This window comes from Enterobacter sp. Y17 (assembly GCF_019730495.1).
In the GTDB taxonomy this organism is placed as follows: domain Bacteria; phylum Pseudomonadota; class Gammaproteobacteria; order Enterobacterales; family Enterobacteriaceae; genus Enterobacter; species Enterobacter asburiae_B.
Genome location: NZ_JAASKP010000002.1, coordinates 282208 through 338639, shown reverse-complemented (window position 1 = coordinate 338639; position 56432 = coordinate 282208). Strand labels below are relative to the sequence as shown.

Annotated in this window: 53 protein-coding genes and 1 tRNA gene (2 of these 54 only partly in view); 28 read left to right on the top strand and 26 right to left on the bottom strand. The window is 57.0% G+C overall.

Annotation, left to right across the window (positions count from 1 at the left end; translation table 11 throughout):
* From pgk to tkt, 3 genes are all read right to left on the bottom strand, one after another.
* On the bottom strand, positions 1-1072 hold the 5' portion of the coding sequence (gene pgk / locus HCH49_RS15960) for a phosphoglycerate kinase (protein ID WP_023333323.1). 92 nt of this gene lie to the left of the window's left edge; the window shows 1072 of its 1164 coding nt (coding positions 1-1072); its start codon is at positions 1070-1072; its stop codon lies off the left edge, out of view.
* A gap of 49 nt (positions 1073-1121) precedes the next feature.
* Positions 1122-2141: an erythrose-4-phosphate dehydrogenase gene (gene epd / locus HCH49_RS15955; RefSeq protein WP_087823222.1), complete on the bottom strand. Its 1020-nt coding sequence runs from the start codon at positions 2139-2141 to the stop codon at positions 1122-1124.
* Between the two features lie 340 nt (positions 2142-2481).
* Positions 2482-4473: a transketolase gene (gene tkt / locus HCH49_RS15950; RefSeq protein WP_221702983.1), complete on the bottom strand. Its 1992-nt coding sequence runs from the start codon at positions 4471-4473 to the stop codon at positions 2482-2484.
* A 272-nt stretch (positions 4474-4745) separates the two neighbouring features.
* Between tkt and HCH49_RS15945 the strand changes: the two genes are divergently transcribed.
* A complete protein-coding gene (locus HCH49_RS15945; RefSeq protein WP_047060435.1) occupies positions 4746-5504 on the top strand; it encodes a M48 family metallopeptidase in 759 nt (252 codons plus the stop codon).
* A 210-nt stretch (positions 5505-5714) separates the two neighbouring features.
* On the top strand, positions 5715-6983 hold the full coding sequence (locus tag HCH49_RS15940; RefSeq protein WP_094935385.1) for an OprD family outer membrane porin: 1269 nt from the start codon (positions 5715-5717) through the stop codon (positions 6981-6983).
* Between the two features lie 52 nt (positions 6984-7035).
* Here the strand turns inward: HCH49_RS15940 and speB are convergent, their stop codons facing one another.
* From speB to yqgB, 3 genes are all read right to left on the bottom strand, one after another.
* Entirely contained in the window at positions 7036-7956 is a 921-nt protein-coding gene (gene speB / locus HCH49_RS15935) for an agmatinase (protein ID WP_014071686.1), read from the bottom strand.
* A gap of 208 nt (positions 7957-8164) precedes the next feature.
* A complete protein-coding gene (gene speA, locus HCH49_RS15930; protein ID WP_023309121.1) occupies positions 8165-10141 on the bottom strand; it encodes a biosynthetic arginine decarboxylase in 1977 nt (658 codons plus the stop codon).
* Between the two features lie 8 nt (positions 10142-10149).
* The gene (yqgB, locus tag HCH49_RS15925) at positions 10150-10281 is read right to left on the bottom strand and encodes an acid stress response protein YqgB (RefSeq protein WP_127341063.1); all 132 of its coding nucleotides are present in this window, start codon (positions 10279-10281) and stop codon (positions 10150-10152) included.
* Between the two features lie 663 nt (positions 10282-10944).
* On the opposite strand from yqgB, the gene metK reads away from it, so the two are divergent.
* The 8 genes from metK to ruvX all read left to right on the top strand — a co-directional run bounded on the left by metK (position 10945) and on the right by ruvX (position 18028).
* Entirely contained in the window at positions 10945-12099 is a 1155-nt protein-coding gene (gene metK, locus HCH49_RS15915) for a methionine adenosyltransferase (RefSeq protein WP_010435443.1), read from the top strand.
* 359 nt (positions 12100-12458) lie between these two features.
* A complete protein-coding gene (gene galP / locus HCH49_RS15910; protein WP_023309123.1) occupies positions 12459-13856 on the top strand; it encodes a galactose/proton symporter in 1398 nt (465 codons plus the stop codon).
* Positions 13857-13914: 58 nt separating this feature from the next.
* A complete protein-coding gene (locus HCH49_RS15905) occupies positions 13915-14412 on the top strand; it encodes a SprT family zinc-dependent metalloprotease (protein WP_029739221.1) in 498 nt (165 codons plus the stop codon).
* A 94-nt stretch (positions 14413-14506) separates the two neighbouring features.
* Positions 14507-15214: a deoxyribonuclease I gene (gene endA, locus HCH49_RS15900; protein ID WP_023333343.1), complete on the top strand. Its 708-nt coding sequence runs from the start codon at positions 14507-14509 to the stop codon at positions 15212-15214.
* 51 nt (positions 15215-15265) lie between these two features.
* Positions 15266-15997 carry a 16S rRNA (uracil(1498)-N(3))-methyltransferase gene (rsmE, locus tag HCH49_RS15895; protein WP_023309126.1) on the top strand — a complete coding sequence of 244 codons (732 nt, stop codon included), beginning with the start codon at positions 15266-15268 and terminating at the stop codon, positions 15995-15997.
* A gap of 19 nt (positions 15998-16016) precedes the next feature.
* Positions 16017-16964 carry a glutathione synthase gene (gshB, locus tag HCH49_RS15890; protein WP_029739222.1) on the top strand — a complete coding sequence of 316 codons (948 nt, stop codon included), beginning with the start codon at positions 16017-16019 and terminating at the stop codon, positions 16962-16964.
* Positions 16965-17051: 87 nt separating this feature from the next.
* Positions 17052-17612: a YqgE/AlgH family protein gene (locus HCH49_RS15885; protein WP_221702982.1), complete on the top strand. Its 561-nt coding sequence runs from the start codon at positions 17052-17054 to the stop codon at positions 17610-17612.
* Positions 17612-18028, top strand: a complete 417-nt coding sequence (gene ruvX / locus HCH49_RS15880; protein WP_029739223.1) for a Holliday junction resolvase RuvX — start codon at positions 17612-17614, stop codon at positions 18026-18028. Before HCH49_RS15885 ends, ruvX begins: the two co-directional genes overlap by 1 nt.
* 10 nt (positions 18029-18038) lie before the next feature.
* Here the strand turns inward: ruvX and HCH49_RS15875 are convergent, their stop codons facing one another.
* A complete protein-coding gene (locus tag HCH49_RS15875; protein WP_221702981.1) occupies positions 18039-19019 on the bottom strand; it encodes a type IV pilus twitching motility protein PilT in 981 nt (326 codons plus the stop codon).
* Between the two features lie 17 nt (positions 19020-19036).
* Between HCH49_RS15875 and HCH49_RS15870 the strand changes: the two genes are divergently transcribed.
* The 6 genes from HCH49_RS15870 to HCH49_RS15845 all read left to right on the top strand — a co-directional run bounded on the left by HCH49_RS15870 (position 19037) and on the right by HCH49_RS15845 (position 22752).
* A complete protein-coding gene (locus HCH49_RS15870; protein WP_087823220.1) occupies positions 19037-19738 on the top strand; it encodes a YggS family pyridoxal phosphate-dependent enzyme in 702 nt (233 codons plus the stop codon).
* A 21-nt stretch (positions 19739-19759) separates the two neighbouring features.
* The gene (locus HCH49_RS15865) at positions 19760-20326 is read left to right on the top strand and encodes a YggT family protein (RefSeq protein WP_167819141.1); all 567 of its coding nucleotides are present in this window, start codon (positions 19760-19762) and stop codon (positions 20324-20326) included.
* On the top strand, positions 20323-20619 hold the full coding sequence (gene yggU, locus HCH49_RS15860) for a DUF167 family protein YggU (protein ID WP_023309131.1): 297 nt from the start codon (positions 20323-20325) through the stop codon (positions 20617-20619). Before HCH49_RS15865 ends, yggU begins: the two co-directional genes overlap by 4 nt.
* Before the next feature lie 3 nt (positions 20620-20622).
* The gene (locus tag HCH49_RS15855; RefSeq protein WP_221702980.1) at positions 20623-21216 is read left to right on the top strand and encodes an XTP/dITP diphosphatase; all 594 of its coding nucleotides are present in this window, start codon (positions 20623-20625) and stop codon (positions 21214-21216) included.
* The gene (gene hemW, locus HCH49_RS15850) at positions 21209-22351 is read left to right on the top strand and encodes a radical SAM family heme chaperone HemW (RefSeq protein ID WP_221702979.1); all 1143 of its coding nucleotides are present in this window, start codon (positions 21209-21211) and stop codon (positions 22349-22351) included. The genes HCH49_RS15855 and hemW overlap by 8 nt, the downstream gene beginning before the upstream one ends.
* A gap of 62 nt (positions 22352-22413) precedes the next feature.
* On the top strand, positions 22414-22752 hold the full coding sequence (locus HCH49_RS15845) for an endonuclease domain-containing protein (protein ID WP_221702978.1): 339 nt from the start codon (positions 22414-22416) through the stop codon (positions 22750-22752).
* Positions 22753-22834: 82 nt separating this feature from the next.
* On the opposite strand, the gene HCH49_RS15840 is transcribed toward HCH49_RS15845, so the two are convergent.
* Genes HCH49_RS15840 through trmB form a run of 3 tightly spaced genes read right to left on the bottom strand, consistent with a single transcriptional unit; the run spans position 22835 to position 24653 of the window.
* Positions 22835-23551: a DUF2884 domain-containing protein gene (locus HCH49_RS15840; protein WP_024906551.1), complete on the bottom strand. Its 717-nt coding sequence runs from the start codon at positions 23549-23551 to the stop codon at positions 22835-22837.
* Positions 23552-23607: 56 nt separating this feature from the next.
* A complete protein-coding gene (locus HCH49_RS15835) occupies positions 23608-23934 on the bottom strand; it encodes a YggL family protein (RefSeq protein WP_014885198.1) in 327 nt (108 codons plus the stop codon).
* A complete protein-coding gene (gene trmB, locus HCH49_RS15830; RefSeq protein ID WP_029739764.1) occupies positions 23934-24653 on the bottom strand; it encodes a tRNA (guanosine(46)-N7)-methyltransferase TrmB in 720 nt (239 codons plus the stop codon). The genes HCH49_RS15835 and trmB overlap by 1 nt, the downstream gene beginning before the upstream one ends.
* Before the next feature lie 144 nt (positions 24654-24797).
* Here trmB and mutY point away from each other — a divergent pair, with 144 nt between their 5' ends.
* The 4 genes from mutY to HCH49_RS15810 all read left to right on the top strand — a co-directional run bounded on the left by mutY (position 24798) and on the right by HCH49_RS15810 (position 28811).
* Entirely contained in the window at positions 24798-25850 is a 1053-nt protein-coding gene (mutY, locus tag HCH49_RS15825; RefSeq protein WP_221702977.1) for an A/G-specific adenine glycosylase, read from the top strand.
* A gap of 26 nt (positions 25851-25876) precedes the next feature.
* Entirely contained in the window at positions 25877-26149 is a 273-nt protein-coding gene (locus HCH49_RS15820; RefSeq protein WP_023309138.1) for an oxidative damage protection protein, read from the top strand.
* Positions 26150-26205: 56 nt separating this feature from the next.
* A complete protein-coding gene (gene mltC / locus HCH49_RS15815) occupies positions 26206-27282 on the top strand; it encodes a membrane-bound lytic murein transglycosylase MltC (RefSeq protein ID WP_033146615.1) in 1077 nt (358 codons plus the stop codon).
* Between the two features lie 272 nt (positions 27283-27554).
* Entirely contained in the window at positions 27555-28811 is a 1257-nt protein-coding gene (locus HCH49_RS15810) for a nucleoside permease (RefSeq protein ID WP_029740744.1), read from the top strand.
* A gap of 79 nt (positions 28812-28890) precedes the next feature.
* Here HCH49_RS15810 and citG read toward each other — a convergent pair whose 3' ends face one another.
* Genes citG through HCH49_RS15770 form a run of 8 tightly spaced genes read right to left on the bottom strand, consistent with a single transcriptional unit; the run spans position 28891 to position 36199 of the window.
* Entirely contained in the window at positions 28891-29694 is an 804-nt protein-coding gene (citG, locus tag HCH49_RS15805; protein WP_221702976.1) for a triphosphoribosyl-dephospho-CoA synthase CitG, read from the bottom strand.
* Positions 29672-30211 (bottom strand): citrate lyase holo-[acyl-carrier protein] synthase, encoded by a 540-nt coding sequence (gene citX / locus HCH49_RS15800; protein ID WP_087823215.1) that lies wholly within the window; start codon positions 30209-30211, stop codon positions 29672-29674. The genes citG and citX overlap by 23 nt, the downstream gene beginning before the upstream one ends.
* A 2-nt stretch (positions 30212-30213) precedes the next feature.
* A complete protein-coding gene (gene citF / locus HCH49_RS15795; protein ID WP_221702975.1) occupies positions 30214-31731 on the bottom strand; it encodes a citrate lyase subunit alpha in 1518 nt (505 codons plus the stop codon).
* Between the two features lie 10 nt (positions 31732-31741).
* The gene (citE, locus tag HCH49_RS15790; protein WP_221702974.1) at positions 31742-32617 is read right to left on the bottom strand and encodes a citrate (pro-3S)-lyase subunit beta; all 876 of its coding nucleotides are present in this window, start codon (positions 32615-32617) and stop codon (positions 31742-31744) included.
* On the bottom strand, positions 32614-32907 hold the full coding sequence (gene citD / locus HCH49_RS15785) for a citrate lyase acyl carrier protein (protein ID WP_008499773.1): 294 nt from the start codon (positions 32905-32907) through the stop codon (positions 32614-32616). Before citD ends, citE begins: the two co-directional genes overlap by 4 nt.
* A 16-nt stretch (positions 32908-32923) precedes the next feature.
* Positions 32924-33946 carry a [citrate (pro-3S)-lyase] ligase gene (gene citC, locus HCH49_RS15780; RefSeq protein ID WP_221702973.1) on the bottom strand — a complete coding sequence of 341 codons (1023 nt, stop codon included), beginning with the start codon at positions 33944-33946 and terminating at the stop codon, positions 32924-32926.
* Between the two features lie 10 nt (positions 33947-33956).
* On the bottom strand, positions 33957-34820 hold the full coding sequence (locus HCH49_RS15775; protein WP_021242089.1) for a fumarylacetoacetate hydrolase family protein: 864 nt from the start codon (positions 34818-34820) through the stop codon (positions 33957-33959).
* A 17-nt stretch (positions 34821-34837) separates the two neighbouring features.
* A complete protein-coding gene (locus HCH49_RS15770; RefSeq protein WP_029740738.1) occupies positions 34838-36199 on the bottom strand; it encodes a 2-hydroxycarboxylate transporter family protein in 1362 nt (453 codons plus the stop codon).
* 345 nt (positions 36200-36544) lie between these two features.
* Between HCH49_RS15770 and HCH49_RS15765 the strand changes: the two genes are divergently transcribed.
* Positions 36545-38170 (top strand): sensor histidine kinase, encoded by a 1626-nt coding sequence (locus HCH49_RS15765; protein ID WP_087823212.1) that lies wholly within the window; start codon positions 36545-36547, stop codon positions 38168-38170.
* Positions 38160-38852 (top strand): response regulator, encoded by a 693-nt coding sequence (locus tag HCH49_RS15760; protein WP_023309148.1) that lies wholly within the window; start codon positions 38160-38162, stop codon positions 38850-38852. Before HCH49_RS15765 ends, HCH49_RS15760 begins: the two co-directional genes overlap by 11 nt.
* A 116-nt stretch (positions 38853-38968) precedes the next feature.
* On the opposite strand, the gene HCH49_RS15755 is transcribed toward HCH49_RS15760, so the two are convergent.
* Positions 38969-41104 carry an ornithine decarboxylase gene (locus HCH49_RS15755; RefSeq protein ID WP_221702972.1) on the bottom strand — a complete coding sequence of 712 codons (2136 nt, stop codon included), beginning with the start codon at positions 41102-41104 and terminating at the stop codon, positions 38969-38971.
* A gap of 181 nt (positions 41105-41285) precedes the next feature.
* Here HCH49_RS15755 and HCH49_RS15750 point away from each other — a divergent pair, with 181 nt between their 5' ends.
* Both HCH49_RS15750 and HCH49_RS15745 read left to right on the top strand, forming a co-directional pair.
* A complete protein-coding gene (locus HCH49_RS15750) occupies positions 41286-42002 on the top strand; it encodes a DUF554 domain-containing protein (protein WP_094935400.1) in 717 nt (238 codons plus the stop codon).
* Between the two features lie 95 nt (positions 42003-42097).
* Positions 42098-42173: transfer RNA gene (locus tag HCH49_RS15745), tRNA-Phe, on the top strand.
* Between the two features lie 140 nt (positions 42174-42313).
* Here the strand turns inward: HCH49_RS15745 and HCH49_RS15740 are convergent.
* Positions 42314-42706, bottom strand: a complete 393-nt coding sequence (locus HCH49_RS15740; protein ID WP_094935328.1) for a hypothetical protein — start codon at positions 42704-42706, stop codon at positions 42314-42316.
* Positions 42707-43348: 642 nt separating this feature from the next.
* Positions 43349-43876, bottom strand: coding sequence for a helix-turn-helix domain-containing protein (locus HCH49_RS15735; protein ID WP_045403948.1), 528 nt, complete (start codon positions 43874-43876; stop codon positions 43349-43351).
* 672 nt (positions 43877-44548) lie between these two features.
* On the opposite strand from HCH49_RS15735, the gene pgaA reads away from it, so the two are divergent.
* The 4 genes from pgaA to pgaD are packed head-to-tail and all read left to right on the top strand — an operon-like array spanning position 44549 to position 50688.
* Positions 44549-46987, top strand: coding sequence for a poly-beta-1,6 N-acetyl-D-glucosamine export porin PgaA (pgaA, locus tag HCH49_RS15730; RefSeq protein WP_221702971.1), 2439 nt, complete (start codon positions 44549-44551; stop codon positions 46985-46987).
* Positions 46988-46995: 8 nt separating this feature from the next.
* The gene (pgaB, locus tag HCH49_RS15725; RefSeq protein WP_221702970.1) at positions 46996-48933 is read left to right on the top strand and encodes a poly-beta-1,6-N-acetyl-D-glucosamine N-deacetylase PgaB; all 1938 of its coding nucleotides are present in this window, start codon (positions 46996-46998) and stop codon (positions 48931-48933) included.
* Complete coding sequence (gene pgaC / locus HCH49_RS15720; RefSeq protein ID WP_059347680.1) at positions 48926-50254, top strand: poly-beta-1,6-N-acetyl-D-glucosamine synthase; 1329 nt, start codon at positions 48926-48928, stop codon at positions 50252-50254. Before pgaB ends, pgaC begins: the two co-directional genes overlap by 8 nt.
* Positions 50254-50688: a poly-beta-1,6-N-acetyl-D-glucosamine biosynthesis protein PgaD gene (gene pgaD, locus HCH49_RS15715; protein WP_069303300.1), complete on the top strand. Its 435-nt coding sequence runs from the start codon at positions 50254-50256 to the stop codon at positions 50686-50688. Before pgaC ends, pgaD begins: the two co-directional genes overlap by 1 nt.
* Positions 50689-50865: 177 nt before the next feature.
* Here the strand turns inward: pgaD and gss are convergent, their stop codons facing one another.
* The 5 genes from gss to HCH49_RS15690 form a co-directional block, all read right to left on the bottom strand.
* Positions 50866-52731 (bottom strand): bifunctional glutathionylspermidine amidase/synthase, encoded by a 1866-nt coding sequence (gss, locus tag HCH49_RS15710; RefSeq protein WP_221702969.1) that lies wholly within the window; start codon positions 52729-52731, stop codon positions 50866-50868.
* 111 nt (positions 52732-52842) lie between these two features.
* Positions 52843-53820 carry an ABC transporter ATP-binding protein gene (locus HCH49_RS15705; RefSeq protein WP_221702968.1) on the bottom strand — a complete coding sequence of 326 codons (978 nt, stop codon included), beginning with the start codon at positions 53818-53820 and terminating at the stop codon, positions 52843-52845.
* Positions 53817-54794, bottom strand: a complete 978-nt coding sequence (locus HCH49_RS15700; RefSeq protein ID WP_221702967.1) for an ABC transporter ATP-binding protein — start codon at positions 54792-54794, stop codon at positions 53817-53819. The genes HCH49_RS15705 and HCH49_RS15700 overlap by 4 nt, the downstream gene beginning before the upstream one ends.
* Complete coding sequence (locus HCH49_RS15695; protein ID WP_023294546.1) at positions 54787-55632, bottom strand: ABC transporter permease; 846 nt, start codon at positions 55630-55632, stop codon at positions 54787-54789. The genes HCH49_RS15700 and HCH49_RS15695 overlap by 8 nt, the downstream gene beginning before the upstream one ends.
* A 5-nt stretch (positions 55633-55637) precedes the next feature.
* Positions 55638-56432 carry the 3' portion of an ABC transporter permease gene (locus HCH49_RS15690; RefSeq protein ID WP_033146639.1) on the bottom strand. The gene runs 159 nt beyond the window's last position, so 795 of the gene's 954 nt are visible here — the last part of the coding sequence; its start codon lies off the right edge, out of view; it ends in the stop codon at positions 55638-55640.

Sequence of the window (56432 nt, the reverse complement as noted above, 5' to 3'; positions counted from 1 at the left end):
AGGAGATCTTGTCAGCGATACCGAACAGGTCGATTGCCGCCAGGGTGTCACCACCGCCTGCGATAGAAAACGCTTCGCTGTCTGCGATAGCGTTAGCAACGATTTCAGTACCTTTGCGGAAGTTCGGGAATTCGAACACGCCAACAGGACCGTTCCACAGGATAGTTTTTGCGTTTTTCAGGATTTCAGCCAGTTTCTGTGCAGAAACGTCGCCCAGGTCCAGAATCTGCTCTTCATCTTTGATGTCGTTTACAGATTTCAGGGTCGCGGTTGCGGTTTCGGAGAACTCGGTCGCTACGCGAACGTCAGTTGGAACCGGGATATCGCAGGTGCTCAGCAGGCGTTTGGCTTCGTCAACCAGGTCTGCTTCGTACAGGGATTTGCCCACGTTGTGGCCCTGAGCGGCAACGAAGGTGTTAGCAATACCACCGCCAACGATCAGCTGGTCAGCGATTTTAGACAGGGAATCCAGAACGGTCAGTTTGGTAGAAACTTTAGAACCACCAACGATAGCCACCATTGGACGAGCAGGTTCTTTCAGTGCTTTACCCAGCGCTTCCAGTTCGTCAGCCAGCAGAGGACCGGCACACGCTACGTCTGCGAATTTACCGATACCGTGGGTTGACGCCTGAGCACGGTGAGCCGTACCGAATGCATCCATCACGAACACGTCGCACAGTGCAGCGTATTTTTTGGACAGAGTTTCGTCGTCTTTCTTTTCGCCTTTGTTAAAGCGAACGTTTTCCAGAACAACCAGTTCACCGGCCGCAACTTCAACGCCGTCCAGGTAATCTTTCACCAGGCGAACCGGGTTGGACAGTTTGTCTTTCAGGTAATTAACCACTGGCAGCAGAGAGAACTCTTCGTTGTACTCGCCTTCAGTTGGACGACCCAGGTGGGAGGTGACCATCACTTTCGCGCCCTGCTTCAGAGCCAGTTCGATGGTTGGCAGAGATGCACGGATACGCGCGTCGCTGGTCACTTTGCCATCTTTAACCGGTACGTTCAGATCGGCACGGATGAAAACGCGTTTACCAGCCAGATCCAGATCGGTCATCTTAATTACAGACATGGTGAATCCTCTCGTTGATTCTTAAAGTTTTGCAGACGCACAATGCGTCTTACCTGAAACCTTGAGCGGCCATTGCTAACGTGGTGTCAAGCATTCGGTTAGCAAAGCCCCATTCGTTATCACACCAGACCAGCGTCTTGATAAGGTGTGCGCCACTGACTCTCGTTTGCGTGCCATCGACGATGGCGCTGTGCGGGTCGTGGTTAAAATCTACTGAGACCAACGGTAATTCCGTATAGTCAACTATACCATGAAATGCCCCCTGTGCCGCTTTTTGCAGCAACAGGTTGACTTCACAGGCTTTTACCGGTTTTTTCACCGTCACGCTAAGGTCGATTGCGGTGACGTTAATCGTCGGGACACGTACGGCAATCGCTTCAAATCGGTCATTAAACTGCGGAAAAATTCGGGTGATCCCTGCCGCCAGTTTCGTGTCCACCGGAATGATTGACTGGCTCGCTGCGCGAGTGCGTCGCAAATCCGGATGGTAGGCGTCGATAACCTGCTGATCGTGCATGGCGGAATGAATCGTGGTCACGGTGCCGGATTCAATGCCATACGCATCGTCTAACAGTTTGATGACCGGAATAATGCAGTTAGTGGTACAGGAGGCGTTGGAAACAATGCGGTGTTCGGCCTGCAGCTCATGCTGGTTGACGCCAAACACGACGGTCGCGTCGAGGTCGTTACTGCCGGGATGAGAAAACAGGACTTTTTTCGCGCCTGCTGCCAGATGCGCTTCGCCATGTTCGCGGCTGCCGTACACGCCGGTACAGTCAAGCACCACATCCACACCCAGTTCACGCCAGGGTAGCCCGGAGATGCTGTTCTCATGCAGCACACGAATAGCGTCGTCACCCACAAACAGCTGTTCTCTTTCCTGGCGTACGTCCCAGGCAAAGCGTCCGTGGCTGGTGTCATATTTCAACAAATGCGCCATGCCCGTAGCATCCGCCAGTTCATTGATTGCCACCACGGTTATTTCCGCCCGACGTCCTGATTCATATAAAGCACGAACCACGTTACGTCCGATGCGACCGAAGCCATTAATCGCTACGCGTACGGTCATAGATCTCCTGCAAAGCAATCCCTGAGTTTGAGGTGGCTGAAAGAGTAATCCAGCTACGCCCGAAGGGGAATCCTTGCTGTCACAAACTGCGATTGATTGGTCAATTGTCGAACATTTAATCGACTGAAACGCTTCAGCAAGAATAAGCGAATCGGGGAATAAAAGGAATGTCTGTCCAGATGAATAAGCGCGCTATATGACTTGCGTCACATTTTAGGTGGAATAATGGCAGCAAGGTAAAAGCAAAACGGTAACCGAGAGGTTACCGTTTTTTAGTGTTTGCACCCTCTCCCGTGGGAGAGGGCTCGGGTGAGGGCATCAGCCCGCACCGTACAAACGATTACAGCAGTTCTTTCGCTTTCGCGACAACGTTCTCAACGGTGAAGCCGAACTCTTCGAACAGCTGTTCTGCAGGAGCAGATTCACCGAAGGTGGTCATACCGACGATAGCGCCGTTCAGACCCACGTATTTGAACCAGTAGTCAGCGATACCCGCTTCCACTGCTACACGAGCGGAAACCGCTTTAGGCAGAACGGATTCACGGTAAGCGGCATCCTGTTTGTCGAACGCATCGGTAGACGGCATGGAGACCACGCGCGCTTTCACGCCTTCGGCAGTCAGTTTTTCCCACGCGGCAACAGCCAGTTCAACTTCAGAACCGGTGGCGATGAAGATCAGCTCTGGCTGGCCCGCGCTATCTTTCAGCACGTAACCACCGCGAGCGATGTTTGCCAGCTGCTCAGGCGTACGCTCCTGCTGCGCCAGGTTCTGACGGGAGAGGATCAGCGCGGTTGGACCGTCCTGACGCTCAACGCCGTATTTCCACGCCACCGCGGATTCCACCTGGTCACATGGACGCCATGTGCTCATGTTCGGGGTCACGCGCAGGGAAGCCACCTGCTCTACCGGCTGGTGAGTTGGACCATCTTCGCCCAGACCGATGGAGTCGTGGGTGTAGACCATCACCTGACGCTGTTTCATCAGCGCGGCCATACGCACGGCGTTACGTGCGTATTCAACGAACATCAGGAAGGTAGAGGTGTACGGCAGGAAACCGCCGTGCAGGGAGATACCGTTGGCAATCGCGGTCATACCGAATTCACGCACACCGTAATGGATGTAGTTACCGGCAGTATTTTCGTTGATTGGCTTAGAACCAGACCACAGGGTCAGGTTAGATGGTGCTAGGTCAGCGGAGCCGCCCAGGAATTCTGGAAGCCATGGGCCGAACGCTTCAATCGCATTCTGAGATGCTTTACGGCTCGCGATTTTAGACGGGTTCGCCTGCAGCTTAGCAATGAATTCGTTCGCTTTCGCGTCGAAGTCAGACGGCATTTCACCTTTCATACGACGGGTGAATTCCGCAGCTTCCTGCGGGAACGCTTTCGCATAGGCAGCGAACTTCTCGTTCCAGGCCGCTTCTTTCGCCTGACCTACTTCTTTTGCATCCCACTGAGCGTAGATCTCAGATGGAATTTCGAATGCAGGGTGTTTCCAGCCCAGCGCTTCGCGGGTTAGTGCGATTTCCGCATCACCCAGCGGCGCGCCGTGGGAGTCGTGAGTACCCGCTTTGTTCGGGGAGCCGAAGCCGATGATGGTTTTGCACATCAGCAGGGACGGTTTGTCCGTCACCGCGCGCGCTTCTTCCACTGCACGTTTAATCGAGTCAGCATCGTGACCATCAACGCCACGCACTACGTGCCAGCCGTAGGCTTCGAAACGTGCTGCGGTGTCGTCGGTGAACCAGCCTTCAACGTGACCGTCGATGGAGATACCGTTGTCGTCATAGAACGCAACCAGTTTGCCCAGCTTCAGGGTACCTGCCAGGGAGCACACTTCGTGAGAAATGCCTTCCATCATGCAGCCGTCGCCCATGAACGCGTAGGTGAAGTGGTCAACGATGTCGTGACCAGGACGGTTGAACTGCGCCGCCAGCGTCTTCTCGGCGATCGCCATACCCACAGCGTTAGCAATACCCTGACCCAGCGGGCCAGTGGTGGTTTCTACGCCAGCGGTGTAACCCACTTCCGGGTGACCTGGAGTTTTAGAGTGCAGCTGACGGAAGTTTTTCAGCTCTTCGATAGGCAGATCGTAGCCGGTGAGATGCAGCAGGCTATAGATCAGCATAGAGCCGTGGCCGTTGGACAACACGAAGCGGTCGCGGTCAGCCCATGACGGGTTCTGCGGGTTGTGGTTCAGGAAATCACGCCACAGGACTTCGGCGATATCAGCCATACCCATAGGAGCCCCTGGGTGGCCGGATTTGGCTTTCTGTACTGCGTCCATGCTCAGCGCACGAATAGCATTAGCAAGCTCTTTACGTGAGGACATTTTAACTCCAGATCGGACTGTTAAAGGCCATGCCCTTGACGACAGCGCGTTTTGGGCTACGCCGGAAAAAAGTGCCAACAATGTAACCCAAGCCGCAAGTCATGTACATGGAGCATTCTTTTGCTTGTTAAGAAATCTCTGGATCATGCTCGCATGTTGCGCAATCTGCTCGCCCGGCCCTGTAGATATTCCTTATACTTAGCCCGACACCGGCTTCGCTGACGGTGCCCTTTTCGGATTTTATTCAGTTTAACGAGTACGGAAGCAACCTCATGAAAATGCGTGCAATAGTGCTGACCCTGGGTACAACGCTCCTGCTGAGCGGCTGTCAGAATATGGATTCTAACGGTCTGATGACGTCAGGCGCAGAGGCCTTTCAGGCCTATTCCCTGAGCGATGCGCAGGTGAAAGCGCTGAGCGACCAGGCCTGTAAAGATATGGACGGAAAAGCCACGCTTGCGCCGGCTAACAGTACCTACACGCAGCGTCTGAATAAGATTGCTTCCGCGCTGGGCGACAACATCAACGGCCAGCCGGTGAACTACAAGGTGTACATGGCGAAAGACGTGAACGCCTTCGCGATGGCGAACGGCTGTATCCGTGTCTACAGCGGGCTGATGGACATGATGACCGACAACGAAGTGGAAGCGGTCATCGGCCATGAAATGGGCCACGTTGCCCTGGGACACGTGAAGAAAGGGATGCAGGTTGCCCTGGGGACCAATGCCATCCGCGCAGCGGCGGCCTCTGCGGGCGGTATCGTTGGCAGCCTGTCGCAGTCACAGCTTGGGGACGTGGGTGAAAAGCTGGTTAACTCTCAGTTCTCACAGCGTCAGGAGTCCGAGGCGGATGACTACTCCTACGATCTGTTGCGCAAACGCGGCATTAATCCATCAGGCTTAGCCACCAGCTTCGAAAAACTGGCCAAGCTGGAAGCCGGACGCCAAAGCTCCATGTTTGACGATCACCCGGCCTCAGAAGAACGCGCACAGCATATTCGCGACCGTATGGCCGCAGACGGAATTAAATAATTTTGGAAGGAGGCAGATTTGCCTCCTTTTTATTTCGCATGAATTGTTAACTTAACAGCACGTATCGACAACACCCCTGAAAGCCCCGCCAAATCTGCCTTATCACCTTGAAATGTCTGGTCACATAATTATTGCAAAGGTCACTTTTTCCGGTAATTATCACCCCCGCAGTTATTCAAATTACTATATCCAGACAGAGACGTTCCCTCCGTGAAAAAAGAATTATCATTAATTGCTTTAAGTTTATTTGCTGCATTACCTGCCGCTGCAAGCCAGCAATCCGACAGCCAGGGTTTTATTGACGACAGCCATCTGGATCTGTTTTTACGCAATGCGTATATCAGCCGCGACTACCATCAGGGCCAGCAGGACAAAGCCGAGTGGGGTCAGGGGATCATCGCCACGTTTGCATCCGGCTATACCGAAGGGCTGGTGGGCTTTGGCGTGGACGGTATTGCTCAATACGGCGTGCGCCTGGACGGCGGCCGTGGCAAAAGCGGCGCAGGTGGCATCGACTTCTTTAAACAGGAAGAGGATGGCCGGGCAAAATCCGATCTGGCAAAGTTTGGCGCCACCGCCAAAATGCGTATATCAAACACCGTGCTGAGCTACGGAAATCAGCGTCCAGAGCTGCCTGTCATCAATGCCGACAGCTCCCGCCTGCTGTTTGAAAGCTACACCGGCACCATGCTGACCTCGAAAGAGATCGACGGTCTGGAAATCAACGCCGGTTACTTCACCGACGAGCAGCGTAAAAGCGATGACCGCCACGACAGCGGGCTGAAGAGCCTCTCCTTCGGCGGTGCGAGCTATCAGTTTAACGACCAGTTCAGCGGCGCGCTGTACGCCTCTCATAATGAAGAGGTGATGAACAAGCAGTACCTGGGCATGAACTTCAAACAGCCGTTCAGCACCGGGCAGCAGCTGGTGCTCGACTTCAACGGCTATAACTCCCGTCTGGATCAGGGTTACGCGGACAGCCTCGACACGGGCCGCAGCAACACCATCTGGAGCCTGGCGGCGAGCTACATCTGGGACATTCACACGTTCAAAGTGGCGTACCAGCAGAGCAGCGGCAGCACCGGTTACAACTACGGCGGCTATCGTGACAAGGGCGGCGTGGGTGACGGCGGAAACACCATCTGGCTGGCGAACTCCTACTGGTCTGATTTTAACGGCGAAGACGAACGTTCCTGGCAGGCATCCTACGGTCTGGACTTTGGCGGTCTTGGCTTACCGGGCCTGAGCTGGACCACTGCCTACGTACGTGGGGATAATATTAAAACCTCTGAAACCAGCAACGGCAAAGAGCACGAGTGGTTTAACCAGATCCAGTACCAGGTGCAGGATGGTCCGGCGAAGGATCTGAAGCTTAAACTGCGCTACTCCGTACTGCGCGTCTCCGGCAACGCCAGCGAGTACAACGTGGGCGGGGACGAGATCCGGGCTTATGTGGAATACCCGTTTAACGTGTTCTGAAGGCAATAAAAAACCTCTCAATAGAGAGGTTTTTTTTCACGCAAGGTGAGGCTTATTCGCCTTTTTTGGCTGCCTGAATGTAGAGCATTTCCAGCGCCAGAGTCGCTGCGGCCAGCGCGGTGATCTCGGACTGGTCATACGCAGGCGCCACTTCCACCACGTCCATCCCGACAATGTTTAGATCCTTCAGGCCGCGCACCAGCTTGATGGCACGATCTGAGGTCAAACCGCCGATGACCGGCGTACCGGTACCCGGAGCAAATGCCGGATCCAGACAGTCGATGTCGAAGGTCAGATACACGGGCATATCACCCACGATCTGCTTCACCTGAGCGATGATGTCGTCGACGCCGCGATCGTTAACCTGCCCCGCATCCAGCACGGTGAAACCGTTGTCTTTGTCGAACTCGGTGCGAATGCCGATCTGCACGGAGTGGTTCGGGTCGATCAGACCTTCGTTCGGCGCGGTGAAGAACATGGTGCCGTGGTCAAACTCGCAGCCGTTCGCGTAGGTGTCGGTATGTGCATCGAAGTGCACCAGCGCCATTTTACCGAAGTGCTTCGCATGGGCGCGCAGCAGCGGCAGGGTCACGAAGTGGTCGCCGCCGAAGGAGAGCATGCGCTTACCGGCAGCCAGCAGCTTCTCGGCGTGCGCCTGCAGCTTCTCGCTCATCTCACGCGCGTCGCCGAAGGCGTACACCAGGTCACCGCAGTCCACCACGTTCAGGCGCTCGCGCATGTCAAAGTTCCATGGGAAGCGGTTATGCTCCCAGGCCAGGTTAGTGGAAACCTGACGAATCGCTGCCGGGCCGTGACGACCACCCGCGCGGCCAGATGTTGCCATATCGAACGGCACGCCGGTGATCACCCAGTCAGCGTCGCTGTCGTACGGCTGGAAGTTCATCGGAAGGCGTAAAAAACCAAACGCGTTAGATACCAGAGAGTTATCGTACTGATGACCTAAAGTGCTCATGTCCTGACCTCTTTTAAAGTCGATACATTAAAAACAGATGAAAAAAAATCCCCTCCGCGTCGTTAAACCCGACGAGGAAGGGATTGATTCGTAAATCGCTTATTGGGGCGAATTATCGCCGGTAATGCATACGGGTTCAAGTGAGTATAGGGCATTGTGCGGTCTGATGCCCTCACCCCGCCCTCTCCCTGTGGGAGAGGGCGTTTTCCTACTCGTCTTCCAGGTAGGTGTACCCGTACAGGCCCGCTTCAAACTCTTCCAGGAACTGCTGCTGGAGCGCATCGTCCAGACCGGTGTTTTTCACCTGGTCGCGGAACTGAGTGAGCAGTTTTTTCGGATCCAGCTGAACGTATTCCAGCATGTCCGCCACGGTGTCTCCTTCATCGGACAGCTCGATTTCCACGTTGCCGTCAGGGAACACGAACACGTCCACCGCTTCGGTATCACCGAACAGGTTGTGCATGTTGCCGAGGATCTCCTGATAAGCGCCGACCATAAAGAAGCCCAGCATCGGCGGGTTCTCCGGGTCGTATTCCGGCATTGGCATCGTCGTTGCGATACCGTCGCCGTCAACGTAGTGGTCGATGGCACCGTCGGAGTCACAGGTGATGTCCAGCAGCACCGCACGGCGTTCCGGCGCGTGGTTCAGCCCTTCCAGCGGCAGAACCGGGAACAGCTGGTCGATACCCCAGGCATCCGGCATCGACTGGAACAGCGAGAAGTTGACGTAAATCTTGTCCGCCATACGCTCCTGCAGCTCGTCGATAATCGGACGGTGCGCGCGGTTGCTCGGGTCGAGCTGTTTCTGCACTTCATGGCACATGTTCAGGTAGAGCTGTTCCGCCCACGCGCGCTCCTGCAGGCTGAAGGTGCCTGAAGAATAACCCACGTGAATGTCATGCAGATCCATCTGGCTGTCGTGCAGCCATTCGCGCAGGGAACGACGCGTGCCCGGCTCGTGCATTTCCTGCCAGGTTTCCCACATGCTTTGCAGGGAACGCGGAGCATCGTCTGCCGGAGGCGTCGCCTCGGAGATTTCGCTACGCTCAACGCCGATGATGTTAGAGACCAGCACCGTATGGTGCGCGGTCACCGCGCGACCGGATTCGGTGATCACCGTCGGGTGCGGCAGGCCGTTCTCTTCACAGGCATCGCCGATCGCCCAGATGATGTTGTTCGCGTATTCGTTCAGGCCGTAGTTCACGGAACAGTCAGACTGCGAGCGGGTCCCTTCGTAGTCCACGCCCAGGCCGCCGCCCACGTCGAAGCACTGAATATTTACGCCGAGCTTGTGCAGCTCAACGTAGAAACGCGCTGACTCACGCACGCCGGTGGCGATGTCGCGAATATTGGCCATCTGCGAGCCGAGGTGGAAGTGCAGCAGCTGAATGCTGTCCAGACGACCGCGCTCGCGCAGGATTTCCACCAGCTGCAGCACCTGGTTTGCCGCCAGGCCGAACTTGGATTTCTCGCCGCCGGAGGACTGCCATTTACCGGAACCTTGTGACGCCAGACGCGCACGCACGCCAAGGCGCGGCACCACGTTCAGACGTTCGGCCTCTTCCAGCACGATGGCGATTTCGGTCATCTTTTCGATAACCAGATAGACCTTGTGGCCCATCTTTTCGCCGATCAGCGCCAGACGAATGTATTCACGGTCTTTATAGCCGTTACAGACGATCACTGAACGGGTCATGCCCGCATGCGCCAGAACCGCCATCAGCTCCGCTTTGGAGCCTGCTTCCAGGCCCAGCGGCTCGCCGGAGTGGATCAGGGATTCAATCACGCGGCGGTGCTGGTTCACCTTGATCGGGTAAACCAGGAAATAGTCGCCTTTATAGCCGTAGGACTCACGCGCGCGCTTGAACGCGGCGTTAATAGAACGCAGGCGATGTTGCAGGATCTGCGGGAAGCAGAACAGTGCAGGCAAACGCTGGCCCTGAGCCTCACGGGCTTTCACCAGTTTCGCGAGATCCACGCGCGCTTCAGGGACGTCCGGATCCGGGCAGACGCTGATGTGGCCCAGTTCGTTGACGTCGTAGTAGTTATTGCCCCACCAGGCAATATTGTAAGTGCGCAGCATCTTGCTGGCTTCCTCGGAGCTCATCGCAACCTCCTGCATAGAACGTAGTACACCCTGTTCGCCCGCTGACGAAGGCGAAAAAGAAGACATGTCGTCAGACATAGCGAACCTCAACTCTTTGTAATAAGTGTAAAACAGTTGACTACTATCGCAGCGTTATACGGCGATAACAACCCATAAACGGCTCCGTTTCCCAGCAGAGTATGCTGAAAACCAGACCGTGCGACCGGTTTCTTATTCATATCATTGTAAAACACGTATCCGAACTCTGTATGACAAGGTTCGGCGAAACCACGAGAAAACTCTTGTATTAACAAGAGCGCCCTTGTTCAGTTTTCACAAAGCGTGACCGGCCCTGGAATCCTGAGAAGCGCCGAGATGGGTATAACATCGGCAGGTTTGCAGACTAGAAATGCGGGTTGCGGGAATCAAATACGCGCCAGAACGGCTGCGCTGAATGTGCGGAAAACGATGGTTCATTATCTCGTATCACCTCCACGGCCGCCTCTGTTGAAACGGACCACAAGCCAAAGCTAAAAGTTCACTGCTTAACCCGGCTGGAAGTGGCGACACGATGAGTTCATCGAGCGCTTATTTTATATGAGCCGCGCGCCGCGTTTTATACCGAGAACAGGGGTAAAAAGCAAAAGATAAATGTGCGTGTTGCCGGGGCCGTCAGGAATTATTGCCAGCAGCAATTTCAACTGAGTGAGAGGTTAGTCAAAAAAAACTGGAAATCGGGCGAAGAAGTGACCTAAAATAGCCGTCCAGATGTTAATCCATCTATACTGATTAACACTCATACTGCCAGTGTCAAAAACCTGCAGGCCTTGGTAGAATTATCTCCTTTGGCTATTCCGCACAGCAGCTTGAGCTAACCAAATTCCTCTTAGGTGAAATAAAACATGGCAAAACACCTGTTTACGTCCGAGTCCGTATCAGAAGGACATCCTGATAAAATTGCTGACCAAATCTCCGATGCGGTGCTGGATGCGATCCTGGCGCAGGATCCTAAAGCGCGCGTAGCGTGCGAAACCTATGTCAAAACCGGCATGGTTCTGGTTGGCGGTGAGATCACCACCAGCGCATGGGTTGATATCGAAGAGATCACCCGTAATACGGTGCGTGAGATCGGCTATGTGCATTCTGATATGGGCTTTGATGCCAACTCCTGCGCGGTTCTGAGCGCGATTGGCAAACAGTCTCCAGACATCAACCAGGGCGTTGACCGTGCCGATCCGCTGGAACAGGGCGCGGGCGACCAGGGCCTGATGTTTGGCTATGCAACCAACGAAACCGACGTGCTGATGCCAGCACCGGTCACCTACGCACACCGTCTGGTGCAGCGTCAGGCTGAAGTGCGTAAAAACGGCACCCTGCCGTGGCTGCGCCCGGATGCGAAAAGCCAGGTCACCTTCCAGTATGACGATGGCAAAATCGTCGGTATTGACGCGGTGGTTCTGTCTACCCAGCACTCCGAAGATATCGATCAGAAATCCCTGCAGGAAGCAGTGATGGAAGAGATCATCAAGCCGGTTCTGCCGACCGAATGGCTGAGCTCTGCGACCAAATTCTTCATCAACCCAACCGGACGCTTCGTTATCGGCGGCCCAATGGGTGACTGCGGTCTGACCGGTCGTAAAATCATCGTTGATACCTACGGCGGCATGGCGCGTCACGGTGGCGGTGCGTTCTCTGGTAAAGATCCGTCTAAAGTTGACCGTTCTGCGGCGTACGCGGCACGTTATGTGGCGAAAAACATTGTTGCAGCCGGCCTGGCTGACCGCTGTGAGATCCAGGTTTCCTACGCGATCGGCGTAGCTGAGCCAACCTCCATCATGGTTGAAACCTTCGGTACCGAGAAAGTGCCTTCAGAACAGCTGACGCTGCTGGTGCGCGAGTTCTTCGACCTGCGTCCATACGGCCTGATTCAGATGCTGGATCTGCTGCACCCAATCTACAAAGAAACCGCGGCATACGGTCACTTTGGTCGTGAACATTTCCCATGGGAAAAAACCGACAAAGCCGCCCTGCTGCGTGAAGCTGCCGGTCTGAAGTAATCGACTGACATCTGCGTGATAAAAGGCCAGCCTTCGGGCTGGCCTTTTTTTGTAGGTGGCGCCGCAAAGGTGCACATATGGTACCGATTACACCGCACCGGATGCGCCTCGCTTTCAGAATATTCTCTTTGCATGATCGCCTTTCTTCTGCTGTTACATCGCCTTTCAGTTAAGTCTGAAATGTGTTCTTTCGCGATGCATATCACCTCGTTTACCTCTATATTTTCAAAGCTTTAATTATTTTTACGGTTGCACGCTAGTGTAACCGATTACACCTATGTGATTAATCTCACATATTTTTACGGGTCACTCACCTACCCTTTACATCAATAAAACTGATAACCCAACTGGAGGGCATAATGCCTGACAATAAAAAACAGGGGCGTACGTCCAACAAGGCGATGACATTCTTCGTCTGTTTCCTCGCCGCCCTGGCAGGATTACTTTTTGGCCTGGATATCGGCGTGATTGCCGGTGCATTACCTTTCATCACTGACGAGTTCCAGATCAGCGCTCACACCCAGGAGTGGGTGGTCAGCTCCATGATGTTTGGCGCCGCAGTGGGTGCCGTCGGCAGCGGCTGGCTCTCCTTCAAGCTCGGGCGTAAAAAGAGCCTGATGATCGGCGCGATCCTGTTCGTTGCCGGTTCACTCTTCTCTGCCGCTGCGCCTAACGTTGAGGTTCTGCTGGTTTCCCGCGTGCTGCTCGGCCTGGCCGTGGGCGTGGCGTCCTATACCGCCCCGCTTTACCTGTCTGAAATCGCGCCGGAGAAAATCCGCGGCAGTATGATTTCGATGTACCAGCTCATGATCACCATCGGTATTTTGGGCGCGTACCTTTCCGACACCGCGTTTAGCTACAGCGGCGCATGGCGCTGGATGCTCGGCGTGATCATCATCCCGGCCATTCTGCTGCTGATTGGCGTCTTCTTCCTGCCGGACAGCCCGCGCTGGTTCGCCGCCAAACGTCGATTCCACGATGCCGAACGCGTACTGATGCGCCTGCGCGACACCAGCGCCGAAGCGAAAAACGAGCTGGAAGAGATCCGCGAAAGCCTGAAGGTCAAACAGTCCGGCTGGGCGCTGTTTAAAGAGAACAGCAACTTCCGCCGCGCGGTGTTCCTCGGCGTGCTGCTTCAGGTCATGCAGCAGTTCACCGGGATGAACGTCATCATGTATTACGCGCCAAAAATCTTTGAGCTGGCGGGCTATACCAACACCACCGAGCAGATGTGGGGGACCGTCATCGTGGGTCTGACCAACGTGCTGGCGACCTTTATCGCCATCGGTCTGGTGGACCGCTGGGGACGTAAGCCAACTCTGACGCTGGGCTTCCTGGTGATGGCGGCCGGTATGGGTGTCCTCGGTACCATGATGCATGTGGGCATTCACTCACCAACCGCCCAGTACTTTGCGGTCGGCATGCTGCTGATGTTTATCGTCGGGTTTGCGATGAGCGCCGGCCCGCTGATTTGGGTGCTGTGCTCTGAGATCCAGCCGCTGAAAGGGCGTGATTTTGGTATCACCTGCTCTACCGCAACCAACTGGATTGCCAACATGATCGTCGGCGCAACGTTCCTGACCATGCTCAATACCCTGGGCAACGCGAACACCTTCTGGGTCTACGCTGGTCTGAACATCTTCTTTATTGTGCTGACAATCTGGCTGGTTCCAGAAACCAAACACGTTTCTCTGGAACATATTGAACGTAACCTGATGAAAGGTCGTCCGCTGCGCGAAATCGGCGCCCACGACTGATCCTCATGCGGGAGGCGCCTCTTGCGCCTCCCCGCTTCGCGCTTTATGCTCTGCCCCTATGAAAGCACCCCGTCTCCCCATCGCCCTTCAGCAAGCCGTTATGCGCAGCCTGCGGGAAAAACTCGCCCAGGCGAACCTGAAGCTCGGCCGCAATTACCCTGAACCTAAGATCGTTTATCAGCAGCGCGGCACCGCGGCCGGCACCGCCTGGCTCGAGCCCTATGAGATCCGCCTTAACCCGGTGCTGATGATGGAAAACCAGCAGGCGTTTATCGAGGAAGTGGTACCGCACGAGCTGGCGCATCTGCTGGTGTGGAAACACTTCGGACGCGTCGCGCCCCACGGCAAGGAGTGGAAGTGGATGATGGAAGCGGTGCTCGGCGTTCCGGCACGCCGTACCCATCAGTTCGAGCTGGAATCGGTGCGCCGCAATACCTTCCCCTACCGCTGCCAGTGTCAGCAGCACCAGCTTACCGTCCGCCGCCATAATCGCGTGGTGCGCGGCGAGGCGACCTACCGCTGCGTCAAATGCGGCGAGCCGCTGGTTGCGGAATAATCATCTGAACTTTCAGGAACTTTCCTGATCTGACTGATTGCATACGGGAACAACATTCGTTACGTTGCGGGCTCGTTTTGACACGGAGTGTAAGATGTCCCGTAATTTTTCTCTCGCGGTCGCCTTTCTGACGACGGCGCTCTCAGGCCATGCTCTGGCCGACGGTATCAACAGTTTTTCCCAGGCTAAGGCAGCAGGCGTAAAGGTAAACGCCGATGTGCCGGGCGATTTCTACTGCGGCTGTAAAATTAACTGGCAGGGTAAAAAAGGGGTCGTTGACCTTGAGTCCTGCGGCTATAAGGTGCGTAAAAACGAAAACCGCGCCAGCCGCATTGAATGGGAACATGTCGTTCCGGCCTGGCAGTTTGGCCACCAGCGCCAGTGCTGGCAGGATGGTGGACGTAAAAACTGCGCCAAAGATCCGGTTTATCGCCAGATGGAAAGCGATATGCATAACCTGCAGCCTGCCGTAGGTGAAGTGAACGGCGACCGGGGTAATTTTATGTACAGCCAGTGGAACGGTGGCGAAGGCCAGTACGGCCAGTGCGGTATGAAGGTTGATTTTAAAGAGAAAGTCGCCGAGCCCCCTGCCCGCGCGCGCGGCAGTATCGCCCGCACCTACTTCTATATGCGTGACCGTTACGACCTCAACCTCTCCCGCCAGCAGACGCAGCTGTTCAACGCCTGGGACAAGCAGTATCCGGTGACGGAGTGGGAATGCCAGCGCGACGAACGTATCGCCAGAGTCCAGGGGAATCACAACCCTTACGTCCAGCGGGCTTGCCAGGCGCAAAAGAGCTAACCTACACTACGGCAATTCGCTTATATCGCATGACACATGGAATTTCTGACTATGCGCATTCCCCGCATTTACCATCCTGAACTGATTACCGCAGGCCGCGAAATCGCCCTGTCTGATGACGCCGCCAACCACGTTGGCCGCGTGCTGCGCATGGGCGCAGGTCAGGCAATACAGCTGTTCGACGGCTCGAACCAGGTTTTCGACGCGGAAATCACGCGGTCTGATAAAAAAAGCGTACACGTTAACGTCCTGCGTGGCGAAGTGGATGACCGGGAATCACCGCTGCACATCCATCTGGGCCAGGTGATGTCGCGCGGCGAGAAAATGGAGTTCACCATTCAGAAATCCATTGAACTGGGTGTAAGCCTCATTACGCCACTTTTTTCTGAACGCTGTGGCGTTAAACTGGATGCGGAACGTCTGAACAAAAAGATCCAGCAGTGGCAGAAAATTGCCATTGCGGCTTGCGAACAGAGTGGCCGCAACCGTATTCCGGAGATCCGCCCGGCGATGGATCTGGAGGACTGGTGTGCAGAAGAGGAGAGCGGGCTGAAGCTCAATCTTCATCCGCGCGCCAGCGCCAGCATCAATACGCTGCCTCTGCCCGTTGAGCGCGTACGCCTGCTGATTGGCCCCGAAGGCGGCCTGTCGGCGGATGAAATTGCGATGACGGCACGTTACCAGTTTACTGATATTCTGTTGGGACCTCGCGTTCTGCGCACTGAGACAACGGCACTCACGGCCATTACCGCGCTACAGGTACGGTTTGGCGATCTGGGTTGAAGCATTAACGGAGAAGAACATGATCAAGCTCGGCATCGTGATGGACCCCATCGCAAACATTAACATCAAGAAAGATTCCAGCTTCGCCATGCTGCTGGAAGCGCAGCGTCGCGGCTATGAACTCCACTATATGGAGATGAACGATCTTTACCTGATCAACGGTGAAGCCCGCGCGCGCACCCGCATCGTTAACGTCGAGCAGAACTACGACAAATGGTACGAGTTTGGCACCGAGCAGGATATTGCCCTGGCCGATCTCAACGTCATCCTGATGCGTAAAGATCCGCCGTTCGACACCGAATACATCTACAGCACCTACATCCTTGAGCGTGCTGAAGAGAAAGGCACGCTGATCGTCAACAAGCCGCAGAGCCTGCGCGACTGCAACGAGAAGCTCTACACCGCCTGGTTCTCTGACCTGACGCCGGAAACCCTGGTGACCCGCAGCAAAGCGCAGCTGAAAGAATTCTGGCAGAAGCACGGCGATATCATCATGAAGCCGCTGGACGGCATGGGCGGCGCGTCGATTTTCCGCGTGAAAGAGAGCGACCCGAACATTGGCGTGATTGCCGAAACGCTGACCGAACTGGGTACGCGTTACTGCATGGCACAGAACTATATTCCGGCGATCAAAGACGGCGACAAACGCGTTCTGGTGGTAGATGGCGAACCGGTTCCTTACTGCCTGGCACGTATCCCGCAGGGTGGCGAAACTCGTGGGAACCTGGCAGCCGGCGGTCGCGGTGAGCCGCGCCCGCTGACCGAAAGCGACTGGGAAATTGCCCGCCGCGTTGGCCCGACGCTGAAAGCCAAAGGCCTGATCTTCGTTGGCCTGGATATCATCGGCGATCGTCTGACCGAAGTGAACGTCACCAGCCCGACCTGCATTCGTGAAATTGAAGCGGAATTCCCGATTTCGATCACCGGAATGCTGATGGACGCTATCGAAAAACGTTTACAGAAATAACCTAACAATACTATTAGTGACAGCGCCTGTGTTTGTCCCCATACTGGGCGCTGTCGCTTTTTAAACCAGGAAACAGTACCTCTGACAATGAATTTACAGCATCACTTTCTTATTGCCATGCCTGCTCTCCAGGACCCGATTTTTCGCCGCGCCGTGGTTTATATTTGTGAATACAATGAAGACGGCGCGATGGGCATTATCATCAATAAACCACTGGAAAATTTTCAGGTTGAAGGAATTCTGGACAAGCTGAAAATACCGGCTGAAGCGCGACTGCCGGAAATCCGGCTAGATAAACCGGTGATGCTGGGTGGACCTCTTGCAGAAGATCGCGGCTTTATCCTGCATACGCCGCCGGTATTCTCTTCCAGTATTCGAATTTCGGATAACACCGTCATCACGACCTCGCGCGACGTGCTTGAAACGCTGGGCACCGCTGAGCAGCCTTCTGAAGTGCTGGTGGCGCTGGGCTATTCGTCGTGGGAGAAAGGTCAGCTTGAGCAAGAGATCCTCGATAACGCCTGGCTTACCGCGCCTGCGGACATGAATATCCTGTTTAAAACCCCGATCGCCGATCGCTGGCGTGACGCGGCAAAGCTGATTGGCATTGATATCCTGACCATGCCTGGCGTAGCGGGGCACGCCTGATGAGCGGAACGCTTCTGGCCTTCGATTTTGGTACTAAAAGCATTGGCGTCGCCGTGGGTCAGCGCATCACCGGTACCGCGCGTCCGCTTACGGCCCTGAAGGCCAATGACGGCACGCCAGACTGGAATCTTATCGAGCGTCTGCTCAAAGAGTGGCAGCCGGATGACGTGATTGTTGGGCTCCCGCTGAACATGGACGGTACAGAACAGCCGCTTACCGCCCGGGCGCGTAAGTTCGCCAATAAAATCCATGGCCGCTTTGGCGTCTCCGTGAAGCTTCACGACGAGCGTCTCAGCACCGTCGAAGCGCGCGCGGGCCTGTTTGAGCACGGCGGCTTCCGGGCGCTCAACAAAGGCAGCGTGGACTCCGCTTCAGCAGTAATCATCCTCGAAAGCTATTTCGACCAGGGCTTTTAAACACAGGGGCTTACAGCCGCCCCTGCGCCCGTCTCTCCGCCAGGCTCTGGTCAAAGTTCTGCATTCCTGCCTGCTGACCGGTCTGGATGATGCCGGGCAGTTGCCACGTTTTCCCTTCACGAATCAGATTCGCCGCCGCCGCTGTGTTCACCAGCAGTTCATACAACGCGACGCGCCCGCCCTGTAGATCGGGAAGCAGCCTCTGCGCCAGCACCGCCCGCAGGCTACCGGCCAGCTGGCTACGCACCGGATCTTTCTCCTGCGCCGGGAACGTATCGACCAGCCGTTCAATCGCCTGCGATGCCCCGCGCGTATGCAGCGTCGCCAGCACCAGATGGCCGGTTTCCGCCGCCGTCAGCGCCAGGCGGATCGTTTCGCTGTCGCGCAGCTCCCCCAGCAAAATAACGTCCGGATCCTGGCGCAAGGCACTGCGCAGCGCTTCGGCAAATGACGGGCTGTGCTGACCTATCTCCCGCTGCTGGATCAGGCAACGTTCGCTCTGGTAGATAAACTCCACCGGATCTTCAAGTGTGAGGATATGGCCGTCAGCATGGTGGTTGAGAAAATCGACCATCGCCGCCAGCGTAGTGGATTTGCCGCTGCCGGTCGCCCCCGTGACCAGAATCAGCCCGGCGTCATTGGATAACAGTTCCGGGATCGCCCGCGGCGCGCCCAGCGAAGCGAGCTGCGGGCAGTTACGCGGCAACAGCCGCAGCGTCACAGAGACACCTCTCATCTGCTTAAAGGCACTGCCGCGCAGGCGCTGGCCTCCCGTTACCGTCGCGGCAAAATCCACCTGCCCCTTTGCCCACCATGTTCCCTGCTGCTCATCGTTAAGCCACGCTTTTAATAACGCCCCAACGTCGGGAGGCTGAAAGGGAGCGGGTTCAAGCCGGCCTAATCTGCGCCAGCGCGGTGGCGAATCACTGCACAGGTGTAGATCGGAGACGTTATGCTTTACACTAAGGGCCACAATTTCTTCCACATCCATAGACTACTCCTCGGAAAATGAACGACATTGCGCATAACCTGGCACAGGTCCGGGACAAAATCTCAGCCGCCGCAGCGCGTTGCGGCCGTGCTTCAGAAGAAATTACGCTGCTTGCAGTCAGCAAAACCAAGCCTGCGAGCGCCATCGCAGAAGCTATTGATGCAGGCCAGCGGGCGTTTGGTGAAAACTACGTGCAGGAAGGCGTGGATAAAATTCGCTACTTCCAGGAACAGGGGAAGACGGATCTGCAGTGGCACTTTATTGGCCCCCTGCAGTCGAACAAAAGCCGTCTGGTGGCAGAGCACTTCGACTGGTGCCACACCATCGACCGCCTGCGTATTGCTACCCGTCTGAATGACCAGCGTCCGGCAGAAATGCCGGCACTCAACGTGCTTATTCAGGTCAACATCAGCGACGAAAACAGCAAGTCCGGCATTGCGCTGAGCGAGCTGGGCGCGCTGGCCGCCGAGGTGGCCGAACTGCCGCGCTTAACCCTGCGCGGGCTGATGGCCATTCCTGCGCCTGAGTCAAGTTATGAAAGGCAGTTTGCCGTGGCACAGCAAATGGCTGTAGCATTTGAGGCGCTTAAAGCGCGCTATAACACGGTAGACACGCTTTCACTGGGCATGTCGGATGATATGGAAGCCGCCATCGCGGCAGGCAGCACTATGGTGCGCATCGGCACGGCAATTTTCGGTGCGCGCGACTACTCAAAATAATAAGGAAACCTGAGGAACGCCATGAAGACGTTGACTTTCCTGCTCTCAACAGTGCTTGAGCTGTATACGATGGCGCTTTTGCTGCGCGTCTGGATGCAGTGGGCCCGCTGTGATTTTTACAATCCGTTCTCGCAGTTTGTCGTGAAAATCACGCAACCTGTTGTCGGACCGCTGCGCCGCATTATCCCGGCGATGGGTCCCATCGACAGTTCGTCTCTGCTGGTGGCGTTTATTCTGAGCGTTATCAAAGCGATCGTGCTGTTTATGGTCATCACCTTCCAGCCGATTATCTGGATTGCTGCGGTCCTGATTTTAGTCAAAACCATCGGCCTGCTGATTTTCTGGGTGCTGCTGGTCATGGCCATCATGAGCTGGGTAAGCCAGGGGCGTAGTCCAGTAGAATATGCGCTGATCCAACTGGCCGAGCCGCTGCTGCGCCCGATTCGCAACCTGCTGCCTTCGATGGGCGGTATTGATTTCTCGCCGATGATCCTGGTTCTGCTGCTGTACGTGGTAAATATGGGGATCGCTGAGCTGTTACAGTCCACGGGCGATATGCTGCTGCCGGGGCTGTGGATGGCGCTATGAGTGCCGTAAGCACCTGCGCTGACGGGCTGGTTTTGCGGCTGTATATTCAGCCGAAAGCCAGCCGTGACGGTATTGTTGGGCTGCATGGCGACGAGTTAAAAGTCGCCATCACCGCCCCACCGGTTGACGGCCAGGCGAACGCGCATCTGACCAAATATCTGGCAAAACAGTTTCGCGTCGCCAAAAGCCAGGTCATCATTGAAAAAGGTGAACTTGGGCGACATAAACAGGTAAAAATCCTTAATCCGCAATCTATCCCGACGGAAGTCGCGGCTCTGAAAGAACAGGACTAAACCATGCAGAAAGTTGTTCTCGCGACCGGCAACGCCGGTAAAGTGCGCGAGCTGGCCTCGCTATTAAATGATTTTGGGCTGGACGTGGTCGCCCAGACCGATCTGGGCGTGGAGTCCGCCGAAGAGACGGGGCTGACGTTTATCGAAAACGCGATCCTGAAAGCGCGCCACGCCTCGCAGATTACCGGCCTGCCCGCGATTGCCGACGACTCCGGCCTGGCCGTGGATTTTCTCGGCGGTGCGCCGGGGATTTACTCTGCGCGCTATTCCGGCGTTGACGCCACCGACCAGCAGAATCTGGAAAAGCTGCTTGTCGCCCTGAAAGACGTACCGGACGAACAGCGCACCGCGCAGTTCCACTGCGTGCTGGTCTATATGCGCCACGCGGAAGACCCGACGCCGATTGTCTGCCACGGCAGCTGGCCGGGCGTGATTACCCGTGAAGCGGCTGGCAACGGCGGCTTTGGCTACGACCCGATTTTCTTTGTCCCGACCGAGGGCAAAACCGCTGCGGAACTGACCCGCGAAGAGAAAAGCGCAATTTCCCACCGTGGACGCGCGCTGAAACTGTTACTGGAAGCACTGCGTAATGGCTAATTTGCCGCCTCTGAGTCTGTATATTCACATCCCGTGGTGCGTGCAGAAATGTCCGTACTGCGATTTCAACTCGCACGCGCTGAAGGGCGAAGTGCCGCACGATGACTACGTTGCGCATCTGCTGGCCGACCTGGACGCCGATATCGCTTACGCACAGGGACGTGAAGTTAAGACCATTTTCATTGGTGGCGGTACGCCGAGCCTGCTGTCCGGCCCGGCAATGCAGACGCTGCTGGACGGCGTGCGTGCGCGCCTGAACCTGGCGGCAGATGCTGAAATTACGATGGAAGCCAACCCCGGCACCGTTGAGGCCGACCGTTTTGTCGACTATCAGCGCGCGGGCGTGAACCGCATCTCCATCGGCGTGCAGAGCTTTAGCGAGCCGAAGCTGAAACGTCTGGGGCGCATTCACGGCCCGGAAGAGGCAAAGCGCGCGGCACACCTGGCAACGGGGCTTAATCTTCGCAGCTTTAACCTGGATTTGATGCACGGCCTGCCGGATCAGTCGCTGGAAGAGGCGCTGGACGACCTGCGCCAGGCGATCGAACTGAATCCGCCGCACCTGTCGTGGTATCAGCTCACCATCGAGCCGAATACGCTGTTCGGTTCCCGCCCGCCGGTGCTGCCGGACGACGACGCGCTGTGGGATATCTTCGAGCAGGGTCACAGGCTGCTAACCGCTGCGGGTTATCAGCAGTATGAAACGTCCGCGTACGCGAAGCCGGGCTACCAGTGCCAGCACAACCTGAACTACTGGCGCTTTGGCGACTACCTGGGAATTGGCTGCGGCGCGCACGGCAAGGTGACCTTCCCGGACGGGCGCATTCTGCGCACCGCTAAAACCCGCCACCCGCGCGGGTATATGGAAGGCCGCTACCTGGAGCGTCAGCACGACGTCGAGGCAGCGGATAAACCGTTTGAGTTCTTTATGAACCGCTTCCGTCTGCTGGAAGCCGCGCCGCGCGCGGAATTTGCGCGTTACACCGGGCTGGCGGAGTCGGTGATTCGCCCGCAGATCGACGAGGCGCTGGCGCAGGGGTATCTCACCGAGAGCGAGGAATACTGGCAGATCACCGAGCACGGCAAGCTGTTCTTAAACTCTCTTCTTGAGCTGTTCCTCGCCGAAGAATCCTGAAGGCTGATTCAGGATTTTGCATCCCGTTCTGCCGGCTGAGGGAAAGGCTGGCAGAGTGTGGGATGGAAAAATCAAAACAACTCCGCAAAGAAATGACGCCCGAAGAATTACGCCTCTGGTATTTGCTCAGGGGGCGTCGCTTCTTTGGGTATAAGTTTCGTCGGCAGATGCCTGTTGGTCCGTACATCGTGGATTTCGCCTGCTTTAAGGCAAAGCTGATCGTTGAGCTGGACGGGGGTCAGCATCAGAATGAAGAGGCGTATGACTTACGAAGAACAGCATTCTTAAACGCAAACGGCTGGGAAGTTTTGCGGTTCTGGAATAATGAATTCAGGGCTAATGAGGAGGAGGTGTTGATGGCTATTCTGCAACGACTGCAATGCCGGATGCCCTCACCCTAACCCTCTCCCACAGGGAGAGGGAACGATTACACCCTCTCCCATGGGGAGAGGGCCGGGGTGAGGGGCCCAGCGCGCAGAGATCTTACTTAAGCGTCCCCACCAGCGCCTTCCGGCTATCTTCCAGCGACACCACGCGTTTACACACGTCTTTGCCGAACTGCTGGAAATCATCTTCCTGGTTCTTCCACTCGTTCTGAATGGAGGTCTGCAAGCCGCCCAGGCTGCCCAGCACGCCCTGCAGCGGATTACCACCGCCCTTCAGCACGGCTTTCGCACCCATCTCGTTGATGCTGTCCTGCAGGATACCGCCCATCGCCTGGTTCACCAGCTGCTGCCCGTCAGCACGGACCTGATCGATCGCCTTGTAGTGGAACGTCAGGCCGTCGGAGCGCGTCTCGATAATGCGGTTCATCTGCTCTTTAAGCTGCTTATCGAGCTTCGTCAGACGGGTGCGCATATTGCTGCTCTCACCCACTTCTTTGGTGATGATCTTATCCAGCGCGACGCGGCTTTTCTCAACGCGGGTCAGCGCGCCTTCATTAATCCATGGCAGCGCGGTACGCAAATCGGCCTGATAGTCTTTCGCCTGCTCACGCTGTGCGGCAGTCAGGTTGTACTGCTTGCCGTTAAAGGTGACGTTCCCCTGCGGCGTAATCACCAGATTGCCGTTCTCGCCTTTGACCTGCACGGTTTGCGGGCTTAACACCACGTCATCACGCGGGGTGACGCTACATTGATAATCCGCATGGGCGGTGAATCCGGTTGCCATCAAAGCAACAGCCAGCAACGTTTTGCGCATCTTAAACACTCCCTCAGACAAAATGGGCCAGCTAATGCTGGCCCCTTACTGCTTTATTAGTCCCACCAAACGTCGAAAAGTTCGCTGACGCGGACATCTTCGAGCTTGTGGTCTTCAAGCCATTTACGTACCAGGGCCTGATGTTCTTCAGTGCATTTACCCACTTCCTGGGTGCAGATCAGACCTTCCCAGGCCAGATAGCCGCTACCGTCGAAGGCCAGCTTGTTTGGCTCAATCACGTCATTGATGAACGCATCCACGTCCTGATCGATCTGTTCTACACTGGTGCCTTCCGGGAAACGCCACGCAACGGAGAAGCCCACTTCCTGGAATTCTTCGATGTGCATCTTTTTACGCAGACGACGGCTACGATTCTTTGCCATTATTTCACCCTCTCGAACATTAAGTCCCATACACCGTGACCAAGACGATGGCCACGCTGTTCAAATTTCGTTACCGGACGCGATTCCGGACGCGGTACATAATCGTTACTCTCAGACTGGTTTTTATACCCGTCCAGCGACGACATCACTTCCAGCATATGTTCCGCATACGGTTCCCAGTCGGTCGCCATATGGAAGACACCGCCCAGCTTCAGCTTACTTTTCACCAGCTCGGCAAACGGCGCCTGAACGATACGGCGTTTATTATGACGTGCTTTGTGCCACGGGTCAGGGAAAAAGAGCTGAACCATGGTTAAAGAATTGTCAGGAATCATTTTATGCAGCACTTCCACCGCGTCGTGACACATCACGCGCAGGTTCTCAACACCCTCTTCATGGGCCGTTGCCAGGCATGCACCCACGCCCGGGGAGTGGACTTCGATACCGAGGAAGTTCTGCTCCGGTCGCGCTTTCGCCATGGTCACCAGCGAGGTGCCCATACCAAACCCGATTTCCAGCGTGACGGGTGCTTCGCGGCCGAACAGTTCGGTAAAGTCCAGAGGCTGCTCGCTGAACTCAACGCCCATCACCGGCCAGTAGTTGTCCAGCGCATGTTGCTGCCCTTTTGTCAGGCGGCCCTGACGGCGGACAAAGCTGCGAATACGGCGCAGCGGGCGACCGTTTTCATCAAATTCCGGTGAAATGACGTCGTTTTTCATAAAAGAGTTGTCTGCTTGTGAGAATGTTCGGGAAACGGGCATTATCCAAAGTTAAGGCTTCTATGCAAGCATGGGAAAGATCCGGTTTACAGCAGATTGACGCTGTGCTGCAATCTGCGTCCCTGATTATGCGAATCGATGACCATGCAAGCCTCTCAATTTTCAGCCCAGGTGCTGGACTGGTACGACAAATACGGGCGTAAAACCCTGCCCTGGCAAATTGAAAAAACGCCTTACAAAGTATGGCTCTCCGAGGTGATGTTGCAACAAACGCAGGTCGCCACGGTGATCCCTTACTTCGAGCGTTTTATGGCGCGCTTCCCGACGGTGACCGATCTGGCCAACGCGCCGCTGGACGAGGTCCTGCACCTGTGGACCGGTCTTGGCTATTACGCCCGGGCGCGTAACCTTCACAAGGCCGCACAGCAGGTTGCCACGCGCCACAACGGGACATTCCCGGAAACCTTCAACGAGGTGGCGGACTTGCCCGGTGTAGGACGTTCAACCGCAGGCGCCATTCTCTCCCTGTCTTTAGGCAAGCATTTCCCGATCCTCGACGGCAACGTGAAGCGCGTGCTGGCACGCTGCTACGCCGTCGACGGCTGGCCGGGGAAGAAGGACGTCGAAAAACGCCTTTGGGAAATAAGTGAAGCGGTCACCCCGGCCAACGGCGTCGAGCGTTTCAACCAGGCGATGATGGATCTCGGCGCGCTGGTCTGCACGCGCTCAAAACCAAAATGCGAACTCTGCCCGGTGAATAATCTCTGCGTGGCGTATGCCAACCATTCATGGGCGCAATATCCGGGTAAGAAACCCAAACAGACGCTGCCGGAGCGCACCGGCTATATGCTGCTGATGCAGCACGGCGACGAGGTCTTCCTCGCCCAGCGTCCACCGAGCGGTCTGTGGGGTGGTCTATACTGCTTCCCACAGTTTGAAGATGAAGATTTGCTGCGTGAATGGCTTAAACAGCGCGGGATTGCTGCCGATAACCTGACGCAGCTGACCGCGTTTCGCCATACGTTCAGCCATTTCCACCTGGATATTGTACCCATGTGGCTTCCCGTGTCGTCATTTGCCTCGTGCATGGATGAAGGCACCGCTCTCTGGTATAACTTAGCGCAACCGCCATCAGTCGGACTGGCGGCTCCCGTGGAGCGCCTGTTACAGCAATTACATGCCGGTGCAATGGTTTAGCATCGACAAGAAAAAGAGGAATGAGTATGGCCAGAACGATTTTTTGTACTTTCCTGCAGCGTGACGCTGAAGGCCAGGATTTCCAGCTTTATCCGGGCGACCTGGGTAAACGCATCTACAATGAAATCTCCAAAGAAGCCTGGGGACAGTGGCAGAAAAAGCAGACCATGCTGATCAACGAGAAAAAACTCAGCATGATGAACCCGGAACACCGCAAGCTGCTGGAGCAGGAGATGGTAAGCTTCCTGTTCGAAGGTAAAGACGTGCACATCGAAGGCTATACGCCACCGGAAAAATAACAGCGCGCGGGGGAAACCCCGCCGTTAAAGCAAACACAACACGCACTCCCGGAATGATGAAAAAACTTTTAGCGCTAGCCCTTGTTGCGCCGTTGCTTGTCTCGTGTTCGTCAAAAAAAGGCGAAGATTACAACGAAGCCTGGATCAAGGACACCAACGGTTTTGACATTTTGATGGGGCAGTTTGCCCACAACATCGAGAATATATGGGGATTTAACGAAGTTCTTATTGCCGGACCTAAGGACTACGTTAAGTACACCGACGCCTATCAGACCCGTAGCCACATCAACTTTGATGAGGGGACGATCACGATTGAGACCATTGCAGGCACCGACCCTGCGGCACGACTGCGTCAGGCGATCGTCAAAACCCTGCTGATGGGTGACGATCCGGGTTCTATCGATCTCTACTCCGATGCCGACGATATCACTATCTCGAAAGAGCCGTTCCTGTACGGCCAGGTCGTCGATCAGACCGGTCAGCCGATCCGCTGGGAAGGTCGCGCCACGAAATTTGCCGACTACCTGCTGCAGACGCGCCTGAAAAGCCGCTCTAACGGTCTGAAGATTATCTACAGCGTCACCATCAACCTCGTCCCGAACCACCTCGACAAGCGTGCGCATAAATACATTGGGATGGTGCGTCAGGCCTCGCGCAAGTACGGCGTGGATGAGTCGCTGATCCTGGCGATTATGCAGACCGAATCCTCGTTCAACCCCTACGCGGTAAGCCGTTCCGACGCCCTGGGGCTGATGCAGGTAGTGCAGCACAGCGCCGGTAAAGACGTCTTCCGCGCGCAGGGGAAATCCGGCACGCCGAGCCGCAGCTATCTGTTCGATCCGCAGAGCAACATTGATACCGGCACGGCCTATCTGGCGATGCTAAACAATGTGTACCTGGGCGGAATTGATAACCCAACGTCGCGCCGCTATGCGGTGATCACCGCCTATAACGGCGGCGCGGGCAGCGTGCTGCGCGTCTTCTCGAATGACAAAGTGCAGGCCGCGAACATCATCAACAGCATGGCGCCGGGGGATGTCTACTCTACCCTCACCACTCGTCACCCGTCTGCGGAATCCCGTCGCTATCTGTATAAGGTGAATACGGCGCAGAAGAACTATCGTCGCCGGTGATCGGCACACCTTCTCCCCTCTGGGAGAAGGTGTTCTGTTTCCCCTCTCCCTGTGGGAGAGGGTCAGGGTGAGGGCATCAGGCCGCACCTATCCAACCCCACCCATACGAAAATGTTATTTGCATCACAATCCAAACTGCAAATTAATGTGGATTGCATTTTTTTGCGGGAGGTAACAAAACATATTGTTGCCAACTGATAGAATTGCATCAAATAACAACCCTGAATGTTCCCAAAACAACATATCTCCCGCTCACTTGTGAGGAAAGTAACATGAACCTTAAGCTGCAGCTTAAAATATTGTCGTTTCTGCAGTTCTGCCTGTGGGGTAGCTGGCTGACCACACTCGGCTCCTATATGTTTGTGACGCTCAAGTTCGACGGTGCGTCAATCGGTGCCGTATACAGCTCGCTCGGTATTGCGGCTGTCTTCATGCCAACGCTGCTGGGCATCGTGGCGGATAAATGGTTGAGTGCGAAATGGCTGTACATGCTTTGCCATCTGGTGGGCGCGGGGACGCTGTTTATGGCAGCCCAAGTGACCACGCCGGGGGCGATGTTCATGGTGATCCTGCTTAACTCGCTGGCCTATATGCCAACGCTTGGCCTGATCAACACCATCTCCTACTACCGCCTGAAATCCGCGGATTTGGATATCGTGACAGATTTCCCGCCAATCCGTATCTGGGGCACCATCGGCTTTATCATGGCGATGTGGGGCGTGAGCTTCGCAGGCTTCGAACTGAGCCATATGCAGCTCTATATCGGTGCGGCGCTCTCCGTGGTGCTGGCGATCTTCACCCTGACGCTGCCAACCATTCCGGTTTCTAACCAGCAGAAAAACCAGAGCTGGAGCACCATGCTCGGCCTGGACGCGTTCGCGCTGTTTAAAAACAAACGCATGGCGATCTTCTTTATCTTCTCCATGCTGCTGGGCGCAGAGCTGCAGATCACCAACATGTTCGGCAACACCTTCCTGCACAGCTTCGATAACAACCCGCTGTTCTCCGGCAGCTTTATCGTTGAACATGCGTCGGTGATGATGTCCATCTCTCAGATCTCTGAGACGCTGTTCATCCTGACCATCCCGTTCTTCCTGAGCCGCTACGGCATCAAAAACGTCATGCTGATCAGTATCGCGGCATGGATGTTGCGCTTCGGCCTGTTCGCCTACGGTGACCCGAGCGCGTTTGGTACCGTGCTGCTGGTGCTGTCGATGATCGTTTACGGCTGCGCCTTCGACTTCTTCAACATCTCTGGTTCGGTGTTTGTTGAAAAAGAGGTGAAGCCTGAAATCCGCGCCAGCGCGCAGGGTATGTTCCTGATGATGACCAACGGCTTCGGCTGTATTCTGGGCGGCGTGGTAAGCGGTAAAGTGGTTGAGATGTACACCACCAACGGCATCACCAACTGGCAGCCTGTGTGGCTGATCTTCGCGGCGTACTCGCTGGTGCTGTTCTTCGCGTTCATCGCGCTGTTCAAGTACAAGCACGTGCGCGAGCCGCACGGTGCGCAGCCGATCGCGCATTGATTGTTGTGCCCGGTGGCGCTGCGCTTACCGGGCCTACAAAACCAGACCGTAGGCCGGGTAAGGCGAAGCCGCCACCCGGCTATTTTATTGCAGAGAGCACCCACCCCACCGACAGCAAATCCGCGCTGCCGCCCGGGCTCAGGTTCCGTTCAATCAATGCCTTATCCATCTTAAGCAGCGCCTCTCGATCCCAGCCACTCGCCAGTAATTCCCGCGCGTAGCCCTGAACGTAGCGCAGCCCTTCAATGCCGCCGCGCGAGACGAGATTACTGTCCTGATTAACCGCCATCAGGCGCAACAGCAGGCCGTGAAGCGACTGTCCGCTCCACTGCGCCAGCGCCCTACGCGCCGTCGCAAAGCCGCTTTCCGCCTCTCCGCGCGCGCCGGTTAAGCCGTACAGCTGAAACTGCCGCTCGCCCGCCGTCGCCTGTCCGCTGCGCGCGGCCAGTTCCCGCGACACCAGCCCGCTGCAGATGTTACTCACCTCACAACAGAGGCTATCTGCGGAGATATTTTTCACACGTCCGGCAGCGAAGCACAGTAAACCCAGGGCAAAAATCCCGCCCTTGTGGGTGTTCACTCCGTTCGTCGCGGCGTACATCGCCTGCTCGCAGGCCATCCCCATCGGGCGGATAATGCGAAGCAGTGCGTCAGCGGGTTTATCCGCATGCGCGTTACCGAGTTCGGCAAAGCGCGAAAACCACGGCGTTATCGCCGCAATGCTGCGGACGAACAGCGCGTGGTCCATATCGCGATGGGAACCGTTATTGAGCTTGTCCACCAGCCCCGGCTTGGGCGTCAGCTCCAGCTCCTGCCATAGCGCCGCCTCGGCAAGCGCGGGCACGTCAACCGGGCGCGGTTTAGTCGCGAGCAAACCAGTCATCGATCGTCTTCTCCACGCGGGAAACCACCTGCTCAAGGGGGTGATTGCGCGAACGGGAACAGGCATGAGCGGGTTCGTCGCAGATCAGGCAGCGTCTGAGATTCGCCCCCAGCGACTGACGCCCGACGTGGCCGTGCTGAGGGCAGATCACGTCCAGATCCCACAGCCTGCCGAGCGGGTGCGTCTGCTCCAGCTCCGCGCAGTGCGCTTTGATTTCCACCGCGGGATGGGCCACGCACCACAGGGCTTCTGGCCCGGTCGGGAGCCACAGCACCTGACGGTCCAGCACCTGCCAGCGGTTTTCCCACAGCAGCTGGTCGCACATTTGCAGCGCCACGCCCATGGTATTGCGATAGCGCAGGCTGTCTTTGATTTCCCCTGGCGTGACCAGCGTGAGGGAAATCACCGGTTGTTGATAGTGCTCAAGCATGTCAGCCTGGCGCGCTGCGCGGCGCTCTTTCGCCGCCAGCAGTTCGTCCAGGCTGACACCCGCCCGCACGGGTGTCGCTATTGTCATAACTACTCCTTTACCTGTCGCACGGTGTCGATCACGCTGCCGTCGCGGTAGCGGATCACCCCGACGATTTTGTCGGTAAATTCAATCGGTTTCGGTACGCCCGTCAGGGAAATCGCCCGCTCGTAAAGCGCGCTGATATCCACAACTTTGAGCCCGGCTTCCAGCAGGCGCTCGCGGATCTCCGGGCGCGCCGGGTTGACCGCAATGCCGTGGTCGGTGACCAGCACGTCGATGCTCTCACCCGGCGTGAGGCGCGTGGTGACGCGCTTCACTACCGTCGGAATACGGCTGCGCAGCAGCGGCGCGACGACGATGGTCAGGTTTGCCGCGGCGGCCACGTCGCAGTGTCCGCCGGACGCGCCGCGCATCACGCCGTCGGAGCCGGTGATAACGTTGACGTTAAAATCGACGTCGATCTCGAGAGCGCTGAGGATCACCACGTCGAGCTGGTCGCAGCTTGCAGCCTTGCTGCCGGGGTTGGCGTAAACGTTGGTGGAGATCTCCACGTGGTTCGGGTTGCGCGCCAGCGAGGCCGCCGCCTGACCGTCAAAGCACTGGGTATCGAGCAGCTTTTCGATGAGCCCCTTCTCGTGTAAATCCACCAGGCTGCCGGTGATGCCGCCGAGCGCAAAGCGCGCCTTCACGCCGCTGCGCTCCATCTTCTCTTCCATAAAGCGCGTGCAGGCGGTCGCCGCCGCGCCGGAGCCGGTCTGCATCGAGAATCCCGGTTTGAAGTAGCCGGAGTGTTCAATCACGTCCGCCGCATAGCGGGCGATCATCAGCTCGCGCGGGTTGCTGGTGACGCGCGCCGCGCCGACGCTGATTTTCGCCGGGTCGCCCACGCTTTCAACCTGCACGATGTAGTCCACCTGGTCCTGAACCAGGCTGGCGGGCATATTGGGGAACGGCACCAGCTCTTCGGTCAGCAGTACCACCTTGCGGGCGAAGTGCGCGTCCACCATCGCATAGCCCAGCGAGCCGCAGCACGATTTGCCGTGCGTGCCGTTGGCGTTGCCAAATTCATCGCTGCACGGCACGCCGAGAAACGCTACGTCGATATTCAGCTCGCCGTCCTGAAGCAGCTTCACGCGCCCGCCGTGGGAATGAATTTGCACCGGCTCGTCCATCAGCCCGTGGGAGATGGCATCCGCCAGCCTGCCGCGCATGCCCGAGGTGTAAATCCGGGTGATGACGCCGCTTTCAATATGCTCGATCAGCGCGTCGTTACAGGTCATCAGCGAGCTGGAGGCCAGCGTCAGGTTTTTGAAGCCCATTCGCGCCAGCAGCGCCACGACGGTGTTGATCACCCGGTCGCCTTCGCGAAACGCGTGGTGGAAGGAGATGGTCATCCCGTCCTGGAGGCCGCAACGCTTAACCGCCTCTTCAACAGAGGCGCAGAGCTTGCGGCTGTGCTTCGCGTCGCTGTCCGACAGCCACGGCGTGGCGCTGTGGGCGTTATCAAACGGTTTTAAGTCCCGCAGATGGGGAAAGTTCACGTGAAGAAGTTCTGTCTGATTCATTATTTTATCCTTACCGACGCACGCCGGAGGCCGCCGCGCGCTCCAGCACCACCTGCGCGTGGTTAATAATCGGTGCATCCACCATTTTGCCGTTGAGCGACACCACGCCCAGGCCGTTACGCTCGCCCTCTTCTGCCGCCTCAATCACCCTTCTGGCGTGATCCACCTCTTCCTGAGTCGGGGCGTAGGCGTTGTGCAGCAGGTCAATCTGGCGCGGGTTAATCAGCGATTTGCCGTTAAAGCCCATCTTGCGGATCAGATCGACCTCGCGCAGGAACCCGGCCTCGTCGTTAACGTCTGACCACACCACGTCGAAGGCGTCGATGCCCGCCGCGCGGGCGGCGTGCAGCACGGCGCAGCGGGCGTAGAACAGCTCGGTGCCGTCGCCGCGCTCGGTCTGCATGTCCATCACGTAGTCAAAGGCGGCCAACGCAATCCCGATGAGGCGCGGAGAGCTGCGGGCAATCGCCACGGCGTTGATGACGCCAATGGCCGATTCAATCGCCGCCATCACGCGGGTGGAGCCAACCTCGCGGCCGCACTCGCGTTCGATACGCTCGAGATGGCTTTCCAGCTCGTAGATATCGTCCGGCGTGTCGGTTTTCGGCAGGCGGATCACGTCCACGCCGGCCCGCACGGCGGCTTCCAGATCCAGCAGGCCAAACGGCGTGCTGAGCGGGTTAATACGCACCACGGTTTCGATATCCTGATACATCGGGTGCTGCAGGGCGTGGAACACCAGCATGCGCGCGGTATCCTTCTCGCGCAGGGCGACGGCGTCCTCAAGATCAAACATGATGGAGTCGGGACGGTAGATAAAGGCGGTTGAGAGCATGGCGGCGTTGGCGCCCGGCAGGAACAGCATACTGCGGCGGAGTTTGCTCATTTCAGCGCCCCCCAGTTGATGGCCTGTTCATCGGCGGCACGCATCAGCGCGCTTTGCAGGCGGGCGCGGATCACACAGTCCAGCGCCCCTTTGTCTTCAATAATGATTAATCCCTGGTGCACGTTCATGGCGCGCAATGTGTCGTTGACCACCTGGCGAATTTGCTCGCCAAACTGCTTAATCACTTCACTGTGGATGACTATCTCCAGCTCGCCGTGAGCGGGAGCGATTTTCACCATCAGGTCGCTGGACTCCTGCGTTCCGGCCAGCGCCTCCCTTACAATTTTCATGATAAATTCCTGGTAGTTAAGCGACTTCCGCACTCGCACGGTAATGCGTTTCGAGATGCGCGAAGGTGGAGTCCGGGACAATCTCCCGGATCCGGGAAAACTGCTGTGTCTTCAGTAAGCGGCGCACTTCGGACGCTGATATGGCGTTGCCGGTGGCCTTGATGCGCGGCATTTCCACCACCTCGATATGCGAAGCCAGCAGGTCGTGCAGCGTCTGGTTGTACTGGCGGGTGATATCGCAGAACGGCTCCGAGCCGATGAAGCGGTGCGTAATGCCCAGCGCCGGGGCGATGAAGTCCCGGAAGATCAGCACGTCGATCTCGCTCCACGCCTGCAGCACTTTGCCGGTCTCCTTCAGGAAGTAGGCCGGGAAGGTGGCGCGGGAGATGATGTACTGCGAGCCTTCATGCACCAACACGTTCGGCAGATGCGCCACGCCCGCGCGCACCATCTCGAGGCGCGCGCTGAACGGGAAGAACGAGGCGTCTTCACGCACCACGAACAGGTGCAGGGCATCGCACCGCTGCGCCGCCTGCTCCACCAGATGGCGGTGGCCGAGGGTGAACGGATTGGCGTTCATCACTATCGCGCCAACGTTCTCCCCGCACTTGCGCTTCGCGCGCAGGGAACGGCAGTAGCGTTCGATCCCCTGCGGGGTGTTTTCCATCAGCACCGCGTTGTTTCCGCTCTGGGCAATCGGCCAGAAGCCGCTGCGGGCAAAGCGCTCCCGATTGCACGGACGGGTGCAGAGGAAGAGGTGAAAATGGCCGCACTCCAGCGCCGCATTTTCCACCTCTGCCAGCAGCCGCGCGCTGAGGTTTTCGCCGCGAAGCTGCTCGTTGACCGCCACGCATTTGATAACGTTGGCAGCAAGCCCTGCGCAACCCACCAGCTGCGAGCCGGACCAGGCTTCGACAAACAGCGTGATGTCGTTGTCCAGGCCAAGGCCGCTGTCTGCCAGCAGGTAGCGGATCTGGCTTAAGCGTTCCGGGTGTTTCGCCACGACGGTGTGGCGAAAATCGATGGGTTGACTGTTCATGCCGTCTTTCTTAATGTGCTGCCGCAAGCCCGACGGCTGGCGCTTCCACGATCACGTTGCTGAGATGACCGATATGCTCGATCTCCACCTCAATGCGATCCCCTTCTTTCATAAACAGCGGCGGATTGCGCTTTTTACCCACCCCGCCCGGGGATCCGGTGATGATCACGTCGCCCGGGCTGAGGCGGGTGAAGGTGCTGATGTACTCGATCAGCTCCGCCACCTTGTGGATCATGCTGCTGGTGTTGTCTTCCTGCACCATGCGGCCGTTCAGCCAGGTGCGGATCGCAAGCTGGTGCGGATCAGGGATCTCATCTGCCGTCGCCATCCACGGCCCAAACGCGCCGGTTTTGCGCCAGTTTTTACCGGCGGTGAACCAGGTGTGCTGCCAGTCGCGGGCGGAGCCGTCCATGTAGCAGCTGTAGCCCGCTACGTGGCGCAGGGCGTCGTCGCGGCTGATGTTCTCCCCACCTTTGCCGATGATCACCGCCAGCTCGCCTTCATAGTCGAATTCACTTGAATGGCGCGGCTTCAGCACCGGCTCGTTGTGGCCGGTCTGTGAATCCGGGAAGCGGACAAACAGCGTCGGGGCCGGGTTATGCTGGTCAAACTCCTTGCGCTTGTCGGCATAGTTCATGCCCACGCAGAGGATCTTTTCCGGCTGCTCGATCACCGGTAAGAAGGTGATGGCGCTCATCGGCACGTCCACGGCATCGTTCAGGTAACGGGTGGCCTGCGCCAGCCCGTTGCCCTGCAGCAGCGCCTTGAGGTCGCTGTAGCGGTCGCCGAGACGGCGGCCTAAATCAATCACGCCGTCGGCCTGGACGATGCCGTAGCTGCGTTTTCCCTGGTATAAAAAGCTTGCGAGTTTCATTGTTCTTTCCTGAAAACTTAAACGAGGAAGTTGCCCAGAATCAGCAGTGAGACAGAGACGTTAATCGCCCCGCCGATACGGGTAGCAATCTGGGCGAACGGCATCAGGCTCATACGGTTGCCTGCGGTCAGGATCGCCACGTCGCCGGTACCGCCCTGGCCGCTCTGGCAGCAGGAGACGATGGCGACATCAATCGGGTGCATACCAATCTTTTTGCCGACGAAGAAGCCGGTTGCCACCAGTGCGGAAACGGTGCTGACAATCACCAGCAGGTTGCTGACGGTGAACGCCGCCACCAGTTCATGCCACGGGGTGATAGCCACGCCGACGGCGAAGAGGATTGGGTAGGTCACGGAGGTCTGGAAGAATTTGTACACCACCTGAGAGCCTTCCAGCAGGCGCGGAGAGGCGCCGTTGCAGAGCTTCACCAGGACCGCCATAAACAGCATGCCAACTGGTGCAGGCAGGCCAATCAGCTTGTGGCCGAGCATGCCCAGCATGTAGAGCAGCACCGCCAGCAGCGCGCCGGAGGCGATAGTGGTGACGTCCGCTTTGCCGGAAAACGCAGGCTGAGAGACGGTGGCATCGGCATTCGCGCGGTTTGGCATCAGCTGGCCTTCACCGGTCAGGTGCGGGAAGCGTTTACCGAGCTGGTTCAGGCAGCCGGAGATGATGATTGCCGTCAGACCGCCGAGCATTACCATCGGCAGCACGCGGCCGAGCGCCACGCCCTGATCCATGTGCAGCAGGGTGGCATAGCCAATGGAAAGCGGGATCGCCCCTTCCCCGACGCCGCCCGCCATAATCGGCAGAATGATAAAGAAGAAGATCTGGAATGGCTCAAGACCCAGCGCCAGGCCCACGCCCATCCCCACCAGCATGCCGACGATTTCACCGCACAGCATCGGGAAGAAGATGCGCAGGAAGCCCTGAATCAGCACCGTGCGGTTCATGCTCATGATGCTGCCGACGATAATGCAGCAGATGTAGAGATAGAGAATGTTGGTGGATTTGTAGAACTTGGTGGTGGACTCGACCACCACGTCCGGCAGCAGGCCATAGTAGACCAGCGCGGAAGGGATAAAGGTGGCGCAAATCGCCGCCGCGCCGAGCTTGCCGACAATCGGCAGGCGTTTGCCAAACTCGCCGCAGGCAAAGCCGAAGAAAGCCAGCGTTGCCACCATGACCACGATATCGCTCGGCAGTTTTCCGCCCAGGCAATCAATCGCAATCAGCGCGCCCGCCAGAACGAACAGCGGCAGAGGAATAATCCCAACTTTCCAGGTATCCATAATATGCCACCAGCGCTCTTTGAGCGAAGGCCGCTGAATTTCAATCGGGTCGTGGGTAACAGAGAAAGAATCGTCAGTTGTGCTCATAATAAGCCCCTTGGTTATTTTGTGCGTTCAGCTTAGAGTCACAAAGGCTTACTTTATGTGAGGGATGGCATATTAAAAGCGAAGTTTTAATGGCAGCTATGGTTTTAATGGTTTCTTTTATTTAATGTGATTTATACCTTATTTATTGCCGTGGTTTTTATGGTTTCTTTTCCGAATTGAACAAACAAATAACATTTGTCCGGGAAGCCCGAAGCACGTTAGCCTTCAGCATAACGCTTTTACAGCGCCCGCTGTGCAAGGGATCACAAGTTTTCGGCAAAGCGGGCGTCAGCGCAAAAAAAGATGATATATTGGCGATCTTTGCTGCTACCTCGCGTGATAGTTATGAAAGTTTCTTTCCAGATTAAGCTGTTTATTTCGCTGGTTGCCTTTTTCTCGGTGCTTTTCGCGCTGCTGGGCGGATATTATTATGCCGACGTCGGGAAACAGCTTTATCAGGAAATGAGTACGCGTGCCAAAATACAGGCTGAAGAGATTGCGCTTATTCCGACATTGCGTAATGAAGTTGAACAAAAGAATATCAGCGCCATCCATGATTTTATGCAGAAGATTTCTGCGCACAGTGACGCCAGCTTTATTGTGATTGGTGATAATAAGGGGCAGCATCTTTTTCACTCCGTCTTTGCCGACAGAGTGGGCACAACCCTGGTTGGCGGAGACAATGAAGCCGTATTGCAGGGTAAAAGCACCACCACCATCCGCAAAGGCGGGCTGGGCATTTCGCTGCGCAGTAAAGCCCCCATCTTCAACGCCGCCGGACAGGTGGTCGGCATTGTTTCGGTAGGCTATCTCACCAGCTACCTTGATACCATTACCGTCAGTAAAGTGGTCAATATCCTGATTGCCGCCGTGCTGCTGCTGATCGCTCTCTTTATCTTCTCCTGGTTCTTTACCCGCAGCATCAAGAAGCAGATCTTCTCCCTTGAGCCGCGCGAGATCGGCCTGCTGGTGCGCCAGCAGAAGGCGATGATGGAATCTATTTATGAAGGCGTGATTGCCATTGACGATCGGCGGCGGATTGAAGTCATCAACCAGGCGGCGCGCAAGCTGCTGGGTCTGAGCCAGCCGGCCCGCGAGCTGCGCGGACAGCTGATAAGCCAGGTGATCGATCCGGTCCCGTTCTTCGACACGCAGACGATGCTGGCGAAAGATACCCATGACGAGATTTGTCGTTTTAACGATCTCACGGTGATTGCCAGCCGGGTGCACATCATGCTTGAGGGGTCGCTGCAGGGCTGGGTGATCACCTTCCGCGATCGCAACGAGATCGACTCGCTGAGCGCCCAGCTCAGCCAGGTAAAACGCTATGTCGATAACCTGCGCATCATGCGCCACGAGCAGTTAAACAGGATGACCACCCTCTCCGGCCTGCTGCATATGGGCCGCTATGAGGAAGCCATTGGCTATATTCAGGCGCAGTCGGAACATGCCCAGGAGCTGCTGGACTTTATCTCTTCGCGCTTCAGTTCCCCGACCCTGTGCGGCCTGCTGCTGGGGAAAGCCGCCCGCGCGCGGGAGAAAGGCGTAGAGCTGTGTTTCGACCCAGGCTGTCGGCTGGACAGACCCTTCCTGCCCCTTGGGGAGCAAGAGCTGATTTCAATTATTGGCAACCTGTTGGATAACGCCATCGAAGCAACACAGCGGTCGCCGCTTCCCCACGCGCCGGTAGAAGTGCTGATAAAACTCAGCGAACAGGAGCTGATTATTGAAGTCGCCGACCAGGGCGTTGGCATTACACCGGAGATGCGTGACCGGATCTTTGAACGCGGCATCACCACAAAAACACGCGGCGATCATGGGATTGGCCTGTATCTGATCGAAAGCTACGTCACACAGGCTGGCGGCGCGATAGAAGTTGCCGATAATACGCCACGCGGCGCCATTTTCTCCTTGTTTATCCCGGCCACGGGAATCGCCCGGCAACTGGAAGACACCGACTATGCAACATGAACTTATCGACGTACTGATTGTTGAAGACGAGAACGAACTGGCGCAACTGCACGCGGAGCTGATAGGCAAACACCCGCGTCTGAGGCTGGTAGGCATTGCCTCGTCGCTGGCTGCGGCCCAGGCAGAGCTTGAAAGCAAACAGCCGCAGCTCATGCTGCTGGATAACTACCTGCCGGACGGCAAAGGCATCTCGCTTATCAATAACCCCATGCTGGCCCGCGCCAACTGCTCGGTGATTTTTATTACTGCCGCCAGCGATATGGACACCTGCAGCCAGGCGATTCGCAACGGCGCGTTCGACTACATCCTCAAACCCGTCTCCTGGAAGCGGCTCAGCCAGTCGCTGGAGCGGTTTGTGCAGTTTGCGGAACAGCAGCGCGTGTGGAAGATTGTCGACCAGCAGAACGTGGATTCGCTGTATCAGCTCCAGGCGAAAAACTACCGCCTGGACAACGGCAGTAAAGGCATTGAGGAAAATACGCTGGCGCGGGTGCAGACGCTGTTCAACGACAAGGCAACGCACTGCTTTACCGTGGATGAGGTGGTGAGCGAAACGGGATTAAGCAAAACCACCACCCGGCGCTATCTGGAGCACTGCGTGGAGGCGGGCTTTCTGACGGTGGAGATGCTGTACGGCAAGATTGGGCATCCGAGGAGGATGTACAAGCGTAGTGCGGTTTGATGAAACGTTCCCTCTCACCCCGGCCCTCTCCCCAAAGGGGCGAGGGTGAAAAGACGGCCCCGTACAATCCCCTCTCCCCTTTGGGGAGAGGGTTAGGGTGAGGGCAACAGCCCGCACTATCTCAATACATACCCATACAGCCGCTTAATCCCGTCGGCATCCTTCTCGCTGTAAACTCCCTGCAGCTCCGGCGAGAAGCCCGGCAGCAGGTTGATGCCCTCCTCCAGCGCGAGGAAGTAACGCTGTACCGCCCCGCCCCAGACTTCACCCGGCACCACGCACAGCACGCCCGGCGGATAGGGCAGCGCCCCTTCGGCAGCAATGCGCCCTGCGGCATCACGTATGCGAACCAGCTCCACGTCACCGCGAATATAGGCCCGGTTCGCATCCTGCGGGTTCATCACTACCTCCGGCAGGCTCTCCTTGCGGAACATCGCCTTCTGCAGATCCTTCACGTCAAAGCTGACGTAGAGATCGTGCATCTCCTGACACAGCTGGCGGAGGGTATAATCCCGGTAGCGCACCGGGTATTTCTGGAAGATCGTCGGCAATACGTCCGCCAGCGGCGTGTCGTCTTCAATATGCTGTTCGAACTGGCCCAGCATCGCCACCAGCTGCGCCAGCTTCTCGCTGCTTTCGGCAGGCGTCAGCAGGAACAGGATCGAATTGAGGTCGCATTTCTCCGGCACGATGCCGTTTTCGCGCAGGTAGTGCGCCAGAATCGTCGCCGGGATCCCGAAATCCGTGTACTCCCCGGTTTCAGCATCGATACCCGGCGTGGTCAGCAGGAGCTTGCACGGGTCGACAAAGTACTGCTCGCGGGCATAGCCCTCAAAGCCGTGCCATTTGGCCCCCGGCTCAAAGCTGAAGAAGCGCACCTCGCTGGCGATGGCGTGCGTCGGATGATCCTGCCACGGCCGGCCCGCCACCACCGGCGGGATAAACGGTTTGATCATATGGCAATTCGCAATGATCGCCTTGCGCGCTTCAATCCCCAGCTCGACGCACTCCGCCCACAGCCTGCGTCCGCTTTCACCTTCGTGGATCTTGGCATTCACATCCAGCGCTGCGAACAGCGGATAAAACGGGCTGGTGGAGGCATGCAGCATAAACGCGTTGTTCAGCCGCTTGTGCGGGCAGAAGCGCGCCTGCCCGCGAATGTGGTTATCCTTTTTATGGATCTGCGACGTTTGCGAGAACCCGGCCTGCTGTTTGTGCACCGACTGGGTCACGAAAATCCCAGGATCGTTCTCGTTCAGCTCCAGCAACAGCGGGGACGTTTCCGCCATCATTGGAATAAACTGCTCGTAGCCCACCCAGGCGGAGTCAAAGAGGATGTAGTCGCAGAGATGGCCGATCTTGTCGATCACCTGACGGGCGTTGTAGATCGTCCCGTCGTAGGTGCCAAGCTGAATGATCGCCAGGCGGAACGGACGCGCCTCGTCGGCCTTTTCCGGCGCCGCCTCGCGGATAAGATCCCGCAGATAGGCGTCGTCAAAGCAGTGGTCGTCAATCCCGCCAATAAAGCCAAACGGGTTACGCGCGGCCTCAAGATAAACCGGCGTGGCTCCCGCCTGGATCAGCGCCCCGTGGTGGTTAGATTTATGGTTATTGCGGTCGAACAGCACCAGGTCGCCGCGTGTCAGCAGCGCGTTGGTCACCACCTTGTTGGCCGCTGAGGTGCCGTTCAGCACGAAGTAGGTTTTGTCCGCGTTGAACACTTTCGCCGCGAACTTTTGCGCGTGCTTGGCGGACCCTTCGTGGATCAGCAGATCGCCCAGCTTCACGTCGGCGTTGCACATGTCGGCGCGAAACACGTTTTCACCGAAGAAATCATAGAACTGTCGCCCTGCCGGGTGTTTTTTGAAAAATGCCCCGTGCTGGTGGCCCGGACAGGCGAAAGTGCTGTTGCCCATCTCCACATACTGGCTCAGGGTGTCGAAAAAAGGCGGCAGCAGGTTCTCTTCGTAGCGGCTGGCAGCGCTCTCCAGTTCCAGAAACTCCTGAGCTTTACCCGAGATGACCGCGGTGGCGCCGTCGGGTACGTCCGTTGGCTCCTGCGAGAAAATAAACACCGGTAAATGAAAGCCCGTGCGTTTCAGCAGTGCAAGAATGCCGCTGCGACTTTCAGCTGTTGTGATGACGACGGCCGCCACATCGGTAAAATCAGTGCTGTCCAGCGTCACCTTTTCGCGGTGCGTAGACACAGTGGAGAGCAGCTCGCGGCTGACGGCAATTTTCATGGTTTTCATAAGCGCAGTTACCCTCACCGGGCGGTGAGACAGGGAGGAGAAAATTCGCGCAATAATGTCACCTTTTATTTTGAGGTGCAAGAAGGAATCAGTATGCACGAAACCAACCAAAGCTAAGGCCCGCGCGGCCCTGCCGTGCCATAATAATGCAATATCAATGATTAAATAACAGGAGTTAACTTTGGTTATCGGGCCATTTATTAACGCAGGCGCCGTATTGTTGGGCGGCGTACTCGGCGCCGTGCTGAGCCAGCGGTTGCCGGAGCGTATTCGCACCTCCATGCCCTCAATATTCGGCCTGGCATCGTTAGGGATCGGTATTCTTCTCGTGATCAAATGCGCCAACCTGCCGGTGATGGTGCTGGCCACCCTGCTCGGCGCGCTGATTGGCGAATTTTGCTATCTGGAAAAAGGCATTAACAGCGCGGTGAGTAAAGCCAAAAACCTGATTGCCCGACCGGGCGGCAAGGCGAAACACGGCACGCACGAGTCGTTTATTCAAAACTATGTCGCCATCATCATTCTGTTTTGCGCCAGCGGCACCGGGATTTTCGGTTCGATGCAGGAGGGGATGACGGGCGACCCAAGCATATTGATTGCGAAAGCGTTCCTTGATTTCTTCACCGCCACCATTTTCGCCACTACCCTTGGCGTCGCCGTGGCGGCGATTTGCGTCCCGATGCTGCTAATTCAGCTGGCGCTCGCCACCTGCGCCACGTTGATTCTCCCGCTCACCACGCCGGCGATGATGGCAGACTTTACCGCCGTCGGCGGCCTGCTGCTGTTGGCGACCGGGCTGCGCATCTGTGGGATTAAGATGTTTGCCGTGGTGAACATGCTGCCCGCACTGCTGCTCGCCATGCCGCTCTCCGCGCTCTGGACGCACTTTTTCGCTTAAGGATGCGGCGAAATGGTGAGAGATTGCGCAGTCTGTAACGAAAACAACATTTTTCGTTGACGCCACGGGGCAGATCGGGTTTAATGCGCCCCGTTGCCCGGATAGCTCAGTCGGTAGAGCAGGGGATTGAAAATCCCCGTGTCCTTGGTTCGATTCCGAGTCCGGGCACCACTATTTAGAAAACCCAGCCTATGGCTGGGTTTTTGCTTTATGGCTACGGCCGATTTCTGGGCGCTGATAAGCGTGGCTTTAATGCAGGCACGCTTACGCTAATAGCCCGGTAAGTTAATACAGGCGGTGGCTCTTTTTTATCACTTAATTTTGCCGGATAAATTGCTGACCTGATTTGAAAGGTTGTCATTGCTCCGCTTCATGTCATCAAGGCTTCTTTGCAATCGCTCGATCTTACTCTCCTGCTCAGAATTCTTTCTCTCAAGCTGTAAAACCTTCTGAGTTAGTTCATCGACTTTGCGGTTGTCGGACTTCATCTTCCTCAGGCCATCCTGCATCTCCTGTAGATCCGACTCCCTGAAATCAGAAGGCTCGATTTCATCTGCATCAGAAATTACCGGGATATATCCTCCATTAGCGCTGCTGGGTTTGATACTAACCTGAACTTTATTTAGCCCCGCAGAGTGCGCGTAACCTATTGAAGAAAAATAAAAAAAAGAAACAACACACAGACCAGACAGAAATTTATTCATTTCTAACGTCCTTTTAAATTTTTCAATCACTTCCAGGAGTCTCCTTCTGGTATCACCCGCTCAGGATAAAACACATGGCTTAGCCTCTGGCAGTTCATAAACGGGGTTAAAGAGCAGAAGATACCATTCGTTTTTCATTATAATACGCGTTTCCTCTCCCCCAAAATCCAACCGCCACCCGCTCATTTTCTGCCACCTTACATCCGCCGGTAGATAGCGGTTTGTACTGCCGATCGCGGAATTTTTTTCTGAGCCGAAACTGAAACCAAAACAGCTCCGGTTCAAAATAATGGTCCATCACAAAGTTGCTCTACTCAATTCCGTACCGGATGAAAAGGTCAAGCAGCATGTCCTCAAGATCTTCAGGTATGAGATTGAAATGCTCCTGGAAGGTCCATTCTTTCTTTGCCGGAGATTTACGGTCACTGTAATTCTCAGTGAGGTAATCTAACAATTCTTGCTCATCATGTAGCATCAGAAAAATTTCCAACCAGTCTCTTCAACCGTGTCCATTACAACGCCCTTTCTCTCGTTTTGAGCCAGAGTAAATCCATAGCTAAAACAAGGATGTCGTCACCGTCCAGTTTTCTTAAAACTCAGAATACCACCCGCAAGTCAGTTCTATGCTTTTGGTTCCCCCCCCTAGGGATCGTTCCCACCTGCGTCCAGCAGTTTGTTTTTAAAGATAAACAAACACGCCTCGTTGAAGTTCTCCGCCCCCAGGCGTTCCGAGAGCGCCGTTCGTTTGCGATAGAGGCTTTTGACCGACGTATTCAGCTCATCGGCGATGGCTTCCATCGGCATCCCTGCCCTCAGCAACCGCAGCATGATCGCTTCGTGTGTGCTAAGCCGTAAGTTAAGCAGCCACTTCGTGGTCAGGCGCCTGCCCTTCATATTGAGCACCAGGTTAAATAACGACGCCATATCCGGCGCGGTCAGCGACGTGTTCATAAATAACTTCATACTGAGCAGATTCTCCTCGCGGTGTCGCATATCGAGCATAACGCAGCAGATTGTTTTTTTCGTTCTGGCCGGATGGCGTATCAGGTAATCATATAAACGGAGCGGAGAACGACTATCAATCAATACAGAATATTCATCTGCACCGTTATCAAATATGTTTCTGTCAATCGAGTCGAGCAGGATAATATCCGGGAAAAATATCCGCATCCCTCTGACAAGGTAGCGATCCTGAGTCACTAAAACAATTGAAGTTGCCACTAACCATCCCTTTTAGATTAAAGCAAGCACGATCCCTCGCAAAGAAGGCCGCCTTCGTTTTATAGCGCTGTTATATTAACGATAAATGTATTCTGGCTTTGGACATCCCTCAATACAGACATTGATGAGTAAGACTTCCTGTAGACTATCATTCAATGGCTGCCATTAATTATAAATAAAAAACAATCGCAGAAAAGTCACTTCTTTAAACATTAAGAGTTTTTGTCATGAAACTTCCCAAACATGCACCAGAAAGTACTTTAATTGAGGCAGGTAAACCACATTAAAAATATATACAAAGCTGTCACAATATAAATAAAATACCAATACATCAATCAGTTACAAATAAACAATCATTTCAATAAAACCGCCAAAAACCACTCGATACAGAATTATCTCAAAACAACACAGCCCCATTTCAACATATTTATCCGGCAACATATCAGGTGTACATTAGCTTTCACCCAGTCCACTGACATAAGGATCCATAATTACCTTTAGGTAAGTATCCCGTAACATCACTGCATTCAGATTTAATGTTCTCATTTATGGCCTTTAACCCTGAGTTTAAAGGCGGCCGTGTTATGCAATGGATTCATGATAAACAAATGGCAAATAGATATGGAAAGATCGCTTCGCTTCAATACGTTATTCTTTTATCGCGCCCCAACATTATTGTTTCTGTTATTCCTCTTTCCTGTTCTGGCTCAGGCGACTGAATCCGTTTATGAGCAACAGATTCAACAGGCGCGTAACGGTAATTACTCGCCGTTTCTCGATTATCTTCAGCGTTATCAGCAGCAGCATGCCCTGACGCCAGAACACGTTGCGGACTGGTTACAGGTTGCGTCCTGGGCAGGTCATGATGACGAGGTTATTCAGGTCTGGCAGCGTTACGGTATTTATATGCCGCTGCCCGCCCGCGGCGTTGCTGCCGTCGCGCAATCCTGGCGGAATAAAAAAGCCTGGCAGCCAGCCCTGGCGCGCTGGAAAGAGGCGCGTAGCCTTGCGCCGGACAACGACGAGTATCGTATCGGCTACATAAAAACTCTCGCCGATGCCCGCATGGACACGCTTGCCCTGCAGGAAGCCCAACGGCTGGTAGCGGAAAATCCTTCTCAGGCACATCTTGAGACGCTCTCGTATGTCTGGTTACGCCAGGGAAAAAGCTGGGATCGGCTTCTGGCAGACACGCGCGCGCTGAATATCGCACCTGAGAATAAAGCGCTCCTCAGCGAGCTGATCGACGCGCTAACGGATAGCCGGGTGAACACCCCCGCGCTGCAGCTTTCACAAAGCGTCACGCTGTCCCCCGCGGAGCATCGCCGTCTTGAGCGTAATGCCGCCGCCGAACGGGTTCGCCTCGCCGATGTGCCCGGCAGAACAGAAAAGGAGCGCCTGCAGCTTGCGCAAACCGCGCTGAATCGTTACGACGCCCTGCTTTCCCGCTGGCAAAACGATCCGCAGGCGGCGGAAGACGTCGTCCTGGCGCGTATCGACAGGCTTGGCGCGCTGTATGCGCATGGTGATTACCCGCAGGTCATCCGTGAATATCAGGCGCTGACGGCTGAGCAGCATCCGATGCCGGGCTGGGCCATCGGCTGGGTCATCTCCGCGTATCTTCAGGAGAAAAACGCTGCCGCCGCCTTCGCGCTTCTGCAACGCTATCCGCAATATGCTTCCGATCCGCAGGACGAGGAGCACGCGCTTTTCTACGCCTGGCTGGATACGGGAGATTATCAATCCGCCCGCCGATATGCTGAGCGCCAGACCCGCAGCGTCCCGTGGACCCGCTACGATTTCGGCTCCCCTACCCCTCAGCCGAACGATCGGTGGCTTACCGGGCAGTCGCTCCGCTTTAACTATTTGCTGGCGACGAATGCCCTGCCGGAAGCCGAAAAGCTGGCGCACCGTCTGGCGACAACGGCGCCGGGCAATCAGGGATTACAGATTGACTACGCCACCCTGCTTCAGGCGCGGGGCCTGCCGCGTGCGGCCGAGCAAACGCTGAAAAAGGCGGAGGCGCTGGAGCCGTCCAATACAGAGCTAGAGCAACAGCAGGCTTACGTCGCGATGGATCTACAGGAGTGGCGAGAGATGGATTTACTGGCCGACGACGTGCTTGCCCGCGCGCCTGCCGACCGCAGCGCCAGGCGTCTCGACAGGCTCAGAACGGTCCACCATATGTCAGAGCTGCGCCTCAACGCGAGCAAGGGCTTGCACTCCGATAGCCCCGTCAGCGGGACGCACGACCTGAGCTGGGACGCCACGCTCTATGGCCCACCCGTAGCGGACAGCTGGCGGCTGTTTGCGGGTACCCGCTACGCGCAAAGTAATTTCGATGAAGGCAAAGGCACCAGCCGTCACCTTTTGGGCGGCGTCGAGTGGCGGCCACGCGACCTCCAGCTCGAAGCCGAGCTTTCCAGCAACCGCTATCACGGCGAAAACAAGCCGGGCGCTCGCCTCGCAACAACGTACTTTGTGAACGATAGCTGGCAGGTCAGCGGCAGCCTGGAACGCCTGTCGCGCACTACGCCCCTTCGGGCGTTACGCAACGGCATTAGCGCCAACCGGGGTGAAGGCGGGGTGCGCTGGTATCAAAACGAGCGGCGTGAGTACCAGTTCAGCGCCGCCCTCAGCCGCTTCTCCGACCATAACCGTCGCCAGGAATATACCCTCACGGGCAGGGAGCGTCTCTGGCAGACCCCGTCCCTGACGCTGGATCTCGAGCCGGGGATCGCCGCCAGCAAAAACAGCCTGCGCGACACGCTCTACTACAACCCGGCGCGGGATCTGTCCGTGACGGCGGCCCTGGCCGTTGACCATGAGATGGTCCGCCATTACGACACCCTCTGGAGCCAGCAGTTTGTGGCGGGAGGCGGCAGCTACTGGCAGAAAAATCAGTCCGCTGGTGCCATCGCTCTGCTGGGTTACGGACAGCGCGTCCAGTGGAACAACGTCATTGATACCGGCGTGATGCTGAACTGGGATAAACGCCCTTACGACGGCAAACGCGAGAGCAACCTCTCCGTCACGTTTGACGCGACTTTACGCTTTTAAGGATGAATATGCTGAACACACGTTTTTCCGTGAGCCTGATACTCCTCGGCTGGCTCTGCCTCAGCGCGAGCGTCTGCGCGCAGGCGATCTCGTTCATTGCGCCCAAAGAGAGGCCGCAGCTGGAGGCGAGTAAACCCTGGCCGAAGAACCAGTTCCTGGTCCTGGCCTACCACGACGTCGAAGACGATGCCGCCGATCAGCGCTATCTCTCCGTTCGCACCAGCGCGTTAAACGAGCAGATAAGCTGGCTGCTGCACAACGGCTACCACGCCATCAGCGTGCAGGACATTCTTGACGCGCATGACGGGAAAAAAACGCTGCCGCCAAAAGCCGTTCTGCTCAGCTTTGACGACGGCTACAGCAGCTTTTACACCCGCGTCTGGCCGCTGCTTCAGGCCTGGAACGTCCCCGCGCTGTGGGCGCCGGTGGGCAGTTGGGTCGATACGCCAGCGAATCAAAAAGTTAATTTCGGCGGCCTGATGACGCCCCGGGATCGCTTCGCAACGTGGGACATGGTGCGCGAGCTCAGCCAGTCTCCGCTGATTGAGATCGGATCGCATACCTGGGCCTCGCATTACGGCATTCCGGCCAACCCGCAGGGCAGCCGCGAGCCGGCCATCGCCAACCGCTTTTATGACAAAGCCACGGGTCGCTATGAAACCGACCAGCAGTTCAACCAGCGGATCGGCGATGACGTTCGCAAAGTGACTGAAAAAATCACGCAGGTGACGGGCAAGGCGCCGCGCGCCTGGGTCTGGCCCTACGGCGCCGCCAGCGGTACGTCGCTCGCTATCGCCAGACAGCAGGGTTACCGGCTGGCCTTCACCCTTGAGGACGGGCTGGGGAACGTGCAGGATCTGGGCAACATCCCCCGCCTGCTGATCGCCGGGAATCCCTCGCTCAAGGCGTTTGCCAGCACGGTCAGCCAGGTTCAGGAGCGCGATCCCGTGCGCGTCATGCACATCGATCTCGACTACGTTTACGATCCCGATGCGGCCCAGCAGACCCAAAACATCAACAGGCTGATCCAGCGGGTTTACGACATGAAGATCAGCCATGTTTTCCTGCAGGCGTTTGCCGATCCGCAGGGCGACGGCAGGATCAAGGCGCTTTATTTCCCCAACCGTCGGCTGCCGGTTCGGGCCGATCTCTTTAATTTTGTCGCCTGGCAGCTGCAAACCCGCGCCGGGGTAAAAGTCTTCGCGTGGATGCCGGTGCTCTCGTTCGATCTCGATCCTTCCCTGCCGCGCGTGCAGCGCCGGGATCGTCAAACCGGCCAGCTGCGCGAAGCCACCGAGCCCTATATCCGGCTATCCCCGTGGGACCCGCAGGTGCGCCAGCAGGTGACGGACATCTATGAAGACCTGGCCCGCTATGCCAGCTTCAACGGGATTTTGTTCCATGACGATGCGGCGCTGACGGACGTGGACGATGCCGGTCAGAACACCACGCGTCAGAAAAGCCAGACGCTTATCGGGCTTACCCACGCCCTGAGCCTGGCGGTGAAGCATATCCGTGGCCCGCAGATAAAAACCGCCCGCAATATGTTCGCCTTACCCATTCTGCAGCACGAAAGCGAAGCGTGGTTCGCGCAGAATCTTGATGATTTTCTGGCGGAGTACGACTGGACGGTGCCGATGGCCATGCCGCTGATGGAGTCCGTTCCGGCAGACGAGAGCGATGCCTGGCTGACGCGTCTGGTTAACGCGGTCGCCGCACGCCCTGGCGCGCTTGATAAAACCATTTTCGAGCTGCAGGCCAGGGACTGGGACCAGAAACCGCAGCGCGCCGTGTCCGACAGCCAGCTTGCGCAGTGGATGCGCGTGCTCCAGCTGAACGGCGTCAAAAACTACGGTTACTACCCCGACGACTTCATCAACAACCAACCTGATATCTCACGCATCAGGCCTGAATTTTCTTCGTACTGGTACCCTGACAATGACTGATCGCATTATCGCCTTCTCTATTTTATGTCTGGTATTCGGGTTGCCGTTAGGCGTGGCCGCCCTCTTTACCGGCGAACTGATTCTGGATTTTGTGTTCTTCTGGCCGCTGTTCATGTCGGTACTCTGGATAACAGGCGGCCTCTATTTCTGGTTTCAGCTTGAACGCCACTGGTCGTGGGATAAAGACACGCCCGCCCCGACGCTCGCCGGTGAGCCGCTCATCTCCATTCTTATCCCCTGCTTCAACGAGGGACGAAATGCCCGGGAGACCATCAGCGCCGCGCTGGATCAGCGGTATGAAAATATAGAAGTTATCGCCATCAACGACGGATCCTCTGACAACACCGCGCAAGTGCTGCAGGAGTTGGCGCAGGAACAGCCGCGCCTGCGGGTGATTAACCTCGCGGAAAATCAGGGGAAAGCGCTGGCGCTTAAGGCCGGAGCCGCGGCGGCGCGGGGCGATCTGCTGGTCTGCATTGACGGCGACGCCCTGCTCGACCGCGATACCGCCGCTTATCTGGTGGCACCGCTGATTCAGTACCCCCACGTCGGGGCTGTCACCGGGAATCCGCGCATTCGCACGCGCTCCACGCTGATTGGCCGCATTCAGGTGGGCGAGTTCTCATCCATTATTGGGCTCATCAAGCGGACGCAGCGGATCTATGGCCGGGTCTTTACCGTCTCCGGCGTCATCGCCGCGTTTCGCCGACAGGCGCTGGCGGACGTCGGGTACTGGAGTCCGGACATGATCACCGAAGACATCGACATCAGCTGGAAGCTTCAGCTGCGCCACTGGGATATCTTTTTTGAGCCGCGGGCGCTGTGCTGGATCCTGATGCCGGAGACGCTGAGAGGCCTGTGGAAACAGCGTCTGCGCTGGGCCCAGGGGGGCGCGGAGGTGTTTCTGGTTAACCTTCGCAGGATTGTGCGCTGGGAGCATCACCGCATGTGGCCGCTGTTTCTGGAGTACGCGCTGTCAACGCTATGGGCCTTCGCGTACGCGATGACGGTGCTGCTGTTCCTCCTCAGCCAGGTTGCGCCTGTTCCCGCCAGGCTGACCGTGGAGAGCCTTTTTCCACCGGAGTTTACCGGGCTGCTGCTGGGCGTGATGTGCCTGCTGCAGTTCCTGGTCAGCTTGTACATCGAGCGGCGCTATGAACGTAAAGTGGCCAGCTCGCTTTTCTGGGTGATCTGGTTCCCGATGGTGTACTGGATGATCGGCCTGTTCACCACCCTCGTCGCATTTCCAAAAGTCATGCTTAAACGCCAGCGCGCCCGCGCGCGCTGGATCAGTCCGGACCGGGGAAAAGGGAGCATTTAATGAACGAAAACACCTTAATTTTGACCGAGCATCGGCTCTTGCCGCGTCTTTTTGATGCCGCGCTAACGCTGGTGGCGTGGGGAGGATTTCTGTTTTTCCTGTATGCCCGTCTGTGGATGCAGCTAACCGATGAGAGCGACCACCGCTGGGGCGTGATTATCGCGTCCTTTAATACGGTGTTGCTCTACCTGCTGTTCGCCGCGATCAACGGCTGGCTGCTGATTTTGTGGTATCAGTACAACCGCCGCCGCGCCAACGTGAGACGGCGCCAGCCGGGCTATTTTCACCAGGAGGAGCTGGCCCGCAGCTTTAACGTCTCACCGCAGATCATCTCCGAGATGAGCCAGTACAACCTGCTGACGGTGTACCACGATCAAATTGGCCGCATCATCGATCTGAAGATCAACGAGCAGCAGGAAGAGGAAGAGCAGTAGCGAAAAGCCCCCGCAGGAGACGCTGCGGGTTGAGGGATCCACAGTATTTTGTAGCAAGGAATATAACGTGACATGAGCCGTATGTTCCCCCTCACCCCAGCCCTCTCCCTCAAGGGAGAGGGGGCCGTCCTTGCAGGCATTATTTTGTAGGCAATCCTCAGCCCTGCGGGGGGATTTTTATAGCGAGTCCTTCACCACAATCAACGGCTCGATATCGCTCTCTTTCTTCACCACCAGCGAGTCATCGCCGCGCAGACAGGTTCCGCCGTAGTTCCCGCCCACGGTGAAGGTGCAGACCTGTATGTACTTGCCGTCGACCTTCGGCAGGCACCACAGCTGCTGGTAGATGTTTTTGCGGTCGACAAACTTGCCGCTGGATTTATCCAGCAGTTCGTCCTGAGCGCTGATGAGATCGATATTGCTGCCGCAGCGGCCGGCAATCGGCTTGACGGCATAGCCGGTCTGCTTCAGCAGATCGTTAACCTCAAAATCGGTGTCGAGCAGATAACGGTGATTCGGGAACAGCTGCCACAGTACCGGGAGAATCGCCTTGTTGCCGGGAATAACGGTCCACAGCGGTTCGAAGACCAGCACCTCCGGGCGCAGCAGGACGTCAATCAGGCGCACCTCGCCCTCGGGATATCCGGTCCGAATAGGCACGGCGGCGTATTCTGTTTCGCTTACCTCGCGGATCTGCTCTATCGCCGTTTCCCACGCCCAGGTTTTCCACACGCAGTTGACGTGGCGACCTTCGTCGTCAATCAGCTGTCCGGCGGCATCCCAGCTGAGCGCCTCCAGCCCGTGCAGAATTTTGGTCTCGAACCCGGCCTGCATCAGCGAACGCTGAATAAAGAGCGCGTGGTAATCCTCTTCGACATCGTTGTCCTGCATGATATGGACGAACGGCCGCGCGTGGCTGTGCTTCCACGCGCCGGTCAGCTCTTCCAGCAGCCCTTCCGCCGGGTTATGCCCGTTGCCGCGATAGCCGTTTTTCACCCACTCTTCGAGAATCAGCCCGCCCTCGGTATGGCAGGACGCGGAGTCGGCGTTGTACTCGTAGACCTTAATGCCGCGCTCATCCATGCAGAAATCCATACGACCGGTTATCATATGGTGGCGACGCCACTGCCAGGAGAGGCGCAGGCGCGGCCAGAGGATTTTCGGGATGTCGAAAAGCGCCAGCAGGCTGTCGTCTTTCAGCACCTTGTCCGTCGCGTGCAGGTACATCAGGTGCAGTTCGTTGGTGGCCTTGATCAGCTCCTGCTCGGCGCTTTCGGTAATGGTGAAGTACTGGCAGGGATCTTTGTTGATCACATGGCCGTTGGCGCGGATATACGCCTGCTGCAGCGCGTCATTTTCGTTAAGCCATTTTCCGTCGAACTGACGCTTGTTTTTCAGCCGCGCGCCGCTGATTTTCAGCAGTTCGCCGTCGATTTCCGGCTGGGGAATGCTGTGTTCCGCGTCGTCGGTCTGGATCATCCAGCCGAGAATCTCCGTGTCGTTGAAGGTGTCATGGATCGTGTAACACCCGTTCTCCACGCTCAGACGCAGCTCGCGCGTCCACTGCTGCCCGAGCGGCAGCGGGGAGTGAATCACGTTCTGCTCCGCAATTCGCACCCTATCGTCGAGAAGCTGGGTGATCACCGCCACGTGGCCGGTCTCGTGAAACTCGCCGCCCTTTTGCCAGATCAGCAGCGCCCCGGCGCGCGGCGCGCGTTTTGAGCCGTTGGCAAAAGCCTGAAGAGGCAGAATGTTATCGTTCACCACCTGGCGCAAAAAGCGCAGGGAGAAGATTTCCCACGCCATGCCGACGTCGGTAAACACGAAGCCATAGTTGAGAAACAGGAAACGGCGGGCAAACTCAACGCATTGCCACTTGTGGCCCATGTATTCGTTGCCGATATAGCTGCGAAAATCCGCGTCTTCCGGGTATTTTCGCGGGTCCAGACTGCCGTAATTTGAAGAGTAAATCGCCACGCCACCGGGCGCATAGCCTAACAATGTCCCGAATGGCGCATCACTGCTTAACTTTCCTTTACGCATGTATCCAACCTAAAACAGGCAGGCGGCAATTTTTTTAAGGGTTGTCGTCGTCTGCACGTTGTAATTAACCTGACAGAGGGACATTTATCATACACCTGCGCGGCGCATTAACTACATGTTAAACAGCCAGCATGCCGCGAAATGCCCTGGCGCGATCTCCCGCATGGCAGGCTCCTGCGTCTGGCAAACCGGCATGGCGTGCGGGCAGCGGCTGCAGAACTTACAGCCCGGCAGCGCGGACGTGGGGCCGGGAATGTCGCCGCGCAGGGTGGCGTCTTCGAGATTGCGGATGCGCGGATCGGGCTGGGGAACCGCCGCCAGCAGCGCGCGGGTGTAAGGGTGCGCCGGACGTTGATACAGTTCATTCGCCGGGGCAACCTCCACCAGTTTACCGAGATACATCACCCCAATGCGGCTGGAGATATGCCGCACCATGGAGAGATCGTGGGCGATGAACAGATAGGTTAGCCCCAGCTCCTGCTGCAGATCCTGTAAAATATTCACCACCTGCGCCTGCACCGAGACGTCCAGCGCAGAGAGCGGCTCATCGCACAGCACAAATTCAGGATGCACGGACAACGCGCGGGCGATACTGATGCGCTGACGCTGGCCGCCGCTGAACTCATGCGGGAACCGTTCAAGGTGCTCGTGCTTCAGCCCCACTTTGTAGAGCAGCGTTTCCGTACGTTCCCGCTGTTCTTCGCGGCTGTAGCCGTGGATCTGCATCGGCTCGGCCACCAGCTGTCGCACCGTCATTCCGGGGTTGAGCGAGGAGTAAGGATCCTGAAAAATCGCCTGCATCCGTTTACGCAGCGGCTTAAGCTCTCTTTCGTGGGCGTGAGCAATCGCCTGCCCGGCGAAGTGGATCTCGCCCGAGGTGATATCGAAAAGGCGCAGGATGGCGCGCCCGAGGGTGGATTTTCCGCAGCCGGACTCCCCCACCAGGCCAAACGTCTCGCCGGGCTGGATATCAAAGCTCACGCCATCAACCGCCTTCACGGCCACGCCTTTACGCAGCAAACCGCCGTTGAGCGGATAGTGCTTGCGCAGATCGCGCACGCTCACTAATGGCGCCAGTTGTTCACTCATGCCTGAATCTCCTTGTCTGCCCATAGCCAGCAGGCGGCGCGATGGCCCTCTCCGGCGGTGTAAAATGCGGGCTGCCGTTCACACTGGGGCATGCGTTTCGGGCAGCGTTCCGCGAACGGACAGCCCGGCGGCGGGTTAAGCAGGCCAGGCGGCGAACCTTCGATCGGCGATAAACGCTGATTGACCTCATCCGGGCGCGGCAGCGAGGCCAGCAGCCCCTGGGTGTAAGGATGCGCAGGGCGATAAAAAATGTCCTCTACGCTCCCCTCCTCCATCACCAGCCCGCCGTACATCACCACCACGCGGCTGCAGACCTGCGCCACCACGCCGAGATCGTGGGTGATCAGCAAAATCGCGGTCCGGGTCTGCTGCTGCAGGCTTTTCAGCAGGCGCAGGATCTGCGCCTGAATGGTCACGTCCAGCGCGGTGGTCGGCTCATCAGCAATAAGAAGCTTCGGGTTGCAGGAGAGCGCAATGGCGATCATCACCCGCTGTCGCATCCCGCCGCTGAACTCGTGGGGATACTGGTCGTATCGCCGTTCCGCCCCGGCAATACCTACCTGTTCCAGCATGGCGATGACCGCCGCTTTGGCCGCTTTTTTGCTGAGCCCTTTATTGCGCATCAGGATCTCAGCCATCTGCTTGCCGATGGTCAACACCGGGTTCAGGGCGGTCATTGGATCCTGAAAAATCATCGCGATCTGGTTGCCGCGAATGGCGCGCATCTGCGCGGGCGTTTTCTGCGCCAGATCCTCATTCTGGAAGCGGATGCTGCCGCCGGTTATCCGTCCGTTGCTCCCCAGAAGCTGGATAATCGACTTGCAGGTGACGCTTTTCCCGCAGCCCGACTCACCGACGATGCCGACGAGTTCGCCCGGCTGAACCTGAAAGCTCACGCCGCGCACCGCGTGAACCTCGCCCTCCCGGGTGCGGAACGTGGTTTGCAGGTTCTCAAGCGCTAATAAGTTACTCATCGCGATTCGCTCCCGGCTCAAAGGCGGTACGGAACACATCGCCCAGCACGTTAAAGCTGAACACCGTCAGCAGGATCAGAATGCCGGGGAACATCGCCAGCCACGACGCTTCGCCAATATAAGACTGCGCGTTGTTAAGCATGCTTCCCCACGACGCCGCGGGCGCCTGCACGCCCAGCCCTAAGAAGCTCAGGGTTGACTCCATCAGAATGGCCGAGGCGATATTAAGCGTGGCCGCCACAATAATGGTCGGCAGCACGCCGGGAATGATGTGGCGCACGATGATGCGCAGCGGATGCTCTCCCGAGGCGCGGGCATAAAGCACGTACTCGCGCTCTTTCACCGACAGGGTTTCAGCACGCACCAGACGCGACATGTTCATCCACGTCAGCAGGCTGATAATCAGAATGATGTTATCCACGCCCGGCTTGAGGTAAGCATTCACTACCAGCAGCAGGAAGAAGGCCGGAATGGCCATCAGGATATCCACGGCGCGCATCATCAGGTTATCCAGCCAGCCGCCAAAATAGCCGCTCACCGTTCCCACCACCGTGCCGATAAGCGTGGAAAAGAGCATGGCGAGAAAACCGACCATCAGGGAGATCTGGCCGCCATACAGCGCGCGGGTGAAGTAGTCGCGGCCGTATTCGTCGGTGCCAAACCAGTGCGCGGCATCCGGCGGCAACGTGCGCGCGCCGAGCGCCATCCGATCCGGATCGTACGGGCTTAACCCCGCACAGAGCGCGGCGACAACGAAAATAAAAAGCACAAACAGGGAGAACTGCGCCGGACGGTTGCGGCGCAGCTGGTGACGAACCTGCTGCCAGCGTCTGCTCATCCGGGCTACCTCAGCGTACGAATGCGGGGATCGGCGAAGCGATAAAGCACGTCGGCGATCAGGTTTCCGACGATCAGCATCATCGACGAGAGCATGATGATCGCCATAATCAGGGGGTAATCCAGCGAGGCGATCGACTGGATCCCGAGCAGCCCCATCCCCGGCCAGGAGAAGACGCTTTCCGTCACATAGGCCCCCACAATCAGCTCTCCGAACGACAGGCCGAACAGGGTAATCACCGGCAGCAGCACGTTTTTCAGCACGTGGCGGAACAGAATACTGGAACGCGTGGCGCCGTAGGCAAGCTGGGTCTGCACGTAGTCGGCCGAGAGCTGCGAGATGGTGTTGGAGCGGATGTAGCGCACGTAGCTGGAGAGGTTGTAGAACGTGAGGGCAATACACGGCAGCACGCCGTGACGCAGCAGATCCAGCCCGTTATCCTCCATGCCGATGGTGCGCATCCCCATGCTGGGGAACCAGTTAAGCTGCACGGCAAAAATGGTGATGAGCAGGATGCCGAACCAGAATATCGGAACAGAAATGCCGATATAGGCGAATAAATTGAGCAGATGATCCAGCCAGCGGTGCTTAAATGCCCCCGCCAGCAGCCCCAGCGGGATCGCCAGCACGATCGCCATCATCAGCGACGCGCCCATCAGCCCCAGCGTGGCCGGTATGCGTTCGCCGATCATCTCCAGCACCGGGCGGTGGTAAATCAGCGAATAGCCGAGATCGCCCTGCAGGACGTTTTTCAGCCACAGGACGTACTGCGTGACCAGCGGCTTATCGAGCCCCAGGCT

What these genes read in the sequence shown, in the direction of transcription:
- pgaC (WP_059347680.1), top strand. Translation starts at nt 48,926, where the DNA reads ATGACTGATCGCATTATCGCCTTCTCTATTTTATGTCTGGTATTCGGG.
- galP (WP_023309123.1), top strand. Translation starts at nt 12,459, where the DNA reads ATGCCTGACAATAAAAAACAGGGGCGTACGTCCAACAAGGCGATGACA.
- citF (WP_221702975.1), bottom strand. Translation starts at nt 31,731, where the DNA reads ATGAATCAGACAGAACTTCTTCACGTGAACTTTCCCCATCTGCGGGAC.
- HCH49_RS15885 (WP_221702982.1), top strand. Translation starts at nt 17,052, where the DNA reads ATGAATTTACAGCATCACTTTCTTATTGCCATGCCTGCTCTCCAGGAC.
- pgaB (WP_221702970.1), top strand. Translation starts at nt 46,996, where the DNA reads ATGCTGAACACACGTTTTTCCGTGAGCCTGATACTCCTCGGCTGGCTC.
- HCH49_RS15770 (WP_029740738.1), bottom strand. Translation starts at nt 36,199, where the DNA reads ATGAGCACAACTGACGATTCTTTCTCTGTTACCCACGACCCGATTGAA.
- citE (WP_221702974.1), bottom strand. Translation starts at nt 32,617, where the DNA reads ATGAGCAAACTCCGCCGCAGTATGCTGTTCCTGCCGGGCGCCAACGCC.
- HCH49_RS15835 (WP_014885198.1), bottom strand. Translation starts at nt 23,934, where the DNA reads ATGGCAAAGAATCGTAGCCGTCGTCTGCGTAAAAAGATGCACATCGAA.
- HCH49_RS15820 (WP_023309138.1), top strand. Translation starts at nt 25,877, where the DNA reads ATGGCCAGAACGATTTTTTGTACTTTCCTGCAGCGTGACGCTGAAGGC.
- mutY (WP_221702977.1), top strand. Translation starts at nt 24,798, where the DNA reads ATGCAAGCCTCTCAATTTTCAGCCCAGGTGCTGGACTGGTACGACAAA.
- hemW (WP_221702979.1), top strand. Translation starts at nt 21,209, where the DNA reads ATGGCTAATTTGCCGCCTCTGAGTCTGTATATTCACATCCCGTGGTGC.
- HCH49_RS15840 (WP_024906551.1), bottom strand. Translation starts at nt 23,551, where the DNA reads ATGCGCAAAACGTTGCTGGCTGTTGCTTTGATGGCAACCGGATTCACC.
- citX (WP_087823215.1), bottom strand. Translation starts at nt 30,211, where the DNA reads ATGACAATAGCGACACCCGTGCGGGCGGGTGTCAGCCTGGACGAACTG.
- HCH49_RS15695 (WP_023294546.1), bottom strand. Translation starts at nt 55,632, where the DNA reads ATGAGCAGACGCTGGCAGCAGGTTCGTCACCAGCTGCGCCGCAACCGT.
- rsmE (WP_023309126.1), top strand. Translation starts at nt 15,266, where the DNA reads ATGCGCATTCCCCGCATTTACCATCCTGAACTGATTACCGCAGGCCGC.
- gshB (WP_029739222.1), top strand. Translation starts at nt 16,017, where the DNA reads ATGATCAAGCTCGGCATCGTGATGGACCCCATCGCAAACATTAACATC.
- mltC (WP_033146615.1), top strand. Translation starts at nt 26,206, where the DNA reads ATGAAAAAACTTTTAGCGCTAGCCCTTGTTGCGCCGTTGCTTGTCTCG.
- HCH49_RS15740 (WP_094935328.1), bottom strand. Translation starts at nt 42,706, where the DNA reads ATGAATAAATTTCTGTCTGGTCTGTGTGTTGTTTCTTTTTTTTATTTT.
- HCH49_RS15875 (WP_221702981.1), bottom strand. Translation starts at nt 19,019, where the DNA reads ATGGATGTGGAAGAAATTGTGGCCCTTAGTGTAAAGCATAACGTCTCC.
- HCH49_RS15755 (WP_221702972.1), bottom strand. Translation starts at nt 41,104, where the DNA reads ATGAAAACCATGAAAATTGCCGTCAGCCGCGAGCTGCTCTCCACTGTG.
- gss (WP_221702969.1), bottom strand. Translation starts at nt 52,731, where the DNA reads ATGCGTAAAGGAAAGTTAAGCAGTGATGCGCCATTCGGGACATTGTTA.
- yqgB (WP_127341063.1), bottom strand. Translation starts at nt 10,281, where the DNA reads ATGAATAAGAAACCGGTCGCACGGTCTGGTTTTCAGCATACTCTGCTG.
- HCH49_RS15870 (WP_087823220.1), top strand. Translation starts at nt 19,037, where the DNA reads ATGAACGACATTGCGCATAACCTGGCACAGGTCCGGGACAAAATCTCA.
- metK (WP_010435443.1), top strand. Translation starts at nt 10,945, where the DNA reads ATGGCAAAACACCTGTTTACGTCCGAGTCCGTATCAGAAGGACATCCT.
- HCH49_RS15855 (WP_221702980.1), top strand. Translation starts at nt 20,623, where the DNA reads ATGCAGAAAGTTGTTCTCGCGACCGGCAACGCCGGTAAAGTGCGCGAG.
- HCH49_RS15700 (WP_221702967.1), bottom strand. Translation starts at nt 54,794, where the DNA reads ATGAGTAACTTATTAGCGCTTGAGAACCTGCAAACCACGTTCCGCACC.
- speB (WP_014071686.1), bottom strand. Translation starts at nt 7,956, where the DNA reads ATGAGCACTTTAGGTCATCAGTACGATAACTCTCTGGTATCTAACGCG.
- trmB (WP_029739764.1), bottom strand. Translation starts at nt 24,653, where the DNA reads ATGAAAAACGACGTCATTTCACCGGAATTTGATGAAAACGGTCGCCCG.
- speA (WP_023309121.1), bottom strand. Translation starts at nt 10,141, where the DNA reads ATGTCTGACGACATGTCTTCTTTTTCGCCTTCGTCAGCGGGCGAACAG.
- tkt (WP_221702983.1), bottom strand. Translation starts at nt 4,473, where the DNA reads ATGTCCTCACGTAAAGAGCTTGCTAATGCTATTCGTGCGCTGAGCATG.
- epd (WP_087823222.1), bottom strand. Translation starts at nt 2,141, where the DNA reads ATGACCGTACGCGTAGCGATTAATGGCTTCGGTCGCATCGGACGTAAC.
- HCH49_RS15760 (WP_023309148.1), top strand. Translation starts at nt 38,160, where the DNA reads ATGCAACATGAACTTATCGACGTACTGATTGTTGAAGACGAGAACGAA.
- endA (WP_023333343.1), top strand. Translation starts at nt 14,507, where the DNA reads ATGTCCCGTAATTTTTCTCTCGCGGTCGCCTTTCTGACGACGGCGCTC.
- yggU (WP_023309131.1), top strand. Translation starts at nt 20,323, where the DNA reads ATGAGTGCCGTAAGCACCTGCGCTGACGGGCTGGTTTTGCGGCTGTAT.
- HCH49_RS15905 (WP_029739221.1), top strand. Translation starts at nt 13,915, where the DNA reads ATGAAAGCACCCCGTCTCCCCATCGCCCTTCAGCAAGCCGTTATGCGC.
- citD (WP_008499773.1), bottom strand. Translation starts at nt 32,907, where the DNA reads ATGAAAATTGTAAGGGAGGCGCTGGCCGGAACGCAGGAGTCCAGCGAC.
- citC (WP_221702973.1), bottom strand. Translation starts at nt 33,946, where the DNA reads ATGAACAGTCAACCCATCGATTTTCGCCACACCGTCGTGGCGAAACAC.
- HCH49_RS15765 (WP_087823212.1), top strand. Translation starts at nt 36,545, where the DNA reads ATGAAAGTTTCTTTCCAGATTAAGCTGTTTATTTCGCTGGTTGCCTTT.
- ruvX (WP_029739223.1), top strand. Translation starts at nt 17,612, where the DNA reads ATGAGCGGAACGCTTCTGGCCTTCGATTTTGGTACTAAAAGCATTGGC.
- HCH49_RS15865 (WP_167819141.1), top strand. Translation starts at nt 19,760, where the DNA reads ATGAAGACGTTGACTTTCCTGCTCTCAACAGTGCTTGAGCTGTATACG.
- HCH49_RS15705 (WP_221702968.1), bottom strand. Translation starts at nt 53,820, where the DNA reads ATGAGTGAACAACTGGCGCCATTAGTGAGCGTGCGCGATCTGCGCAAG.
- HCH49_RS15775 (WP_021242089.1), bottom strand. Translation starts at nt 34,820, where the DNA reads ATGAAACTCGCAAGCTTTTTATACCAGGGAAAACGCAGCTACGGCATC.
- HCH49_RS15735 (WP_045403948.1), bottom strand. Translation starts at nt 43,876, where the DNA reads ATGCGGATATTTTTCCCGGATATTATCCTGCTCGACTCGATTGACAGA.
- HCH49_RS15810 (WP_029740744.1), top strand. Translation starts at nt 27,555, where the DNA reads ATGAACCTTAAGCTGCAGCTTAAAATATTGTCGTTTCTGCAGTTCTGC.
- HCH49_RS15845 (WP_221702978.1), top strand. Translation starts at nt 22,414, where the DNA reads ATGGAAAAATCAAAACAACTCCGCAAAGAAATGACGCCCGAAGAATTA.
- pgaA (WP_221702971.1), top strand. Translation starts at nt 44,549, where the DNA reads ATGGAAAGATCGCTTCGCTTCAATACGTTATTCTTTTATCGCGCCCCA.
- citG (WP_221702976.1), bottom strand. Translation starts at nt 29,694, where the DNA reads ATGACTGGTTTGCTCGCGACTAAACCGCGCCCGGTTGACGTGCCCGCG.
- pgaD (WP_069303300.1), top strand. Translation starts at nt 50,254, where the DNA reads ATGAACGAAAACACCTTAATTTTGACCGAGCATCGGCTCTTGCCGCGT.
- HCH49_RS15945 (WP_047060435.1), top strand. Translation starts at nt 4,746, where the DNA reads ATGAAAATGCGTGCAATAGTGCTGACCCTGGGTACAACGCTCCTGCTG.